Genomic DNA, 56,170 nt, shown 5'->3' on the forward strand with positions numbered 1-56,170 from the left:
ACCGACAACTTTTAATACATGCAGCTGTTCTTTTTTATTTAAGAAAGCCAGCATTGAAATCAGTTTTTCGGTTTCGATTGTTTCTAAAAAAAGCGGGATTCGCTTTCGAGGTAGCCTTCGATATTGTGCTGAAAGTTCTCTTGGTTCCATTGAATCAATTGCCTTTGACAACGATTCAATGTTTCCATCGCGCAATAATTGGATAAGCGCTCTCGCGATATGGTCGCGGCTTTGTGGTTGTTTTTCCATTGCCATATACACCTCGCTTGTCATTCATTCTTTAAATAGCTTTCAACTCTCTATGCCCTTTCAGGGGAGAATGAAAACAATAGGGAAGAAACCTGTAACGAACATAAAAAAGAACCATTCCTATTCATGGAAGAATAGAAACGGCTCTCAATGACGAATAGATTGCCCTAGAAAGAATTTTTACGGATTCTATCTGTAATGATTGTTTCCCTTTCACCAACTGGACGTACTGTTTCATTGGTTACGTTAGGATCATTTGTTAGGTTAGGGTTATTAGTTACAGTAGGATCATTAGTCACATCAGACGTACGACGGACTGTTGTATTTGTTGGAGTATAATGATCAGAATCCACAAGGACTAAGATTTTACCGTTTTCGAAATCCTCATTATAACGTTGTGCTTCATCATCCGGAATACCCATACCGATTAATGCACCTGCCAAACCACCAACACCTGCACCAGCTGCGGCACCTGTAATACCGGCGATAATAGGGCCTGCTGCTACGATAGGTCCAATCCCAGGGATAGCTAATGCACCAAGACCTGTCAAAATACCACCTAGACCGCCTAGCACACCACCTGTCGCTGCACCTGTTGCAGCTCCTTCGCCTGCCATCGTATCTGTTTCTTCTGTTACATTCTCCATTTGTTGAGTATCTTGACTGATAACGGATATTTCATCAGCTGTATAACCTTGTCTTTTTAATTCTTGAATTGCTTCGATTGCTTCATTGTCTGTGTCATATACACCTACGACTTGTCTTTTTACCATTATGAAAATCCTCCTTTATTTTTGTAAGAACTAACTCTATTGAATAAATACCCCCTTAACTTGAGAGTAAAACGTCTTTAAAAGTTATTAGTAAATCGTTCAATTTCAATTCCTTAAAAATGTGAACACACCTTTACTTTACAGCGTAGAGGAAGACGGCGACTCCTGCGGGAAAAGCTTGAGCTGAAAGCCCCGCAAGAATGAAGTGATGAGGAGATTGAAGCCAAGCCCGCGGAAAGCGCCGTCTAGAGCGAAGCGAATTATCAGTAGACTTTAAGAAAGTAGAAAAAGTAAAAACTACTTATCTATACATTTTTTATAAAAGTCAGATTTTTTCATTGCGAAAATACAATTAATAGTCTAAAATAAATGACAGATAAGGAAGTTTTATTTTTTTTGATTATAAAATGAATGAGTATTCATTCAAAAGGGGAAAGGGAGGATTCGCTCATGGCTTATCATATTAGAAAAGCGGCTGTTATTGGTTCGGGGGTAATGGGGTCAGGCATTGCGGCTCATTTAGCCAATGTTGGCATTCCTACATTATTACTTGATATCGTGCCAAGAGAGCTTACAAAAGAAGAAGAAGCAAAGGGGCTAACATTAGACCAACCAGCAGTCCGCAATCGATTTGCTTCTACAGCTGTACAAAAGCTGTTAAAACAAAAGCCAGCGCCACTAACTTCAAAAAAGAACCTTCAATTAATTTCAGTCGGCAATATAGAAGATGATTTATCAGCATTAAGCGAGGTTGACTGGGTCATTGAAGTTGTCGTTGAAAACTTAGCAATCAAAAAAGATTTATATAAAAAAATTGATGAAGCTAGAAAACAAGGCAGCATCATCAGTTCCAATACATCAGGCATCAGTATTAATGCAATGGCAGAGGGGCGCTCAGAGGACTTCAAACAACATTTCCTTGGTACACACTTCTTCAATCCGCCACGCTACTTAAAATTGCTTGAAGTGATACCAGCACAGGATACATTGCCGGAAGTCGTTTCATTTATGAAGGAATTCGGTGAAGACCGCTTAGGCAAAGGCGTTGTTATTGCGAAGGATACGCCTAACTTTGTCGGCAACCGTATCGGTACATACGGCTTAATGAAAACCTTGCAAGTCATGAAGGAAAAAGGATATTCAGTGGGTGAGGTTGATTCGGTAACTGGTACATTAATCGGCCGTCCGAAATCGGCTACTCTTCGCACACTAGATGTTGTGGGTTTAGATACATTCGTCCATGTGGCGAACAACGTACACGAAAACACAACAGGGGAAGAGCAAAAAGTATTCGAAGTTCCTTCTTATCTTCAACAAATGGTTGAAAAAGGCTGGCTAGGCGCTAAATCAGGCCAAGGCTTCTTTGTGAAAAAAGGTAAAGAAATCTTAGAGCTAAACTTAGACACATTTGAATATGAGCCTGTGAAGAAGCTAAAAACTCCTTCTATTGAAATGGCGAAGCAACAAAAAGGTTTGGCAGCTAAAGTAAAAACATTAACTTATGCAAATGACAGTACAGGTGAATTGTTATGGAGTGTCTTTGCTCCGACCTTAGTCTATTCGGCAGAATTAGTAGGCGAAATCGCTGATGATATTGTGGCTATCGACAATGCAATGAAATGGGGCTTTGGCTGGTCACAGGGACCATTCGAAATGTGGGATGCCATCGGCGTAGCAGAGTCAGTAGAGAAAATGAAAGCGGAAGGCTACGAAATCCCTTCATTTGTAAAATCTCTATTAGATGCAGGTTATACAACGTTCTATTCAGAGATTGATGGAGACTTAGCATACTTTGACGGCCAGGAATACAAATTAGTGCCCGTTAATGAAAAATCAATCGATCTAAAACGCTACAAGAAAAAACATGGCGTTCTGAAAAGCAATTCTGGCGCTAGTTTAATAGATTTTGGCGATGGCGTATTATTGCTAGAATTCCATTCGAAATCAAATGCGCTTGGTCTCGATATTATGCAAATCTTAAATCACGGATTAGATCTTCTAAATCAATCAGATCAGTACAAAGGGATGGTCATTGGGAACCAAGGCAAAAACTTCTCAGTTGGAGCAAATCTAGCGATGATTTTGATGGAAGCTCAAGACGACAACTTGTTTGAACTTGATTATATTGTGAATACATTCCAACAAGGAACGCTTCGTATCAAGTATTCAGAAAAACCGATTGTAGTAGCTCCATTTGGCATGACGCTTGGTGGCGGAAGTGAAGTTTGCTTACCGGCACCTCATATTCAAGCAACGATGGAAACCTACATGGGCTTAGTGGAAGCAGGCGTTGGGTTAATTCCTGGCGGTGGCGGAAACAAAGAGCTATATATCAAGCATCTAAAAGGTTTGCCAAAAGGCGTGGATGTTGATTTACAAGCGATCGCATCAAAAGTATTCGAAACAATTGCAATGGCTAAAACTTCAACTTCTGGCGAAGAGGCAAGAGAAAACAATTTCTTAGATTTCGCAGATGGCATTAGCGTGAATGCTGATCATCAATTATATGATGCAAAACAAGCTGTATTGGCGATGGCAGAAGCAGGCTACACAGCGCCGATTCGCGAAAAAGTACCAGTAACAGGTAAACCAGGCTATGCGACATTGCTGCTTGGTGCTCAGAACCTATTGCAGTCAGGTTATATCAGTGAACATGATCTCTATATTGCTAAAAAATTGGCTTATGTTCTATCTGGCGGAAATGTCCCATACGGTACATTGGTGGATGAACAGTACCTGTTGAATTTGGAAAGAGAGGCATTTATCAGCCTTGTAAGTCATCCAAAATCACAAGCGAGAATGCAATATATGTTAATGAAAGGCAAACCGCTGCGTAACTAATCGTTACCATGCACGAAGGGGGAAAACACATGCGTGAAGCCGTAATAGTAGCAGGTGCGAGAACACCGATCGGAAAAGCAAAGAAAGGGTCTTTAGCAACTGTAAGACCCGATGATTTAGGCGCATTAGTAGTGAAAGAAACTTTGAAGCGTTCGGGATACGAAGGTCCAATAGATGACTTAATTATAGGCTGTGCGATGCCGGAAGCGGAGCAAGGAATGAATGTTGCTCGCATGGTAGGTGCACTGGCAGAACTTCCTGATACAACGCCGGCCGTGACCGTCAACCGTTTTTGTTCTTCCGGATTGCAGTCGATTGCTTACGCAGCTGAACGAATTATGCTTGGCCATGCAACAGCAATCATTGCAGGCGGTACGGAGTCGATGAGCATGGTGCCAATGATGGGGCATGTCATTCGACCAAATCTTAAACTAGCAGAAGAAGCGCCAGAGTATTATATGAGCATGGGCCATACTGCGGAAGAAGTAGCTAAGAAATACGAAGTCAGCCGAGAAGATCAAGATGCATTTGCTGTACGCTCACATGAAAGAGCTGCAAAAGCTATTGCTGAAGGTAAATTTGCAGATGAAATTGTGCCGGTTGAAGTAGAGCAGCACTATGTAGATGAAAATAATAAACCGCAAGTCAAAACATTTACCTTTGATAAGGACGAAGGTGTTCGTGTAGGCACGTCTGCTGAAACATTAGCCAAATTACGCCCTGCCTTTTCTATTAAAGGGTCAGTAACAGCTGGTAATGCTTCGCAAACATCAGACGGAGCTGGGGCTGTGCTAGTCATGGACCGTGAAGAGGCAGAAAAGCAAGGTCTAAAGCCAATGGCAAAATTCCTAGGCTTCGCAGTGGGCGGAGTGCCTCCTGAAGTTATGGGGATTGGTCCAATTGTGGCGGTACCAAAAGCATTGAAAATTGCAGGTTTATCAATAGAGGATATTGATTTATGGGAGATCAATGAAGCGTTTGCTTCACAATCAATCCAAGTCGTTCGTGAATTGGGCATTGATTTAGAAAAGGTAAACGTAAATGGAGGAGCTATTGCTCTTGGTCATCCTTTAGGTGCAACAGGCACAGTGCTTACCTTAAAGCTGATTCATGAGTTAAAACGCCAAGGTAAAAAATACGGGGTTGTTACCATGTGTATCGGCGGCGGTATGGGCGCAGCTGGCGTCTTCGAAATATTATAGAGTAGAAATACACCTTGTGCTTAAAGATAAATTTAAATAAAGGGAGAGATTCAGAATGGCAGAAAATACATTAAACCTAATTAAAGGCGGCAGTTTTTTAACAGAGGATCTGGAAGCAAATCGTGTATTCACTCCGGAAGATTTCACTGATGAACAAAAAATGATTGCTAAAACAACAGAAGACTATGTACACAATGAAGTACTACCTGTTGTGGAAAATCTAGAAAATCATGAATTTGAACATTCCGTGCGTTTATTAAAGCAAGCTGGCGAATTAGGCTTGTTGGCAGCCGATGTACCAGAAGAATATGAAGGCCTTGGTCTTGATAAGATTTCATCTGCGTTAATTGCAGAAAAAATGGCACGAGTAGGCGGCTTCTCAATTACACATGGTGCACATGTAGGAATCGGTTCACTGCCAATCGTATTATTCGGCAATGAGGACCAAAAGCAAAAATACTTGCCAAAACTAGCTTCTGGCGCATTGATTGCTGCTTATGCATTAACAGAACCAGGATCAGGCTCTGACGCATTGGGCGCTAAAACAACTGCCAAGTTAAACGAAGAAGGAACTCATTACATTCTGAACGGTGAAAAACAATGGATTACAAACGCTGGTTTTGCTGATGTATTTGTTGTATATGCAAAAGTAGATGGCGATAAATTCTCAGCATTCATTGTTGAGCGCAACTACCCTGGCGTATCAACAGGCGCAGAAGAAAAGAAAATGGGGATCAAGTCTTCTTCAACTCGTACTCTAATTTTAGAAGATGCGAAAGTACCTGTTGAAAACTTGCTTGGTGAAGTAGGACGCGGCCATGTGATCGCATTCAACATTTTAAATATCGGCCGTTACAAATTGGGCGTAGGTTCAATTGGTGCTTCAAAACGCGCGCTTGAATTGGCAATTGCTTATACAAATCAACGCCAACAATTTGGCACACCAATCTCTTCCTTTAACTTAACAAAAGAAAAATTATCGACAATGGCTTCAAGATTGTATGCATCAGAATCGCTAATTTACCGTACAGTTGGTTACTTTGAAGAACGCATGAGCCACTTAAGCCCTGAAGAGCAAAAAGACGGCAAAAAAGTAGCTGCAGCAATCGCAGAATATGCAATCGAATGTTCAATCAATAAAGTATTTGGTTCTGAAACATTAGATTATATCGCGGATGAAGCTGTACAATTGCATGGTGGTTATGGTTATATGCAAGAATACGAAGTAGAACGCATCTACCGTGACTCACGTATCAACCGTATCTTTGAAGGTACGAATGAGATTAACAGATTGATTGTACCAGGCACATTTGTGAAAAAAGCAATGAAAGGCGAACTACCTTTATTGCAACAAGCACAAAGCCTGCAAGCTGAATTGTTGTCAATGATGCCAGAAGAAATCGGTGATGAGCCATTAGCACAAGAAAAACACCTTGTAACAATGGCGAAGAAGATTGCTCTATTGGCTGCAGGTACAGCAGTACAACGCTTTGGTGCAAAATTAGAGCAAGAACAAGAAGTCCTTGTGAATATTGCCAATATCGCGAACCAGCTATTTGCAATGGAATCTGTTGTATTACGTTCTGAAAAAGCGCTTAACCGTGATGGGTTTGATAAAGCGGCACAAAAAGTTTTGTATACAGAAATCTTCTGCCAAGAAGCATTTGCTGAAATTGAAAAAGAAGCAAAAGAAACTATTTTGGCATCAGTGGAAGGTGATGAATCACGCATGCTATTATCTGCATTGCGCAAATTGACTCGCTATACACCTTACAACCTGATTTCTAAAAAACGCCATGCATCTGTTAAATTAATCTCAGCTGAAAAATATACAGTCTAATCGTAAGTAAATAAACCTTTGGAATCCGGTCATACTAATCATGTGGCCGGATTCCTTGCGTATAAATAAGTGTCGCTCTACAATAGTAGGAGTATTTGTAGAGGAAAGAAGGAATGTTTATGCCAATCAATTTAATACAATATCCTAACTGTACAACCTGCAAAAAAGCGAAAGCTTGGCTGCTGAATCACAATATTCCATTTACGGAGCGTCACATTGTTGAAAGTACGCCTTCTGCGGAAGAAATTAAATCGTTTTGGAAGCTTAGTGGCTTGCCGCTGAAAAAGTTCTTTAACACCTCTGGGAAGAAATATCGTGAACTTGAGCTGAAAGATCGTCTAAAGGATATGAGCGAGGAAGATCAGCTTGCATTGCTTGCGTCAGACGGTATGCTTCTAAAGAGACCTATCGTTACAGATGGTCAAAAAATCACCTTAGGTTTTAAAGAAGAAGATTTTGAAAATACATGGAAGTAGCTTATAGAATTGCTTGTTTTTAGATAAGGATTATGTCAAAATTAATATGAATATAAATACATATTTGGAGGGGTAGAAATGAGTAATATTCCAGCAAGTTTGCGTTATTCAGAAGAGCATGAATGGGTGAAAACAGAAGACGGTAAAGTACGCATCGGCATTACAGAGTTCGCACAATCTGAACTTGGCGATATCGTATTCGTAGAACTTCCAGAAGTAGGCGACGAAATCGTAGCAGACGAACCATTCGGTAGTGTTGAATCTGTTAAAACAGTTTCAGAATTATACGCGCCAATCTCAGGTAAAGTAGTTGAAATCAATGGAGAGTTAGAAGACAGCCCTGAATTCGTTAACGAATCACCATATGAAAAAGCATGGATGGTTGTTGTAGAACCTTCAGATTCATCTCAAATCGATGCGCTATTATCTGCTGAACAATACGGCGAATTAATCGAAGAATAATCTTATTCAAGCGCCTCACTATTCTGTGTTGGCGCTTTTTATATCAACTGAGAGTATCGTCTGACTATCCAATGAGGAGGTGCGGGCATTGCCTGATAAAGTGCTTATAGTAGAGGGAAGGCAGGATAAGCTTCAAATAGCACCTCTATTGACAGAAAGCATTCCAATTATATGCACCAATGGAACGATTAGCGCAAGCAAGCTAGAAGAGTTGCTAACCCCTTACGAACAATATGATTTATACACATTATTCGATGAAGATTACTCAGGCGACCGCTTGCGGGCACTGATGAAAAAAGAGTATCCAGAGGCATATCATTTGCGTACACTCTCCTTATATAGACAGGTAGAAACGACTCCAAGAAAATATTTGGCAAGGGTCTTATTAGCAGCAGATTTCGAAATTGACCCTGCTTATTTTATAGAATAGGGATGATCCAATCGATGCAAGAATGGTCAATTGAAGAATGGGAAAACACGAAAAAAAGCGGCCAATTGTGCGCTTTTTATCTCTATACGCCCATGTGTGGTACATGCATGGTTGCCTCTAAAATGATGGAGGTCATCCAACAAACATTCCCACAAATCCCAATGGGCAAAATCAATTTGAATTATGCCGAAGAACTGGCATATGAATATCAGGTGGAAAGTGTTCCTTGCCTGTTAATCGCTGAAGATGGCGAAGTGCATGACAAAATATACGCTTTTCAGTCTGTGTCATATTTGTTTGAAAAGTTTCAAAAAAAGGATTGACGAACAAAATTCAGCATGGTAAAGTAACTAGCATAACCTAATTAAATATTGCGTTGCTCTTATTAAGAGAGGTGGAGGGAAGTGCCCTATGAAGCCCGGCAACCGTCACAGTTTGTGATATGGTGCCAATTCACGCAAAGTGTAAACTTTGGAAGATGAGAGAACGGTTTTCGTATAAATACAATACGTAAGGCCTTTCTGTTTATCTTTAACAGAAAGGCCTTATTTTTTTTGATGAAAGGGGTTTGGCTATGATTCTCTTAAAGAATGTACTAAAAAAATATAAAACAGCAAGTGGATCCCTTACAGCTGTCCAAGATGCCAATTTGACGATCAGAAAAGGTGAAATATTTGGAATTATCGGTTACAGCGGTGCTGGTAAGAGTACAATGATTCGTTTGTTAAACGGGTTGGAAAAACCGACTTCAGGCACCGTACAAGTGAGCGGGTACGATATATCCACCATTAAGGGAAAAGAGCTGAGACAGGCAAGACAGAAGATCAGCATGATATTCCAGCATTTCAACCTGCTATGGTCGCGGACTGTGGAAGAAAATATCGCCTTTCCTCTTGAAATAGCGGGCGTTGGAAAAGAGGCACGCCAAAAGCGAGTAAGCGAATTAGTTGAAATGGTTGGCTTAAAGGGAAGAGAGAAAGCCTATCCATCCCAATTGTCAGGTGGGCAAAAACAGCGCGTAGGAATTGCAAGGGCATTAGCCAATAATCCAGAAGTGTTGCTTTGTGACGAAGCAACCTCAGCGCTCGATCCGGAAACAACAGATGCTATCCTAGATTTGCTTTTAGACATTAATGAAAAGCTGGGCATTACAGTTGTGCTTATCACACACGAAATGCATGTTATACGCAAAATCTGTCATCGAGTGGCCGTGATGGAGGCTGGGCAAATCGTTGAGCAAGGCAATGTTCTAGAGGTGTTCCAATCGCCAAAAGCAGAAATTACAAAAAAATTCGTTTCTCAGGTAACAGAATCAGCAGAACATAAAGAATCGATTTCGCAAATGTTGGATGATCCAAACAGCCAATTAATTCAGCTGACATTTGTCGGCAAGAAAGCTGAGCAGCCAGTGATTTCGCATTTGATTCGCACATTCGATGTGGATGTAAATATTGTGCACGGAAATATTTCCGCTACCAAAAGCGGTCCATACGGCACACTGATCGTTCGCATTGCAGGCAATGAAGAAAATATAAATAAAGCCATTCAATACTTAGATGGGGAAGACGTTAAATCGGAGGTGATCCAACATGCTAACTAAGTTATTTCCAAATGTGGATTGGCTAGCAATGTGGGAAGCAACACAGGAAACTATTTATATGACAGTAGTCTCAACTGTGTTCACCTTTGTCATAGGGCTTCTATTAGGGATTATCCTATTTTTGAGCAGTCCCAATCAATTATGGGCAAATAAGCTAGTCAATTGGCTGACAGGATCAGTCGTGAATATTTTCCGCTCTATTCCATTTATTATTCTGGTGATCCTCCTTATCCCGTTTACTAAAATGCTATTGGGAACGCTTCGGGGAGCGAATGCAGCATTGCCGGCATTAATTATCGGCGCTGCTCCATTCTATGCAAGACTGGTATTGATTTCTTTCCGGGAGATTGATAAAGGGGTCATTGAGGCAGTCCGATCTATGGGCGCTAAAACAAGTACATTAATCTGGAAGGTCTTAATCCCAGAATCATGGCCAGCTTTGATATCTGGTATTACAGTGACAGCTGTAGCATTAGTCGGTTATACAGCAATGGCGGGCATCATTGGAGCAGGTGGCCTTGGCGACTTAGCCTTTTTAGATGGCTTCCAACGTAGCCGTACAGACGTCGTATTCGTTGCCACGGTGTTTATATTAATCATCGTGTTTGTTATCCAAATAGTGGGTGACTTTATTACAGCAAGACTTGATAAACGATAATTTGGTTGAACCGTTCAGACGTTCACATAAAACGAAAGGGAGTTATGAAAAATGAAGAAACTTGTAGCAGGAATTCTTACCGCATCGTTGGCACTTAGCCTAGCAGCATGCGGAAACAAAGACAAAGCAGGATCAGACAAAGAATTGGTAGTGGGTGCATCTAATACGCCTCATGCCATCATTTTGGAAAAAGCGAAGCCAATTCTTAAAAAAGAAGGCATTGATTTGAAGATTGAAAAATATCAAGATTATGTGTTGCCAAACAAAGATTTAGATAATGGTGATCTTGATGCCAACTACTTCCAACACATTCCGTATCTTGAAGAGCAAATGAAAGATAATAACTATGATTTTGCGATTGCCGGCAAAATTCACATCGAACCAATCGGCGTCTATTCACAAAAATATAAATCACTTGATAAGTTGCCAGATGGAGCGACTATTCTAATCTCCAACTCTGTGACTGACCAAGGTCGTACACTTCAATTGCTTCAAGCAAACAAGTTGATTACGCTTAAAAAAGGTGTAGATCCTACTAAAGCAGTCATTAAAGATATTGATGAAAATCCGAAACACTTAAAAATCGATGGCGGCACTGCACCTGAAATGCTAGTGCAAATGTACAAAAACGGGGAAGGCGATGCGGTTGTCATCAACTCTAATTTCGCTATTGATGCTGGTTTAGTCCCAACAAAAGACGCTATTGCTATTGAAAGCTCTGATTCACCATATGTAAACGTAGTGGCAGTGAAGAAGAAAAATAAAGATAACAAAGCAGTGAAAAAACTAGTAGATGCCCTGCATTCAAAAGAAATCCAAGACTTCATTACGAAAGAATGGAAAGGGTCAGTTGTACCGGTTTCTAAATAAAACAAAAAGGTGTAAGCATTTAATGCTTACACCTTTTTTATAATTTAAATTGCGACAGCCGTGAGAATAGTTGGCATACAAAGTCTAAAAAGATTTTTTCAGAAGGGGCCAGGTCACGATTGCGTGGATAGATAACCCCAACATTTCGTGTGAATGGCGGATTGGTGAGCGTCAACTTAGCTGTACGACGAGGTGTAGCATCGTAAAATGCACTTTCCGGTAGTAGGCTTACGCCGATTCCTGCGGCAACCAAGCCCTTTAAAGCATCTAAATCTTCACCCATCGTTGTGATATGTGGTGTAAAACCGACGGATTTGCAAGCTTCTACAGCAACCTGATGTAGTATGTAATCTCTCGGAAACACAACAAAAGGATCTTTATGAAGGTCGGCCAATTGGATTTCCTTTTTATTTGCCAGGTGATGGTTTTCAGGGACCAAAGCGGCGATGTTTTCAGTAAAAAGTATTTTTGTATCAATCAATTCTTCGTTTGCTGGAACAGGCCCTAAGAAAGCTAAGTTTAATTCGCGATCCTTTACAGCCTGGATCAGATAGCGATAAGACCCTTGGCGTAATTGAAAGGAAACCGTCGGATGTTCTTTCTTGAAGGCTGATATGATGGTGGGCAGCAAAAAACTAGCCAGGCTTGTAGGGAAGCCGATTTTAATCGTTCCTTCTTCAGGGTTCAAGTATTCTTCAATCTGTTTTTGTGCAAAGTCGATGGCTTTCAATGATTCCAGTGTGTGTTCATAAAATACTTTGCCTATAGGCGTAAGCTTCACATTTCGACCAATGCGTTCAAACAGTTTAACACCTAGTTCATCCTCTAAATTGGCGATTTGCCTGCTGACTGCTGATTGTGCCACTTGCAGTTTTTCAGCAGCAATCGAAATATGCTCTCTTTCTGCTACAGCGACAAAATATCGTAATTGGCGTAATTCCAAATCGACACTCTCTCCTTTCTATCTAATTTTTCGATTAATTCTAATTGAATTATATATGTTTTGGATGTTTTTTTAAACGGAAAGCCAGCTCCCCATAAAAAAAGAACTCATTGCCTTAATAGTGAATGAGGATTCTGGGTAGAATAGGGCGAGGAGATTCTATGAAAATGAAATATTTTATTTTGATTTTTTTAAAAGAAATGCGTGTCGGAATGGGAGAGGAGATGTGGATGAAACTAGAATGGTAAAGGGGTTAACACAGTTTTCATAGTGAAATCAATTCTCAATTAGAATCCTTCTATTGAAAATCATTTGATTTTCATTTAAGCTGATAGATAGTGAGCCCAAAATGTTTTGAAATAATGTATACCAACTATCTTTGATTAGGATGAGAAACATTTTCAAATGATTTGCAAAGGGCTTTTTTTTGAGATAAAATTAGAATGATATTAAATTAGAAATGATAGCAAACATTTCATTGAAAATAAATGGGGGTAATACAATGTCAACTTTAGTCATTAAAGATCTTCACGTCGAAATTGAAGGCAAAGAGATTTTAAAGGGTGTTAATTTATCACTCAATACAAACGAAGTACATGCAATCATGGGTCCAAACGGTACAGGTAAATCTACATTAGCTTCTGCTATTATGGGCCATCCAAAATATGAAGTAACATCTGGTTCTATTACTTTAGATGGCGAAGATGTACTAGCTATGGAAGTAGACGAACGTGCAAAAGCAGGTCTATTCCTAGCAATGCAATATCCTTCAGAAATCAGCGGTGTTACTAACGCAGACTTTATGCGTTCTGCAATCAACGCAAAACGCGGCGAAGGCAACGAAATTTCACTTATGAAATTCATCCGCGAATTAGATGAAAAAATGGACTACCTAGAAATGCCTGAAGAAATGGGCCAACGTTACTTAAATGAAGGATTCTCTGGCGGTGAGAAAAAACGTAATGAAATTCTTCAATTAATGATGTTAAAACCTAAATTTGGTATCTTAGATGAAATCGACTCTGGTTTAGATATCGATGCATTAAAAGTTGTATCTAAAGGAATCAATGCAATGCGCGGCGAAGGTTTCGGTTGCTTAATGATTACCCACTATCAACGCCTATTAAACTACATCACACCTGATCATGTACACGTAATGATGCAAGGTCGCGTAGTTAAATCTGGTGGCGAAGAGTTAGCTCAAAGACTAGAAGCTGAAGGCTATGACTGGGTTAAACAAGAATTAGGAATCGAAGACGAAGAAGAAACTACAGGACAAGAAGCATAAGAGGGAGGATGAGCCAACATGACGGTTGAAACAAAATTAACAGTAACCGCCGAAGATGTACGCTCTTTCTCTGAAGCCCAAAGCGAACCTAGCTGGTTGACTGAGCTTCGTGAACGTGCACTAGCGGATGTAGAGAACTTGCCAATGGCAAAACCAGATAAAACAAATATCGAAAAATGGAACTTCACTGAATTCCCATCACTTTTAGTGGAGAGCGCTCCATTTGCTTCTTTGGAAGATTTGCCAGCAGAAGTAAAGGCAATCGTAGACATTGAAGGTCAACAAAACATTTATATTCAACGCAATAACACGCCAGCTTTCTTGCAATTATCAGAAGATCTAGCAGCTCAAGGCGTTATTCTTACAGATATCCATACAGCAGCACGCGAACATAGCGAGCTTGTACAAAAGTACTTCATGACTGAAGGCGTAGAAGTGAATCAGCACAAACTGACATCTTTGCACGCAGCTTTAGTTAATGGTGGTGTGTTTGTCTATGTACCAAAGAATGTGGTAGTAGAAGAACCAATCCAAGCCATTTTCCTTCATGACAATGAAGATGCTTCATTATTCAACCATGTATTGGTTGTAGCAGAAGCAAACAGCTCTGTCACTTATGTGGAAAACTATCTTTCTACTATGGAAGAAGCAAAAGGACAAGCTAACATTATCTCAGAAGTAATCGTAAACGATAATGCAAAAGTTACGTATGGCGCTGTAGATGTGCTTGCAAAAGGTTTGACAACTTACGTGAACCGCCGAGGCATTTTACATCGTGATGCGACAATTGATTGGGCACTTGGCTTGATGAATGACAGCGATACGATTTCTGAAAACATCACATACCTAAAAGGTGATGGTTCACATGCAGATGCTAAATCAGTGGTTGTAGGTCGCGGCGAACAAAGCCAAAACTTTACTACAGAAGTAAGACATTGGGGTAAAGCATCTAACGGTTATATTTTGACTCATGCTGTAATGAAAGATGCGGCTCGCGCTATTTTCAACGGTATTGGCAAAATCGAGCATGGCGCAACAAAAGCGGATGCAGAACAAGAATCACGCGTTCTTATGTTAAGCAAAGATGCTCGAGGCGACGCTAACCCAATCCTATTGATTGAGGAAGATGATGTAACTGCTGGACATGCAGCTTCAGTTGGCCGCGTTGACCCAGTTCAGTTGTACTACCTAATGAGCCGAGGCATTTCAAAAACAGAAGCAGAACGTTTAGTAATTCATGGATTCTTAGCCCCTGTCGTTAACAAATTGCCAATCGAAGGCGTTAAAAAACAATTGACGGAGGTCATTGAAAGGAAAGTTCGCTAATGATTAATGAAGATATTCGAAGCTATTTTCCAGTATTAAACCAAGAAGTAAATGGTCATCCTCTAGTCTATTTAGATAGTGCTGCTACAACTCAAAAGCCTATTCAAGTGCTTGAGGCTGTGAAGCGCTACTATGAATACGAAAACTCAAACGTCCACCGTGGCGTTCATACATTGGGCAATCGTGCAACAGACTCCTATGAAGGAGCGCGCGAGAAAGTCCGCAAATTTATCAATGCTAAGTCAACGGAAGAAATCATCTTTACGCGTGGTACTACTGAAAGCTTAAATATGATTGCAGCAAGTTATGGCCGCGAAAATGTAGGTGAGGGCGATGAAATTGTCATCACCTATATGGAGCACCACTCCAACTTGATTCCTTGGCAACAGCTTGCTAAAGAAAAAAATGCAACACTTAAATACGTCGAGTTGAATCCTGATGGTACCATCTCAATGGATACAGTCAAAGAAGCAATTACAGATCGTACTAAAATCGTTGCGATGTCTTCAGCATCTAATGTACTGGGCACAATCAACCCGATCAAAGAAATCACAGCTGTTGCTCATTCACATGGCGCAGTTATGGTGGTAGACGGGGCACAAGGTGTACCTCATTTTAAAACAGATGTACAAGACTTAGATTGTGATTTTCTAGCATTCTCCGGCCATAAAATGTGCGGCCCAACTGGTATTGGTGTATTATATGGTAAAAAAGAGCACCTAGAAAACATGACACCAATATCCTTCGGGGGCGAAATGATCAGCACAGTTGATTTGTATGAATCTACATGGGCAGACCTTCCTTGGAAATTTGAAGGCGGCACACCAAACATCGCCGGTGCGATTGGACTTGGTGCTGCGATTGATTTCCTTGAAGAAATCGGCATGGACAGAATCGTGGAACATGAACGTAGATTAACTCAATATGCATTTGAACAAATGGCAAAGATTGAGGGCATTTCAATTTATGGTCCAACAGATCCTGCAAAACGTTCAGGGCTGATAACATTCAACCTAGAAGGCGTACACCCGCATGATTTAGCGACAGCGCTAGATATGGAAGGCATTGCAGTACGTGCTGGCCATCACTGTGCACAACCATTGATGAGATGGCTCTCCTGTGCAGCAACAGCCCGTGCAAGCTTCTATATTTATAATAATGAAGAGGATATTGACCGACTTGTTGAAGGGTTGCGTAATGCAAAGGAGTATTTTGCTGATGTCAATGAATAAACTTGATCAACTTTATCGTTCTGTCATTATGGATCACTATAAAAAGCCACGCAACAAAGGCGTGATCGATGACTCAAACATTTCTATCGATATGAATAACCCTACATGTGGTGACCGTATCCATTTGTCACTACAAGTTGAAGATAACATCGTAAAAGATGCGAAATTTGACGGAGAAGGCTGTTCAATTTCAATGTCTTCCGCTTCCATGATGACACAAACTATCATCGGGAAAACAACGGAAGAAGCAGTAGAACTAGCACATGTCTTCTCTGAAATGATGCTTGGCCATGAGCATGACGAATCATTGGACCTTGGCGATGTAGAAGCACTATCCGGTGTCTCTCAATTCCCAGCTCGAATCAAATGCGCAACACTTTCTTGGAAAGCGATGGAAAAGGGTATTAAAGAATTAGAATCATAATTCCATTTGGGAAGCGGAAGATGACGACTCCAACGGAAAAGGCTTGAACTGAAAGCCCCGCAGGAACGTAGTGACGAGGAGATTGAAGTCAAGCCCGTGGAAAGCGTCGTCTGAAGCGGAACATTTACACTACATCTAAAAGTAACTTGCAGTGCAAGTTAGGGATAATAAGAGGAGGAGAAATAATGGCTAAACAAATGCCTGAAATTGGCGATTACGAGTACGGCTTCCATGACAAAGACGTATCCATTTTCCGTACAGAACGTGGGCTAACTCCTGAAATCGTAAAAGAGATCTCAAAAATGAAAGATGAGCCAGAGTGGATGCTTGACTTCCGCTTGAAATCATTAGACATTTTCTATTCAAAACCAATGCCTCAATGGGGCGGCGACTTATCCGGTTTAAACTTCGATGAAATTACGTACTACGTAAAACCATCTGAAGCAACTCAGAAATCATGGGATGAAGTACCTGCTGAAATCAAAGCAACATTTGATAAACTAGGTATCCCTGAAGCAGAGCAAAAATACCTTGCCGGTGTATCTGCACAATACGAATCAGAAGTGGTATACCACAACATGAAAGAAGAGCTTGAAAATCTAGGCGTTGTCTTCAAAGATACAGACTCAGCTCTTCGTGAAAACGAAGATCTTTTCAAAGAATACTTCGGTAAAGCAATCCCGCCAAATGACAACAAGTTTGCAGCATTGAATTCAGCTGTATGGTCAGGTGGTTCATTCATCTATGTACCAAAAGGCGTTGAACTTGAAACACCACTTCAAGCTTATTTCCGTATCAACTCTGAAAACATGGGTCAATTCGAGCGTACTTTAATCATCGTGGATGAAGGCGCAAGCGTGCACTATGTAGAAGGATGTACAGCACCTGTTTATACAACAAGTTCATTGCACAGTGCGGTTGTAGAAATCTTCATCAAAAAAGATGCATACTGCCGTTATACAACAATCCAAAACTGGGCAAACAACGTGTACAACTTGGTAACAAAACGTGCAACATGTGAAGAAAATGCAACAATGGAATGGATCGATGGTAATATCGGTTCTAAACTTACAATGAAATACCCAGCATGTATCCTAAAAGGCGAAGGCGCACGTGGTATGACTTTATCTATTGCGATTGCTGGACGCGGCCAAAACCAAGATACAGGCGCTAAAATGATTCACTTAGCACCAAACACATCATCAACAATTGTTTCTAAATCCATCTCAAAACACGGTGGTAACGTAACATACCGTGGACAAGTAAAATTCGGTAAACGCGCAACAAATGCTCGTGCCAATATCGAATGTGATACATTGATTATGGACAACGAATCAACTTCAGATACAATTCCTTACAATGAAGTGATGAATGATCAAATCGCTCTAGAACACGAAGCGAAAGTATCAAAAGTATCAGAAGAACAATTATTCTACTTGATGAGCCGTGGTGTTTCTGAACAAGAAGCAACAGAAATGATCGTAATGGGCTTCATCGAACCATTCACAAAAGAACTTCCGATGGAATATGCGGTTGAAATGAACCGTCTAATCAAATTCGAAATGGAAGGTTCTATCGGTTAATTTATATTAGCCAATACTAAAGGAGACGAACTATAAAAGTTCGTCTCCTTTTTTGCGATATACCACCAAACACATGAAGAACATCATTGAATCTGTATATTTTTATACGGATTCTTCTTTTATTTTAGAGAGTATTTCACCTAAAAACCGAACTTATTAATATCTATAGTAGCGTTGCCTATGCAAAACTTAAACAAGCTTCATATGCTGTAGTAGACAAGATAGAAAGAAGGGCTGAATTTGTCTACTTGCCAAAAACTAGCAGATATTATCGGTGGTGAAGTCGTACAATCAAACCCTTGTGTAGTTATGCGTCTTCGAGATATTCGGGCAACGATATTAGGTCGTCGCACTCTTTCACCATTAGCATTGCCATTTATGTTATCCTTTGAAAAAAATGGTCTTAATCTAGGTGAAAGTGTACTTCTTGAAAGAGAAGTTAATCCGATGCTTGATGCATTACGAAAAAGAGGGCTGAAAGTAACTGCATTTCATAACCATTGGCTGTTTGAAGAGCCAAGGTTAATGTATATGCATTGGGAAAACGTTGAAATGGATCCATTTGAGTTTGCTAAAAGAAGTTTTGAGGCAGCACGTGAAGCTGGCCTGAAATTTATCTAATGATTAAATAGAATGTGAATCTGGAGCATCGGAAGATTTGAATTTCAACAAGGAGATGAACCATGATAGTTCGTCTCCTTTTTTAATACAAATTCGGTTTTATTTCTCTGTAGGATTGCTGGGTCCATTCAGTTCTAATTGATAAAAGGCTAAATCAAGCCACTTATTGAATTTATATCCTGCTTTTTGTATGGTGCCTGAATATACAAAGCCAAAGTTTTTATGCATTGCAATACTTTTTTCATTCGTTGCATCAATACCAGCGATGAGGGTCATATACTCCCGTTTCTTAGCAATTGCAATAATTTTATTTAATAAAGAGGATCCAATTCCTTTTTTCCTGTACTGTGTATCTACATAAACAGAATGTTCAATAGAATATTTATAGGCGGGCCAGGCTCTAAAAGGGCCGAATGTCGCAAAACCAACTACTTTATCGTCTTCTTCACATACGACTATTGGATAACCTTCTGCTCTCTTTTGTTCAAACCAAGCTTCCCTGCTTTCAAGTGTTTGGGGGGTATAGGAGTAAACAGCTGTTGTATGGAGTATGGCGTCATTATAAATATGCAAAATGTCGACTAAATCTTTTTCAGTGGCTTCTCTGATCATTTTTCTCTTCCTTTCAAATGGTCTTTTCTTTTCATTGTAGAATGTTCCATGCAAAACGTAAAATTGTACTTATGAGTCGTTTGCTATAATATAAAGTTCAACTACAGATAAGACACTTGCATTACCAACATTTAAAAGAAAAGGAGGGTTTAACATTACCAAAATTAAAGACGTTTTAGATGAACTAAAAAGTCAGTTAGACGAGAATTTTACAAGACTTGAACCTACTGGAATATTGGACATAGATGACAAAGAAATTCTGCGTGAGGTATGTACATTTAATGAGGCTGCAACAGAAGATGAGATTAATTTAGTAGAAAAGGAATTGGGTATTACAATGCCTATTGACTATCGAGATTTTTTACTACTTCATAATGGCATGACATTGTTTAGTTCTTACCTTACTAGTTATACTTTTTTTAGTTTAGATGAAATCCGCACAAATTTTTTGATTGTACAAAAGGATTTTAAAGAAGAAGATCTTGAACCTACTAAGGATTATCCTATTGGGGAGTATCCGGATGTAGGCTATATTATGATAAGTGACGCATTAGTTACGAATTATTCTTCACAAGGTGCAATCTATGTGGGCCATATCCTGCCAGAAGAAACAGAAGAATCATTTGTTTCTTTTATAGAAAATGTGATTAAAAAAACAGGCGAGTTCTTTTGGGAGGATCAAAGCCTTACAGAATATTAAACGATCAGGGATCACACCAATATGTGGTCTTTTTTATTTTCTATTACGATTGTGTAAGTGGGCCCAGCTTTTATTCTTAAGTATCGATTGTAATCTTCATTTACACAATATTTAAAAACATCTCTTTTTGTTACACTATATTATAAGGGGTGACAACGAATGGAGAAAGAGAAATATTGGGGGAAACTCATTAAATATCACAGGCAAATGCAAGGACTAAAGCAAGATGATTTAGCAATTGGTATTTGTACAGCTTCTTATTTGAGCCGAATAGAAAATGAAGTTGTGATGGCTGACGAGAATGTTTATACTATGTTATTTGAGCGTCTTGGCATTGATTTTATAACAGAGCAAAAACAAGTAAAACAGGTGAATATGCAACTAGATAATTTTTATGAACAGCTTCTTTCAAATCAAACATTAAACGATCAAGAGTTGAATGACTTAGTATCCTGGCAGTCGAATGAATTGCATCGAACGTTGCAATTACGCGCTAAACTTGTCTATATTCGTTATCTCCTTTCAATAGATTATTTAAAAGAAGCGGAGGACCAATTGCAAAAGATCGAAACATTTATTTCCTGGCAACAGGATAGGGAAACCCAAATGTATATTGGAACTTCTACATACTTTTATTTATCGACTATGAACTATACCGCGATTTTAGAACGAGAAGATAAGCTGCATTTACGTCATTTATTGCTTACCACAAACCAATTTGAATTGGCTAATTATGATTACCATTTAGCATTCGCCGCACACCGAGCTTATGCCTTTCAACAAGCTTTAACGTATATTGAAAGAGCAAATCAATCATTTACTCATTTTTACAAGCCACTCTTTCAATTAAAGCTGTATTCCATGAAAGGTGTAATCTTGAATGCACTTGGCCGATATGGCGAAGCAATGAGAGAATTTGAGGCTGGTATGAATTTGTTGAGCCATGTACAAGAAATTCAAACAGCACGACAATACAGCTCATTAATGAATAACATTGCATTTAGTTTTGAAAGTCAGGGAGATTATGAGCGTGCCCAGCAACATTACCAGAAAGCCAATGACTATCTAGAAGATTTACATACCGTTATTAATTGGATGCGAGTGAGTTATAGAGCTAACGATTTTGAGAAGCTTAGCTCGCTATTTGATTGCTATCCTTTAGATCGTTTTTCAATTGGCCATCATCTCTATCAATGGGAGCTATTATCTATGGCATTGAATCCAGAAGATCATACTTTGGAACAACTGCAAGATATCGAACGACGTGCCTTCATTTATTTTGATGAACAGAATCATTTAGAGCTAATATTGTTTTATGTCCCCCTTTGGGCAACATTTTATGAGCGTCTGCAAGCCTATAAACCTGCAAGTGCTTGTTATCGTAGAGCTTTTAAAGCAAGTGAAAAGTCTCGAAGTTTATTGAGTCATTAAGGGGGAGAGGCAATGGCGTTAAACAGAAACTATTTACTACTCTTAACCGGATTTGGGATTTCTAATTTAGGCAACTGGATTTATTTAATTGCTTTAAACTTATCAGTATGGCATCTAACTCATTCACCAGCAGCTGTGTCTGGGCTCTTTATTGTAGGTCCTGTAGCTCGTATCTTGTGTAATTTTTTCGCTGGGACATTTATTGACCGTCATAATAAAAGACGTATCATCACCTGGAGTGATATTGTGCGAGGTATCATTGTTTGTCTAATGCCTTTTGCACAATCCGTTTGGTTGATCTATCTGTTCATAGGGATTGCTAATATTGCAAGTTGTTTTTTTGCCCCTAGCAGCACATTCCTAATTGCGAAATTGGTTAACGACAAGGATAAACAACGCTTCAATGCGATTAATAGTACTATCGGTTCTGGCTCATTTATGCTGGGACCAGCGCTCGCAGGTATCATCATAGGTGCGACAAATACATCAGTTGCCATGTGGGTAAATGGCTTATCATTTTTTGCTTGTGCATGGCTTATCTTTTTATTACCTAACAATGAGCTAGTGACAGATGAAAAATACGAAAGAATAACAGTGCATTTGATATGGGAAGATTTTAAGCACGTATGGAAATATTGTAAAGAAAAGTTGCCCTATCTTCTACTTTTTATATTTTATTCTCTTCCATTGATGATAGCTTTCGCTCTAGATTCGCAGGAAATAACATTTATTAAACAGTACTTGTTAGCATCTGATAGCCTGTATGGCATCACAGTAACGATGGCGGGCGTCGGAGCTATTTTAGGAGGAGTGATGGCAGCAGCTGCTACAAAACGCTTTTCATACAGCTTGTATATTGGTTGCGGTCTGACCCTGACTCTTTTTAGTTATTTTTCTTTTTACGCGTCACACTCCATCCGTTTTGCTGTGATTAGCCTTATGCTACTTGGCTTTTGTATGGCATTCAGCAATACAGGGTATGATACATTCTTTCAAAAAACAATACCGACAAATCTGATGGGCCGATTTAGCAGCACGTTAAGCCTTGGCCAAAGTATACTTCAGATCACATTTACCTTTTGTATAGGCTTGTTTGCCGAATGGTGGTCAGTACAGGCAGTGGCTTTAATTTTTTCAAGTATAGGTATTATGTTAGCACTTAGTTTATTTTTTATTATTTTACGTAATACATCTCACTTTGCTTTTGAAAAGCAAATATAAAGGCTAGGTGGTTAATTCAAACCTAAACCTACTACTCTAAAGCCTAGGTCAAAACCTAAAACAAAATGGAATACATTCAGGCTATTAGGAGGCGATCAAATGAAAGAAGAACAAAAATACGATTTAGAAAACGCTACATTCGAAACACTTATGCAACTCCTAGAAATTGGACATGAAATTGAATTTACTTATAAAAATAAAGAATACTTTATTCCAAACTTTCAGGACGGTCGATCATTAATATTAGATTCAGAAGAATTATGTGATTACACACATGATATCAATAAATTTATTAAAATAGCACAAGTCGACGGAATGACAATTGGAGAACTATTTAAAAATCATAATGATAAAATAGAATTCGGGACTATCTATTAAAAATAAAATAGAATCAAAAAGAACACCTAGTTTTTAACAGCATGCAAGGTGTTCTTTTTATAATAATTTTTAGATTTCAATTCCATCCTGCAGTGACTGAAATGTTTTTCTTCCACCTCGGACTCAGTGTATATCGCACAAGTCGAATTTTTTACTCCCGAAATCTTTAAAACACTTTTTTAAAAAAATTAAGACGAAAATTTTATAATTGGAATTAATTTCTAGGGCTGCTCTACTTCATTAAAAGTTATTCCTTTGCTAGGTGAATCTATTTCTTTTAAATATGAAATATGTTATTTCGCTTGGCGATAGTTATCTTCTTTTAATGAAAGAATATCTTCAACAGCTTGAGGGGGTGCATCGTATATTTCCTCAGAATCATAGCTATGAATCTCTTTGTAAACAGTTTCCATTGTGTCGATAGCCCAACGCGGTGATTTTATTGTTGGAGACCAGTAGAATAGGTCCAAATCAATTACCTCTTTTGTGACTGGATGGATCCGTGTATATTCAACATCATTCATTCTTCTAAATCCAGATTTCTCGTAAAAGCGGACACGTTTCCTAGTATCGGGGGAGTCGGCTGAAACTGGTTCTACTTCGAGGATAATAGATTTCTTTTTCTGCTTTAGGTGATTTAATACCTTACTTCCGGTTCCCTTGCTTCTACCTCCACTGTATACCAAGATGAAATCGACAAATACGAAATCCTCTTTTTCAAAGTATACGAGAACGAAATTAGGACCTTCTTCAACTTTGTAAAACTTTCCTTTATCAGCTAAAAGCTTATCAAAGTGTTCTTTCGACTTTAATTCACTTTCAGGAAAATAATCTTTTAGTGCTGTGTACCAATTGTTCATTAGATGAATCGCTCCTCTTATTTTTTTCGGACGGTAAACCTCTACTTCTTACATACCTTAAATAATAAAATGTAAACAAAATTGAAGTTATTTAATGCTGATCATTTTATCACTTTGGAGAAAAGGGTAAATTCTTAAAAACTACGAAGAGGTGAGGAGCAAGATGGAGTATGCTAGATTACTTCGAAGAGAAATTGGGGTTACTGGTTGAATTAATATAATTCGTAAACAGCCCTATGATATGATAGATAAAGAAAGTTTAGGAGGGGAAATATGATTAAAATTGGTTTAACTGGTTGGGGAGATCACCCAAGTTTGTATCGTTCTAAAGGTTCTTCCAAGGATAAATTATATGATTATAGCAGCCATTTTCCCATTGTTGAATTAGACACTTCTTTTTATGCGATTCCTTCTAAACATAATATCGAAAAATGGATTGCGGAGACACCGGAGCATTTTCAATTTGTGGTGAAGGCATATCAAGGGATGACGGGGCATTTGCGTGACGACATACCTTTTGAAAGCAAGGAAGAGATGTTCAGTGCTTTTAAAGAGGCAGCGCAAACCTTTCAAGAGGCAGGAAAATTGGCGCTAGTTTTAGTTCAATTTCCACCATGGTTTGATTGTAAAAAGAGCAATGTTGACTATATCCGCTATGTGAAACAGCAGCTGAAGGACTTTCCCATAGCCATCGAATTTCGAAATCAGACATGGTATAGCGAAAAATGGCGGGATAATACGCTTCAATTTTTAAAACAGGAACATCTTTGCCATACAGTGTGTGATGAGCCGCAAGCAGGCGTAGGCTCTGTTCCTCTCGTTCCTGTCGCAACAGCCGATAAGGTATTGCTGCGCATACACGGCAGGAACATTTATGGCTGGAGAAATCCTGGCAATAGTGAGCAGTGGAGAAAAGTGCGCTTTCTTTATGATTACAATCAAGAGGAATTGCTTCAATTGAAAGAAGCTGTGGAAGATTTGCAGCAGCAATGCATAGAAGTGTATGTATTATTTAATAACAACTCAGGCCATCATGCAGCGAAAAATGCGCATACATTAAAAGAGATGCTAGGCATCGAATTTGAAGATCTATCTCCAAAACAATTGGATCTTTTTGAAGGAGAGTAACGAATGGCATATGTATTATTGGCAGTCATTGGTGTTTGTTCAGGAATCATTGGTGCGCTTGTAGGACTTGGCGGTGGTGCTATTTTGGTGCCAGCTGCCTTATTCATCAGTTCCGCAACTGGAATGCTTTCCGATTTGACACCGCAAAAAGTGGTTGGTCTTTCTGTGGTAATGATGATTGCGACTGGATTATCTTCTACTTTGTCGTATATGAAATCAAAAACGGTGGATTATAAAAGTGGGTTAATATTTTTTATAGGAAGTGCGCCCGGTACTATACTAGGTGCGTATGTCAATAAAGGAATCAATCTGCCGTCTTTTAATTTATACTTTGGTATATTGTTAATTGTTTTAGCAGCCATTCTTCTTTTTCGAGACTATATGAAGCCTGTTCAATGGTTTGTACAACATGGCGAGAAGCGGATTTTTGTAGATGAGGTTGATGGTAAAAGCTATGAGTATGGCTATCCATTATGGTTTGCTGTTTCCTTAACGTTTCTTATTGGCTTTGCTTCTGGGCTATTTGGCATCGGAGGCGGTTCGATGATTGTTCCAGCAATGATTATTTTATTTTTGTTCCCGCCACATGTTGCGATTGCGACTTCCATGTTTATGGTATTTCTTTCATCAATCATTAACTCTGCCAGCCATATTTACCTTGGTCATGTACCTTGGCTTTACGTGCTGCCAGTCGTTCCGGGTGCCTATATAGGGGCGAAAATAGGAGCAACATTAAATAAAAAAATTAATTCAAAAATGCTTGTTGTATTATTAAGAATTATATTATTACTTCTCGGAGTTCATTCAATTTATGAAGGAATTGTCGGGAATTAGAGAGGTGCTTGCATGTTAGAGACTATTCATATATACCATACAAATGATGTGCATAGCCATCTGGATTATTGGCCAAGAACGGAAGAATTTTTAACAAAACAAAAGAAGCTACATGAGGAAAAAGGGGAGAGCTGCTTTATCTTAGATATCGGCGATTTTATTGATCGTTCGCATATTTATACTGAAGCTACACTGGGCCAAGGGAATGTCAAACTGTTGAATAATGCTCATTATGATGCAGTAACAATTGGAAATAATGAAGGCATAACTCTCTCAAAGGATGGATTAAATAGTTTATATAAAAATGCTCAATTCGATGTTATTGTGGGCAATTTGAAACTTGATGGTCAGACACCTAGCTGGGCAAAGCCATATACCATCTATCAAACAGCACAGGGTACAAAAATAGGAGTAGTAGCTGCTACAGCTGAATTTAAAACGTATTATGAGCCGCTTGGATGGTCAATAGATGAGCCATTGAAATCCATGCAAGATACGGTTGAGGCGATTCATTCAGAAGTGGATCTCGTTCTTTGCATGTCTCACTTAGGCATTCATATGGATGAACAGCTTGCAGTGCTATGCCCTAAAATCGATGTTATTTTTGGCTCACACACCCACCATGTTCTTCAACAAGGAAAAGTAGTGGGCAAAACATTGTTAACGGGCGGCGGAAAGTATGGAACTTATATAGGTCATACAGTAATTACTTATAATCAAAGCCATCAAAAAGTGGAGAGAAAAGAAACTGAACTTCAGCCTACAACCGAGATGCCAGCTGTAAAAGATGAGAAATCATTTAATACAAAGCTGATAGAAGAAGGAAAGAGCTTGTTGAATTATCCTGTCTTTATAGCAGAAAAATATTTAAACAAGGAATGGTTCCATCATTCTGCGCTATCCCGTTATTTTGCAGAAGCTTTATTAGAATTCTCACAAGCAGATTGTGCTTTGTTTAACGCTGGGATTTTTCTACGTGATTTGCCTAAGGGTGAGGTAACTGCATTTGAAGTACATCAATGTTTGCCACATCCCATCAACGCTTGTGTGATTGAAATTAGCGGGAATGAATTAAAACAATCCTTAGAGCTGATAGATCAATCTATCCAATGGCCCTATAATGAGTTAAAAGGCCTAGGGTTTCGAGGAGTAGTTCTTGGCAAAATGTTAACATACGGATGTTCCCTGCAAAATGGCCAATTATATATAAATGGAGAAAAAGCCGCTGATCATAAGGTATACAAGCTGGCAACGTTGGATATGTTTACATTTGGATTTTTCTTTCCAGAGTTCAAAAAGTTGCCTAAAACATACTTGTTACCACAATTCTTACGTGATATTCTGATTTTATATGGAAAAAAAGTAGTCAAATAAGTATTATTTTAATTAGATTGACTTTGAAAGAATGGGGAAAAAGCCATGCGGTTGATAACAACTACAGTTTTAAAAGCAGGTATGATTATTGGCAGAACAATTTGGAATGAGGCGAATAGACCACTATTGCAAAAAGGAGCAAAGGTTTCTGAACCTATGATTAAGCGGCTGCAACAGTTGAATATTCACTATGTCTATATTGATGATGAGATTTCCTCCAATATTGAAATAGAAGAAGCTATTCCTATTGATATGCGTTTAAAAGCAGTCACCCAAATCTCCTCCTCATTTAATAAATTGAAAAATGTAAAAGGGAAGGAAATGACCTATTGCTTAGATCAGGAATCGAAGCACTTTGTGGGCATTATTGATGATTTGCTTGATAATATCATGAAAAGCCGCGAGGTTCTTACTGTATTAAGTGATGCTTTCCTCTATGATCATTATATTTATCAGCACTCTATGCAAGTTGCGATCTATTCAATCGCTATTGCAAAAGAGATGAATTACAGTGCAACAGAATTACGCCAAATTGGCATTGGGGCCATTTTGCATGACGTTGGAAAGATGATGATTCCACAGGCCATACTTTCAAAACCGGACAGGCTGTCAGATCAAGAATATGAAACAATGAAGCAGCATGCCCAATTTGGGTTTGACTTGCTTCGAAACTTACATACGATTTCCCTATTATCAGCGCATTGTGCATTTCAGCATCACGAGAGATTGGATGGTAGTGGCTATCCTCGTGGCCTATTAAATTTTGAAATCCATCCCTACGCAAAAATAATAGCTGTAGCAGATGTCTTTGATGCAGTGACCTCCAACCGGGTTTATCGAGAAAAGATGATGCCATCGCATGGTGTAGAGATTATTAAAAAAGGCAGTGGCACATTGTATGATGAACAGGTGGTCGAGGCTTTTCGGCGGTCGGTCTCCTATTATCCAAACGGCACAGTTCTACTTTTGTCAGACGGCAGAAGAGGCATTGTCTGCAAGCAATATAAGGACAATCCAGAACGTCCATGGCTGCGGATTTTTGAAGAAAGCGGCAGGATGGTGAAGGCAACTTATGAGCTGTTGCTCGCAGACTGTCCAGAAGTATTTGTCGAATCGATAGACGATGCATTTGTCCCTGATATTGAATAATAAATGCCTTCTAGTCATATAAGTGATTAGGAGGTATCTTTTTGCGCTTAATGAAGAAAAGAAAGAAATTATTTGTGGTAAAACGGTCTCGCTTTTTGCCCGTAGTGCTGGGAAGCATTGTAGGCTGTGTGCTTCTTTTCTTTTATATAATAAATGTTCGCCTGATGCCTATCTTTTTACAATACGCGGAAGCTGAAACCAATAGCATTGCGTCTTATGTAATTAGCCAAGCTATTTATGCCGATAAAGATGGTGAACAAAATAATTATGATATTATCGAAAAGGTCGATCCTGATAGTAATGGAGATTCAAGCATGACAGATACAAAATTAGATACTGCAGCTATCAACCGAATCATTTCCGAAAAATATAAATTAGTGCAGTCTTATTTAGAAGAAGCGGAAAGTGGAAATTTAGATCATTTGCCGAAAGCTGACAATATTGAATATGATGTGGATGCCATGCAAAAAGATGGAGGAATTATTTTTTATGTACCCCTTGGGTTAGCCACAGGCATGCCAATGCTTGGCAACTTAGGTCCAAAAATTCCGATTCGTTTTCATATAGTCGGCCATGTAAATGTAGATGTAGAAAGAAATATTAAAGAATTTGGTATAAATAATGCATACGTAGAACTCAGTGTTAAAACGAAAGTCAATGTCCAAATCATTGTACCATTTGCCAGCAAATCAGCCATCGTCGAGCAGACAAATCCGGTAGCAGCCACTTTAATTAAAGGTGGTGTTCCGAATGTCTATTCAAAAGACGGCAGCACATCCCCTTCAGTCGAAGTACCTATACCTACAGAAGGAAATAAAAATAAAGAGCAAAATGAAAATGCACACTAGGGATTAGGGTTATGATGACGAATTATAGTTGAATAAATCCAATAAATGCTATATTAACCTAGACGCGGTTGTCTGAATGCACTGGTTATGATAAATTGACAACAGGGATGATTATTTTTTTATGAAGGGATGGGATTACATCATGACCACATGTAAACCGACAAAGGAAGAGCACATTCGAAAACCGGATTGGCTAAAAATCAAGTTAAATACCAATGATGAATATAAAGGTCTTAAAAAATTAATGCGCGAGAAGAATCTTCACACAGTTTGTGAAGAAGCGAGATGCCCGAACATTCACGAATGCTGGGGAGAACGCCGTACAGCTACATTCATGATCCTAGGAGATGTTTGTACGAGAGCATGCCGTTTTTGCGCTGTTAAAACAGGTCTTCCGAATGAATTGGACTTAGCAGAGCCAGAGCGCGTAGCAGACTCTGTACAGCTGATGAACCTAAAACATGCTGTTATTACAGTGGTAGCACGTGATGATTTGAAAGATGGAGGAGCAGGTGTATTAGCGGAGACGGTAAGAGCAATTCGTCGTAAAAACCCATTCACCTCTATTGAAGTATTGCCATCTGATATGGGCGGTGTGAAGGAGAACTTGCAAATTTTAATGGATGCAAAGCCAGATATTTTAAATCACAATATCGAAACAGTGCGTCGATTATCTCCAAGAGTTCGTGCCCGTGCTACATATGAACGTTCTTTAGAATTTTTGCGTCGTGCAAAAGAAATGCAACCAGAAATTCCGACAAAATCCTCACTTATGATCGGACTTGGTGAAACAGAAGAAGAAATAATTGAAGTAATGGATGATTTACGTGCCAATGATGTGGATATCATGACAATTGGCCAATATTTGCAGCCGACAAAAAAACATTTGCCTGTGAAGAAGTACTATTCACCAATAGAATTCGGCAAACTACGCAAAATTGCAATGTCTAAAGGATTCAAACATTGTGAGGCTGGCCCGCTTGTACGCAGTAGCTACCATGCAGATGAGCAAGTAAATGCAGCGACAAAGGAAAAACAAGCACTTGGCGAGCAAGCGTAATCACCTTATAAGAATGGAGGGTGAGCTTACATGATTTTAGCGGACCAATGGATGTATGATTTAATTGAAAACCATAAAGAAGGATTTAAACAAGAAGATTTTGATAGCCGCTATAGCGAGATTCTAACCAAATATGATTATATTGTTGGTGATTGGGGCTATGGACAGCTTCGCTTAAAGGGTTTTTACGAAGATAAAAATCAAAAAGCTAATTTTGATACACGCATTAGCACATTGCAGGATTATTTATATGAGTACTGCAACTTTGGCTGTGCTTACTTTGTCTTAAAGAAAATGGGCAAAGCTAAGAAAACGGAAGAAATAGTAAATGCAGAGACGAATCAAGAAGAGGTAACTATAGAAGAAGAGCAAACAAAAACAACGCAGGAGCAGTAAATTGCCCCAGCGTTGTTTTTTTAGCCGATTAATTCATATAAATATTCGCGTAGTTCTTGAGCCTCTTCAGGCGGACGGTTATAAACAGCTTCTATATAGCCGGGTTCATCCAAATCATCACTACCCAAAATAGCAAAGCGGCTATATTGCATATCAAGAACGAGCAATTTACCGTAAAAACGTCCGCTTTGCATAATTGCTAAGTCGTAACGTTGATTTTCACCCATAAAGCTGACGAATCTTGTTTGGGTTTCTTCCAAATCATCGTATAAGAAAAATCTTTCCATGTGAACGCAGCCCCTTCCAATCCTAAAAATTATGGTACTATAGAAGAGGACAAACTATCAACCTTAAACATGTGACTGGAGGCTTTACAGTGTATTTTGTTGACCGTAAAAAAATTGTGAAAAACCTAGAATATATGGAAGAGCTAATCACTACGTACGAACAAAGTAATGATTGGCTAGAGGACCGCGTACACCGTTTAGCAGTTGAACGCATTGCCAATATATTGATTGAGGCGATTATCGATGTGGGTAATAGCATGATTGATGGATTTATTATGCGAGATCCAGGCAGTTATGAGGATATTATAGATATTTTAGTGGACGAATCTGTTATTACCTCTGAGATGGACGAGCCGTTGAAAGAACTGATTGGCTTGCGTCGCGGACTTGTACGCGATATTTTAGATGTAATCGACGAAGAAGTAGTCAATGTATTGACAAAGAACTTGGCTGCTATTAAAGAATTTTCTCCAAAGGTGAAAGATTACTTAACAAATGAGTTAGGCCCTGTGACTGCTTTTATCCCGGAAGGTGAAGAGTAAAATGAAATCCTATTTAGCGTATATATTTGACCTTGATGGAACGGTGTACAGAGGAAAAGAGGTAATTGAGGATTCGAAGACCTTTATTTCGTATTTAAAGGAAAAAGGCATCGAGCCTTTTTATGCCACAAATAATGCAAATATGACTGCTGCCCAAGTACAAGAGAAACTTAAAAAAATGGGTATCGAAACAAGCATTGACCGGATTATGACCTCAGCAATTGCGACAGCAAAATACATTGCAACAGCTTATCCCCAAAAAACAGCAAAAGTTTTAGGTGGAGATGGCTTAAAACAAGCCTTACTTGATGAGGGGGTTGAAGTAGTCACTGAACAACCGGATGTAGTTGCACAAGGTATGAATACAGAACTAACCTATCATATGCTGGCAGATATCTGTTTTGATATACAAAATGGCGCATCCTTTGTCGTGACTAACCCTGATGTAAAATATCCAACTGAAAGAGGATTTGCACCAGGAAACGGTGCACTTGCCGAAATGGTGCATACAGTAACTGGCGTCGAACCCCTCTATATAGGTAAACCAGCAAGCAATATGCTTGAGCTCATACGTACTAGTTTTGACCTACAAAAAGAAGATATGATTATGATTGGCGACAATTATGATACAGACATGATGTGTGGCATCCAGTATGGAATCGATACATTACATGTCAATACCGGCGTTTCCCGAACAGACGACGTAAAGAAAAAAGAATTGCGTCCTACATTCACAGTAGACACATTGATTGAATGGGTCGGGAATTAACTAAATTAAAAAAGAAGGGACTTTCTGTAGATAATATCAGAAAGTCCCTTCTTCGTATTGAAATAATTAATGGCAGTAAGATTCATTAATAGAAACTACGTAGAAGTGGAAATGGCGGAGACTCCTTGGGGATTAACGAGCCAGGTGAGACCCCGCAGAAAGCGAAGCGAACGAGGAGGCTCACCGCTCGTCCCCAGGAAAGCGCAGCTATTTCCACTTCGTTTCCTAGTACCTATCTATCTCCGACTCACTAGAACATTCCTTAGAATAAAGGATTTTCTTCTATGAATTGATAAATGTTCTTTGTCAGTTCTTCCGGCGTTTCGCCTTCTACCATTTCGCCATTAACAAGCGCATAAAGCGATTCTGAACATCTTGTACAATAGCTTAAACAGCCATATTCCAACACATCTATGTTTGGATCTTTTTCTAACGCTTCAAATGTATCTTGAGAGCCGTTTGCTAAATTGCTCACGCAAAATTCAACAAGGGGATTCATTCTACCTCACCTCATTTCGAATGCTACTATTATTTTGTATATTCGTCAATGTTGAGCATGCGTTAATCTTTATTTATTCGACATTTCTCTGCCTAATCAATTTAACCTCAACGCCACATACTTGTTTAATATTTAAAGAAAAACCCTCGGATTAATGTTTCAATTTATATTTGTGAAACTTCTCACAAGTGTATTGTGAAAAACATCACAATCAGTTATAATGGGGATGAAAATGTGACGAAATTGTTAAAAGGGAGATTTCGATGAGACGTTTAGTATTATTGGGCGGAGGATACGGCAACATGCGCGTACTAAGCCGCTTATTACCCAACAACTTACCTGAAGATATTGAAATTATTTTAGTAGACCGCACCCCGTTTCATAGTCTAAAAACGGAATTTTACGCATTAGCCGCAGGTACAACACCTGAAAAGGAAATTCGCGTAAATTTCCCCCAACACGAACGCCTGTCAAAAGAGTATGGTGAAATCGTGAAAATCGATATTGAAAACAAAGTGGTTGTGCTAGATGAAAATCGTGAAATTGCATATGATGACTTAATCATTGGGCTTGGATGCGAAGATAATTACCACCATGTACCTGGAGCAGACGAACTAACATACAGCATCCAGACAATGGCGAATTCTCGTCTGACTTACAATGCGCTTGGCGGCCTTCCGTCAGGTTCTACTGTAGCTATTGTCGGCGCCGGCCTAAGCGGCATTGAGCTTGCGAGTGAGCTGCGTGAAAGTCGAGAGGATTTGACAATCAAATTATTCGACCGTGGACCGCGTATTTTAAAGGACTTCCCAGAGCGATTAAGCAACTACGTAAAAAAATGGTTTGACCGTCATAATGTAGAGGTCATAGCGCAATCAAATATTACAAAAGTAGAAGATAAGATACTTTATAATCACGAAGAGAAAATTGTAGCAGACGCCATTGTATGGACGGCAGGTATCCAGCCAGTAAAAGTTGTCCGCGATACAGGGTTAGAATTAGACAAAGGAAGAATCGCAGTTACTCAATATATGAATGTACCAAATGATGAACATGTCTATATTGTAGGGGATTGCGCGGCATCACAATTTGGTCCTAGTGCTCAGCTTGCAGAAGAACAAGCGGAGCATATCGTCAAAGTCCTTAAACTACGCTGGAGCAATCAGTCTCTTCCAGAAAAAATGCCTGAAATTAAATTAAAAGGATTTATGGGAGCTCTAGGAAAGAAACAAGGCTTTGTTTATATGGCCGATACGACTGTCACAGGCCGTATCGCTCGTTTAATGAAATCTGGATTGCTGTGGATGTATAAGCGTCACAACGGTTAATAATTAGCTAGAAACGTTGCTATATCAGCGTTCCTAGCTTTTTTATATTGGCTGAGTTAATATCACATATTTATCACATTCCACTTTTAGAAATGGACAATTCCATCAAATCACCAAACTTATTTACCATTTTCTCCTGAGCATCTTTTTTCATTTTTTCTGAAACGTGAGTATAAATGTTATAAGCGGTTTTTGAATTTTCGTGCGAACACGATCCATAATGGTTTTTAAATCAACGCGAGCTTCAACGAGTAAAGTAATATGTGTGTGGCGTAAAATATGCGGTATGTTAAAGCATACTCTATAGATAAATATATGGTATAATCAACCTGTGAGAATTCATTGATACGCTCAAAGCCTGTCTTCTTGTGGAGGATAGGGCTTTTTTTATTTACTTGAATCTAAATATTAGACAAACGTGTATTCATGGTATATTATTAAGGTAATAAAAGTACTTTATAGAAATAACTTGAATTTACATATTACAAAGAGTAATCGTGTTTGTTCGGTACTTTTTGTAATATGTGAATTTTTTTCTTTAAAAAGCTTATATATTAATAATTTTTTAATGGAGGTCATTTAAATGACACAAGGTACAGTAAAATGGTTTAACGCAGAAAAAGGTTTCGGATTCATCGAAGTTGAAGGCGGAGCAGACGTATTCGCTCACTTCTCAGCAATCCAAGGTGAAGGTTTCAAATCTTTAGACGAAGGTCAAAAAGTTGAATTTGAAGTTGAAGAAGGCCAACGCGGACCACAAGCTACAAATATTGTTAAACTTTAATTTTAATTAATTCGGCAGAATGTCTAAATAAAATTGCATGAAGATGAGTAGCTTTTTGTAGCAGGTAACTTAATTGTTACCTGTTTTTTTACATTTTTTATTTTTGATAAAATAGTGTATCGTCATCTCGGAGAGGATTTAAAATTCGAAAGGACGGGTTGGTTTTGTATAATCTCATTGCTGTTTATTTAGAACAAAACGAAACAGACATGTATTATTCGGCGTATGATTTTAGGGACTCTGAGAGAATTGAAGATGGAGAAAGAGATTTTTGAATTCATGCGATAAAGGAATGATTGATTTTATTCTTTAAAATTAGATGCAGTACAGAAAAAATATATGAATGGAATAGGTGGAAGAGTTATGGTGATTAACGCGAAGCAAAGAAGAATTATTTTAGATTTAGCAGTTACATTAGATGGTTTTATTGAAGGGAAAAATGGAGAAGTTGACTGGTGCATTATGGATCCTGATATGGAGTTTACTAGTTTCTTGAATCAAATTGATACTATTTTATATGGTAGAAAAAGCTACGATTTATGGGGACAATATATGCCTAAAGACAATGACTCAGATTCCGAAAAAGAAATTTGGGAAATGATCCATAGCAAAGAGAAATATGTGTTTTCTAGAACAAAAAGAGAAGCTAATAATGAAGTAATGTTTATAAATGAAAATATCGCTGAAGAAGTGAATAAACTGAAGAATGAGCCTGGAAAAGACATCTGGCTATATGGGGGAGCAAGTCTTATTACAACTTTTATAAATTTAGGGCTTGTTGATGAGTTTAGATTATCTATTCATCCAGTTATCTTAGGTGAAGGAAAACCCATGTTCATTGAAATAAAACAGAGATTGAATTTAAACCTGGTTGACACCAGAACATTCTCTTCTGGTGTGGTGCAACTAATTTACCGTTATACACGATAGTAATTAACGCGTATGATGCCTCTGTTTTCTAATTTCATTGGGCCAGTTGCAATATTATAACTTAAATCCTGTTTATTATAAAATTCCTTTACATCGCCGTACTTAGAAAGAAGTTTATTATCTTTTGCGTCTATTGTAGTTTCTTTTTTATTTTCTACAGACACACCACAAGCACTTAGCGATAACTATGTGCTAAGTATCGCTGTTAAGATTTAGGTATAAAAAAAGAACCCCAACAGCCTAGGCTTGCTGGAATCCTAATCGTTCAAGCTCTTTATAGATTGGTTTTAATTGAATATAACCCTCGCCGATTACTTCATTATTAATTAGCACAAGTGGGTAAAAGAACTCATCATTTAAAATGCGCTCAGCCCATTCTTTGTGGCGTGCATTCTCAATTGGTTTTTCGATATCAATATAGGAGATGGTGTATAGCGGTTGTTCGTACTTGCGATCAATTGCCGCTTGAAGCCATTCATACGTATCCTTGGAAGATGGTGCATTAACACAGCTGGCACATTGGGTGCTTGCACCATACACTTCTATTGCAATAGAATGATTTTCCATTACCATTAAGCCTCGCATTTCTTTATTGGATTTTTTACCTTATAAACATTATAATAATTTTAGGGAAAGGAGTCGATAGTAAATGACAGAACATGTGCAAGAATCAGAAATGTTTAACTCAGTTCAAGAGGTTTTAGATAAATTGCGCCCATTCCTTCTTCGTGACGGCGGGGACTGCCAACTTGTTGATGTAGAAGACGGTATTGTAAAATTGCGTCTGCTTGGAGCGTGCGGTAGCTGCCCAAGTTCTACCATCACACTAAAAGCAGGCATTGAACGCGCACTTTTAGAGGAAGTACCTGGAGTTGTAGAAGTAGAACAAGTATTCTAATGAATGTATAAGGCTATCCATGAACCGGTCAATACTGGTTATGGATAGCCTGTTATTTTATTTATGAACTTTCTTTTTCCTCACGCATACGCTGCCACTGGTCTTTGGCCATTTCCAAAATCTTAGGCTCATTAAATAGACGTTGTTTCTCAATAACTTTGGAGAAGTAGCGTATTGCCTGCTCTTTATCTCTCATACGCCTTGATATCTCTGCAATAAGATAGAGTACCCGGAGCTCGTTCATAGATGTTCCCTTATAATCCTCTACAGAATAAGATTCGATATATTGCTCTCTAGCAATTTTCATAAATCTGATCTCCATTTCTGTTTGGTTGCTCATTCTATATAGCCAGGCTATTCGTAAAGCTAACCCTGCTAATGTAATATGTTTTTCTTTTTTATAATTACCGCAAACTAGACCAAGCTGATAGGCTTGAAGTGCATCGGCAATCGAACGTTCGCCCGCAAAGCTGTGCTTTTTCCAATGTGCAGAAATATGCTGGTCAAGAGTTTCTTTGACGCCAGGTGCAAAATATTTTGAAAAATCTTCCGTGAAAGAAAAACCGCAATGTTCACATACAAATACATTATAAAATAATGGATTAACGTCATTTTCATAAATGGGGCGAAAATCACTTTCATTTTCTTTTACTTTTATGAAATTAGAACGAACTTTCATCGTCTTAAATTGTTGCTTGCAGTGCAAACACTCTATTTGCTTTTCGTAATAAGGAGAAAGCTCCATAGCAATAGCCCCATTTCTAATAGTGAATATAGTAGAATTATATCATAAACGTGTAAAAGAAAATTTGATTTTTTTGTGAGCGTTAGCGTTTTACTGATACGGCAAAAATTGATATGATGAATATATAAGAAAGAGGTGGATACGGATGACACAAGTTGTGAATATTACAGAAGCAGCAGCATTTCATATTAAAGAAATGATGCGAAACAATAAGGAAGAGGGATCTTTCTTACGTGTAGCCGTAAAAGGCGGCGGTTGTAGCGGCCTTTCCTATGCAATGGGCTTTGAACGCGACTGTCAAGAGGGAGACCAGCTTCTTGAAATACAAGGACTACAAGTTATTGTTTCAAGTGAAGATGCACCAATTATTCAAGGAACAACCATTGATTTTAAACAATCGCTTATGGGTGGCGGATTTACCATCGACAATCCAAATGCCATTGCATCATGTGGCTGCGGCTCATCGTTCCGAACAGCAAAAGTTACAGGAACTCCTGAAAATTGTTAATGTCTAATATAACAAAAGGCCTATTGGTTGTGTTCGCACAGCGATAGGCCTTCTTTAAACATGGGGGGATTAAATGAGTAACAAAGATCGGGGGAAGGTTTGGCTTGGTGTTGCCGGGTTAGTTGAGAATGAAAACGGTGAATGGCTCGTTGTAATGAAACGGTACGGTGGGCTTGATGGCATGTGGTCATTGCCAGCCGGGTTTGTCCAACCAGGCGAGACACTTGACCAAGCATGCCATCGTGAATTAAAAGAAGAAACAGGAATCGAAGCTTCACTACAGGGATTGCTGGGTCTGCGGACAGGCGTTCTTAGGAATGATATTAGTGATAATATGGTAGTTTTTTATTTAACAGCAAATACTCTGGAGCAATCAATCAAAGTACAGTTGGATGAATTATATGATGTAAAGTGGATGTCACCGGAAGCATTGAAAAATGATACGCGTACATCTCTGATGATTTTAGAATTAGTGGACTCTGCATTAGAAGCTAAACCGGCAACGCTTGAAAAGCTAGAAAGCGATAATATTTTTGGCTATACCGACTACAAATTGTACTTCTAGTAAAATCGCATCTAGTAAGAAAAAACCACCAAGTCATTGAAACAGTTCTCTCTATCAGTTACACTAATGTGAGAGAATATGGAGGAATAAACAGATGACTGGTGGATTTTCAATTATCCAATTAATACTATCGATGCTCATTTTTATAGTAATGTTTTTTGGCATCGGCTTCTTGCTAAATATGTTGCTGCGTGCTACATGGTTTATGGCATTCTTATATCCCATTGTCGTGATCTTTATTGTAGATAATGTAAGCTTTTTAGATTATTTCTTCAAAGCGGGCACAGCATTTCCAGCATTGGGCCACCGCTTGGCATCTTTGCAACTCGCTGATATTTTAATTCTTGCTAGCGGGTTAGTTGGGGCTATTATTGCAGGAATTGTCATGAAGATTCTGCGTAAAATGGGCTATCAAATGTTTTAATTATGTAATCTATATCGTTAAAATCGAAAAGAGATGTCAAACGCCAGAGGAATGGCGTTTGACATCTCTTTTTATATGGGCAATTAAAAGTAATAAATGATACAAGATAAGAGTATGCCCAATAAGCAGCCGAAAAAGACTTCAATCGGACGGTGGCCAAGCAGTGTTTTCAAATCTTCCATCTTTTCCTGTCCATTTTTTTCTGGTAACGTCTTTGCCTTTTCGACAAAGGTTTGCAAATCCTTACGCATTTGATTAATGACAATAGCTTGCTGTCCTGCCTGATAACGAATGCCTGTAGCATCAAACATGACAATAATGGAAAAGACAGCTGAAACAGCAAAGATTGAGGATGTAATACCGTGTTCAAATGCAATAGCGGTTGTAAGAGATGATACAGCCGCGGAATGCGAGCTCGGCATGCCTCCTGTAGATGTGAATAGGCCAAAGTCTACTTCCCTTGTTGCTATAAAGTGAATAGGGATTTTCACAAACTGTGCGATAAAAATGGCCAGTAAAGCGGATATTAATGGTGTGCTTTGTAAAAATTCCAAATATATCATCACCTTTTAGCAGTTATATCTTTACTATACCATAAGGCTTTTTCTACTTCATTTCTAAGCAACCCTATTGCGAACATTTCGTAAATTGAAATACTTTGCTATAATGAATTGAGAAAATAATAATAGAAAAGAGTGAAAAATATGCAGATTACACAAGAAATCAAAAGCTTTGCGACTGTAGATTCGGACGTTCTGATTGTTGGTGTGTCAAAAAATCAAGAAAATGTAGAGAAATGGGCTGAATTTGTACAATTCTTCGGTGAACCCATGGAAGAATGGGTAAAAAGCGGCGATATACAAACAGATACAAAATCAATTACAAAGATTCCTGTATTTACAAAAGAAGCAAAGGTAAAACGCCTTTTGTTTATCGGACTTGGCAATCGTAAATCCCTTTCAAAGGAAACATTACGCGCTGGATTTGGTTTAGCAGGAAAAGCTCTACATAAGATGAAAGCAAGTAATATTTCCCTATGGGTAGACTCCTTTACAACAGATGAAATTCTTCCTGAAGAAGTTTCTAATTTAGCTGCTGAAGGCATTGTGATGGGGAGTTATACTGTTGAAAATTATAAAACCACAAGCAATGAGCAGGATATCACAATTGAACAAATCAGCTTTATTACAGATGAAGAACCTGAAAAAGTATTCACTGGGTTTCATAAAGGAGAGGTATATGCGGTTGCTGTAAATGAGGCGCGTACACTGATCAATAGGCCAGGGAATTTACTGACATCTACAAAATTAGCAGACTATGCAGTTGAATTGGCAAAAGAATATAATTTGGAAGTAGAAATTTTAGATAAAGCCCAGCTAGAAGAATTGGGCATGGGGGCAATTCTTGCTGTCAACAAAGGATCAAAAGAAGAGCCGCGCATGATTACATTGAAATACCAAGCAACAGAACAATGGGAAGATGTCATTGGACTGGTCGGTAAAGGTGTAACATTTGATACTGGCGGTTACTCTCTTAAAACAAAAACAGGCATTGTTGGCATGAAAGGTGATATGGGCGGAGCAGCTGCCGTTCTTGGTGCTATGCGTATTGTCGGTGAAATGCGTCCAAACAAGAATGTTATTGGCGTCATTGGATCTACCGATAACATGATTTCTGGCGAGGCGTTTAAGCCGGATGATGTCATTACTACTTTCAGCGGCAAAACAGTAGAAATTTTAAATACAGATGCAGAAGGCCGTCTTGTACTTGCAGATGCAGTAGCTTATGCGAAACAACAAGGTGCTAATACGCTCATAGATTTAGCGACTCTTACTGGTGGCGTAATCACTGCACTTGGTTATGATAAAACGGGTGCTCTTACTAATGATGAAGCCTTCTATCGTTCTTTTGTAGAAGCGGCTAACAAAACAGACGAATTTGTATGGCAGCTTCCTTTAACAGAAAATGATAAAAAGCGTATTCGGAAAAGTGATGTGGCAGATTTGAATAATTCTCCTGGCGGTGATGGCCACATGATTTTTGGTGGCGGATTTATCGGTGAATTCGTTGGCGACACACCGTGGATTCACTTAGATATCGCAGGGACTTCAGATGCGATGAGTGCATATGATTTCGGTCCTAAAGGCGGCACAGGCGTTATGGTAAGAACCCTCGCAACATTTATTGATCAACTCGCTAATAGTACAAAGGAATAAATAGGCCAAATCCTAATCAAGCACTATCTCTTCTCATAAGATAATACAGAGAGGAGGGAGCATGATGTATCCATTCGGGTTTGGTTATGGAGGTTTCGGCGGGCCGTTCTTAGGTGGTTTTTTAGGTAGTTTTGTGGGCTCGGCTTTCCGTCCGTATCCAGTATATCGTAGACCATACTATCCTATTTATAGAAGACCTTACTGGTGGTAAAAATAAAAAGTTTCTATTCTATCATTGTTTGATAGGATGGAAGCTTTTTAGTTTACCAAACTTTACATATAGATGGGTTGAAAGCAACGGGTAAAATTAGCTATTATGGTATAGTGTGAAAAATCGATTGATTAAAGGAATTTATTGAAATGAGAAACCCATATGTATACGGATATTTGCCGTTCATAACCATTATATTATTTAGTTTGACCTTCGGGCTTTTTACAGTGACTGAATCTCTAACTTTATTTAAATCAGTAGGGATTTATTCAGGAATGCGAGAGTTTTTATCAGAAATCCAACTGCGTATTTTTCTATTGATTGTCTTTGCTTTAGTTTATTTTATGGTGCTAGCTGCATTTAAATTAATAGGTGAGACAATTCATGAATTAGCCATGCTATTTTTCTCAAAGGATGCGGAAGGCAAGACGGTGCATGAAGCACGTGGGGGGTATGTTATTTTTTTCTTTGGTGGCATTGCTTCTGCGGTAGGAATTTCGTCTTTTTGGCTATTGGCACTTATTTTTATCTTGACCGTGTTTATTTATTTTGTTTATGTCATCTACAAACTGAGCAACCATATGACTCTTGGCGCGACAGTCGGTGTAATGCTTTTTGAATTAACTATTTGGCTTATCTTTTTAGCATTGATTGTCTATGTCGTATTTAAACTATACAACGGCATTGTTTCGAGTTTGCCATTTTCATAAGGTAAGGAAAGAGCACATTGAATGATGTTTGACCATTCAACGTGCTCTTTTTATGGTTGCATGATTTTTGAGAAAATGCGGTGATGGACTTTAGCAGATTCTAATGCTTGCATGTTTTGCGGTTGGTCATAGCCAATCCATACAGCAGCGGTATAACGGTCGGTCAAACCAGCGAGCCAATAATCACGATAATCGTTTGTAGTACCTGTTTTCGCACCTACATAAGGAGCGTCTACATGAATACCAACACCTGTCCCGTTCTTGACAACATCAGCCATTAAAAAGCGGATATGTTCAACAGTGCTTGGAGACCAGACAGTCCTCGTAGGACTTTTCCATTTATATAAGAGGTGGCCGTTTTGGTCTTTCACACTCCGAATTGTGTGTGGTGTCCGGTAATCTCCATCTATAAAGCTCGTATAGGCACTTGCTAGATCTGCAGTGGTAAGGCCGTGTGTCAAGCCTCCAAGAGCAGATGGATATTCATAATCCTCTTTACCGATTGGTAAATGGAGTGGCTTTAAGTATTGGAAAGCTGGGGCTATCCCTACTTGTGCTAATAATCGGATAGCTACTGTATTGTAGCTATATCTAAAGGCTTGTTGGATGGTCACATTGCCAAGTACTTGACCACCATAGTTTTTGGGACAGTAATTGCCAATACAATAAGGAGCCCCGCTCACAATTGTATTAGGTGTTGCTTTCGTCTTTTCAAAATACGGTGCATAATCTATAAGCGGTTTGAATGCTGATCCTGGTTGCCGGGCCGCTTGGTAACTGCGGTTAAAGTCATACTTTCTATAATGCTTTCCGCCATAAATACTCACAATCTCACGGGTATCATTATCGATAACCACTGCAGATGATTGAAGGGTGCCATAGTGAGTTAAAAGGTCATCAATTGCTGTTGTATCCATTGCTTGTTTAGTAGGAGATAAAGCTGTCTCAATAACAAGCCCTTTATTGAGCAAATGGTTGACGCGCTTTGATAGTTTTGCTTCTACTTTTTTGCGCTCGAGCGGTGTTTTGGCCAACTGCCGTTCTTTCGTATAGTCTTCCTTAGAGGCAACGAGTGAACGAAATTCGTTGATCACATAGGTGCTATAGGCAGGGTAGAGCTGCATTTTTCTTTTTAAGGCGAAAGTAATTTTTTCTCGTTTCACTTTTTGGGCTTCTTGTTGGCTCATAATCCCTTTTTCAGCCATTTTATCTAGTAAGCGCTCTTGCCTTTTTTTCGTGTTTTCAAAATGGCGAAGCGGATCATATATTGTAGGATTATTCGGTATGGCTGCTATAAAGGCCATCTGAGCTTTGGATAAATGCGTAACGGGCTTATTAAAGTAATAGGTAGCAGCACCATTTACACCATATGCGCCATTCGCAAAATACATTTCATTTAAGTACATATTAAGTATTTCATCTTTTGATGTTTTACGTTCAAGCTCGTAGGCGTAAAAAATTTCAAGTAATTTTCGCTCATATGTTTTTTCCTGAGACAAGTAACGCATGCGGACTAACTGTTGCGTAATTGTGCTGCCGCCTTGAGAAGCACTGCCGTTTTCATTATTTTGGACAAATGCTCTGGCAATGCCTGATAGGTCAAAGCCAATATGTTCATAGAAATCCGCATCCTCGCTATTTATGAACAGCTGTTGCATAAATGTAGGTATATCCGATAATAAGAGCGGCTTTCTCCATTCTGTATATTCCTCTGAAAAAGTTTTGTTGTCCCGATCCTTTAAAACAGTAGGATTCAATATATTGGGTGCCTCCAATTTTATAGTAGAGGTGAATTCTTTTTCAAAAGCTTCGGCTGTCTGCATTTCTTCTGAAATCTTTCCGATAAGAATAAATAGCAAAGGCAGACTGCATAAAACAATAAAAAAACCTACTGCTCTTCGCACGAAATTTTCTCCTTTATTCTTTAAATATGGGTATTAAGCCATTTAAAAGAATAGCATATTTCCTTCGCGAGTAGCAGTAGATTCTAATTATTTTTGTTCCAGTATATCTTCCAAATGCTGAACAGCCTTTTTTCGAGCAAAATGAAGGGTAAACCAAGCGATAACAAATAAGGCACCTGTTACATAAAAGACAGAAGAGATGCCAAAAATACCACTGACTATTCCACCAAACACAGGACCAATGATATTTCCTAAAAAGCGGAAGCTGGTGTTATAGCCCATCACTTCGCCTTGTACCACTACTGGCGCTTCTCTACGGATTAAGGCAGTTGTGGCAGGTATCAATCCACCCATTGCAATTCCGTATAAGAATCGAAGTATAACGAGTTGCCATAAAGCGGTTACCATGGCTTGCGGTACCATAAAGACTACGGCTATTAATAGAAGCATAAGCATAACTTTTTCATATCCAATATGATCTCCGAGCCGCCCCCAAATACGAGCAAACAGCAGGTTTCCTAGACCTGTTGCACTGAACGTCAGCCCTGAAAGGAATGTCAATTGGGCAGTTGTGGTAGTTAGTTCTGATACATAAAGTGACAATAGCGGCTGAATACTAAAGTTCCCGATCTGAATAAGAGCTGTAATTAACATAACATTAAATAATAGACGATGTTTAGTGATACCACGTAATACTTCCAATTGTGTATAATGGACAGCATTAACCTTTCTTTTCTTGCGGATTTCATGGACAAGCGTGATGACAAGTAAGGTTGCAGTAGCAATAGAAGCAGAAGTGATATAGAAGGTGTATTTAAAGCCAAATGAATCGGCTAGCAAACCGCCGACAATAGGTCCAAACAAAGAACCAGTGACACTTCCCATTTGTAATGTCCCTAAAATCTTCCCAGCTGATTCCTTGGGTGTTTGTGAGCTAATAAAGGCTAGTGATGTTGGGATAAATCCAGTTACTACCCCCATGGCCAATCGAAGGAAAAAGAACTGTTCTACATTTTGAACATGTCCCATAAAGAATATACTGACAGACAGACCTATACCGTTAATAATCAAAATCGGCTTATAGCCAAAGCGGTCAGCAATGCGCCCCCATATGGGAGACATTAAAAAAGCCGTAATAAAGGTAGCGCCAAAAATCAAGCCAGACCATTTTTGAACGTATGCTTCTGTAAAGTTGCCTAATGTGTTGATATACAACGAAAGAAAAGGCATGATCATCGTTGTTGTTCCGGAAACAAGCATATTGGAAATCCACATGATGATAAAATTGTGTTTTTGTTTTGGATTCATATACTCACTACTTTCTGTAATATTAATACAAATTAAATCCTTCCATCAGCAATGCTAATGAAAAAAAAAGTTAGTTATGATAGACTAGGATTGCTATATGATAGTTGTTTATTTACTGGAACGATATATGTATCTTTCCCCACAACTTAATTAACAAACATTTAATCTTAAGGAGATGCGAATATGTCAAATTTGTACCCACAATTGTCAAATGAAGTAGCTGACAATGAAGTATTAGTTGAAATGAACACGAACCAAGGCAGCGTTAAAATCAAATTATTCCCTGAGTTGGCGCCTAAAACAGTTGAAAACTTCTTAACACATGCTAAAAATGGTTACTATGAAGGAATCATTTTCCACCGTGTCATTAAAGATTTCATGATTCAAGGTGGAGACCCAACTGGTACAGGTATGGGTGGAGAAAGTATTTATGGTAGCTCATTTGAAGATGAATTTAACCCTGAATTAATGAATATTCGCGGTGCGCTTTCTATGGCAAATGCTGGTCCAAATACAAACGGCAGCCAATTCTTTATCGTGCACATGTCTGAAGTGCCAGCAAATATGATTGGCCAAATGCAAGATGCTGGATTCCCAGAAGAAGTAATCCAAGCTTATAAAGAGCGCGGAGGCACTCCATGGTTAGACGGCAAGCACACTGTGTTTGGACAAGTTGTAGAAGGCATGGATATCGTCGATAAAATTGCAGATGCAAAAGTAGGCTTCCAAGACAAGCCAGTAGAAGATATTGTCATCCAATCAATTAAAGTAGTCGAAAAATAACAAGGGGCGTTCACTAAATGAATGCATGGATATTAAACGAATTCCTTTATTTTCCAGAAGATAAGTCAGAATATATACCAGCCGTTATTGAGCTAGCTATTATTCTAGTGTTATGTGTTCTTGTTTTTAACTTTTTTAGAAGAAAAGCAAGAAGAGATGCCGAGAAGACAAAAGAACTGGAAGAAAAAATTGCAAGAGACAAAAACTCCTCAAAACAGCATTAAAAGAACTCCTGTATTAGTCGTAAAAAACTAATACAGGAGTTTTTGTTATGTTAAGGCATGGGTGAACCGTTTTATTCCCTCTTCTACTAGTGAACGAGGGCAGCTGACATTCATGCGCAAAAAACCTTTGCCTTGTTCGCCGTATTTAGAACCAGGCTCAAGAGCCAATCGCCCTTTTGTGAGTAGCAAATCCATGATTTCCTCCTCTGTTTTGCCTGTCTTTCGGTAATCAATCCACAGCAAGTATGTAGCATTCGGTTTATAAATATGAATGCCTTCGATTTCAGTTAAACGGCTAATGGCAAGGTCCATATTTTCAGAAATATAGGGTAGCAATTGTTCTAGCCATTCTTCTCCTTCTTTTGAATACAAAGCTTTTAGTGCCACACCTGCAAAAATATTTAAGCTCATTTGAGCATGCTTCACCATATGTTCTCGCAAACGCGCTCGCAACTCTTCATCTGAGACAATCATCATGGCTACTTGGATACCTGCAATATTGAAGGTTTTAGTCGGTGCCATACATGTGATGATTCTATTTTTAGCATCGCCTGCAACTTGAGCCAGAGGGGTATGTTTTCGACCATCCAATATAAGGTCTGCATGGATTTCATCTGAGAGAATTAGCACATTGTTTTTCTCGCAAATGCTAATGATTTCTTGAAGAGTTTCGATAGACCACTCAAAGCCGCCAGGATTATGAGGGTGGCATAGGATAAACAGTTTTACGTCTTCCTCTTGCGTCATATTGTCAAACTTTTCAAAATCAAAGCTGTATACGCCGTCTACCTCATTCAATGGGCATTCTTTTACCGTACGATTTAAATTCTTTGGTACATTGAAGAATGGGGGATAGATGGGTGGCGTGATGATGACCGCTTCATTTTCCTTTGTAAATGTTTCTACAACTGCTGCAATTGCCGGTACTACCCCTTGCTGATATAAAATCCACGATGGATCAATTGTAAAACCATGACGTTTTTTGGCCCAGTCAACAAAAGCCTGAGTACCTTCTGCATCTTCAAATGTATAGCCAAAAACAGGGTGCTCAAGGCGTTTTTTAAACGCATCAATTAAAACGGTAGGCGCAGCAAAGTCCATATCTGCAATCCACATCGGCAGTATATCATTAGGGTCTTCTAATTGATAAATTTCAGCCATTCGATCCCATTTTACTGAGTTTGTAAGAGATCTATTTTCTATCTGATCTAATATGCTCAAAACAATTCCCCTTTTCTTTTTTTACAATTATGTTATCATATCCAATAGAATAAGAAAGCAAATAAGGTGAAAAACGATGGAAAATATCGAAATGAATAGAAAAGCCATTCTTACATTAGAGGCTTGGAATCCATTTAATATGAAAGATTTTCGCTATGATACAGAGGCAGCGGATGTAGTAGCGGCCCTGCAATATATTGATGATCCTTCTGAATTGGGCAAAAAAATTCAGCATATATATGAACAGTCATTTGAGCAATGGATTCCGATCGAGAAGTGTGTTGAGATTTCGTACAAGCTATTGGCTATTAAATTTGAAGCGAAATGCATAGTATAAGTGAATCTGCTTTATATCTAAAGAAAAAAACCAATGAAAACAAGTGAATTGTTTTCATTGGTTTTTTATTATTGGCGAATGAACGAGCTTTTGACCCCACAATTCAAATAGTGGGGGTAAGTGCCCTTAATTCGCGATTAATTTCATACACTTATAGGAAATAACCTGCTAAGCGAAGTTTTTATTCTGCATCCTGTGTAAGGCCATCTACTAAATTAGATACTGGGACTTCAAGCGCATTTGATAATATTAATAACGTCTGAGTTGAAGGTACTTCTTCACCTGATTCAAAGCGCGCTAATTTTTCAACGCCTACTCGAGTTTTTAAAGATAATTGATCAAGCGTCAGATTACGTTCTTGTCTCAACTTTGCTAATTGTGTTGAAAGATGATCTTGCATAAAACAGCACCCCTTGTCGGAAATTTTTCTCTACTTTGTGGGGGAGTAAAACACCCACTCATTGGAGCTTCATGTGAAGTCTTACCAATATCTGATGAATCATAATGCAGTCCTATCATCAAAATAATAGGGAAACTTCTCATTTATTACCTAATAATAGTATAACATGTAATTCCTTTAATCAAAAATATGTTTCATGGCAACTCTCACTATTCACAATTTATACATAATTCTAGCGTAATTCAAACACACTGATAATCTACTAAAAGCTACTTTAAAGAAGTTTTCGTAGATTTCTTGTATAAACACGATGAAGCAATTGGAATAGCAAAAGAACCAAGAATCCAATAAAAAATACAGAATCAAAAGGAATTTGTTGAAAAACAGCTTGCAAGACAATAAAGGACACTTAAAGAAGGCTTGTCCCATCGCCAACAAAAATGTTTTCCCAGTATGATATGACCAATCTGGGACAAACATGAATTTAATTCCTTTCAAATGCACCGTCTAGTGTGATTGAACGGACAGCAAGGACAATGAAAAACATGAATAATATCGGTATCATCCATTTACTTGCTTTTTCAATACCGTTTTTCATCCCTCCTAGCACAATCCAAATTGTCAAGATCATAAATAATGACTACTTCTCACAGATTTTGGGTAAGAGTAGTGAAAAGATGGCTATAAAAGGTTTGGCTTGTGCTGGTAAGCTTGAATAATATCGTCCGCATAAGATACTCAATATCCAGCCGCCATTATTGCCAGTCATGTAGGGGAATTTCAAAATAGCGCCTAAGCCTATCGCACTTCCCGTAGCGACCAGTATAAAACTGATTTTGATGCGAATTGATCCCTATTGGACACGTTTTGTGTCCTCCTTTCAAGTAAGGATTGTTTTATTTTACAACAATAATTTATTAGAAAGTACTGAAGTTTATAAAAAAATAACAAAGCTGAATATTCATTGTTGTTGAGCCAAACAATTACAAACTGGCTGTAGCCATCCAAAAAATAAGTGATTATATACTTCTTAGGATTCTTTTCAAAAATGAGGAATTTTTGCTCGACATAACGGTCTATGCTATAATTTTGTTGAAAAAATGTATATAGAAGTCACGGAAAGTAGGAAGGATTATGGCGAAAAAATATAAAGTAGGAGATGTGCTTACAGGAAAAGTAACTGGTATTCAGCCATATGGCGCATTTGTTGCATTAGACGAGACGACCCAAGGGCTTGTGCATATTTCAGAGATCACGTATGGTTTTGTGAAAGAAATTTCTGATTTTCTGACAATTGGACAAACAGTAGAAGTAAAAGTTTTAGAAGTAGATGATGACGCAAAAAAAATCAGCCTATCTATTCGTGCATTAAAAGAGCGTCCACCTATGAGAAAAAAAGAAGCAGTCCCACGCAAATCGCTTCAAGACCGTGTAGATGAAAGTGATTCAGTTGGATTTAACTCGTTAAAGGTTAAGCTTCGTGATTGGATTGAAGAATCAGGTATTAAGTAAAAAAGCTAATTCGCATATTATTTTGCGAATTAGCTTTTTTTTTCGGATTGCAAATTGGGGAAACTTCTTCTCAAGCCTTACTAGGAAGTTGTAGGCTACAAACCACCGAAGAAGATTATTTTCTTATTTTGCGAAGACGGTATTGCAGATTCTGCCTGCTCATGCCGAGAGCGGCTGAAGCTTGGGTAATATTGTGATTATATTTTTCCATTACTTTATTTAAATAATATTCTTCTGCTTCTCTCAAGTAGTCATCAAGTGGAAGTAGTTCTTTTTCTTGCTGTACGACAAAATAGTCTGCACTTTTTGAAGAAGAACTGTATGTTTGTGTTTTCCATTTGAAATGGAGTGGTAGCAATTCATAGGTGATTTCATCTTCGTTCGTAACCATAGACATAATATCGTCGAGCAGTATTTCTAATTCCTTCAGATTTCCTGGCCAATCATATTCCATGAATAGTTGCTCTACTTCTGTACTCAAGCCACTCACCGTTCTTCTAAAGCGATTGCTATACCTTCGTAAATAGTCATTTACGAATGGCTTTATATCTTCTCTTCGTGTGTTTAATGGCGGAACTATTATCGTTAAGGCAAAAAAGTAATAGAGCTCTTTGTGCAGTTTGCCTGTTGCAATAAGATCAATTGGATCACTTCCAATGCTTGCAATAAATTGGTGTGATGATTGCTTATATTCTTCTGCTAATGTTAAATACTCTTGCTGCAAATCAAGTGGCAAGTATTCAATCCTTTCACAAAAAATAGTGCTAGGCTCAGCCTTTTGCAGTTGTTTCTTCAAGCGTTCAATCATTGCTCTATCTGCACGCTGGCAAAAGAGAGTCGTGAAATTTCCCGCTGCTCGTGTTGAGGCATGATGGATGGCTTCAGCAATTAAATCTTTTCCTGTGCCAGATTCGCCTACAAGCAATACAGGAAGGCGAGCGGCGACAGCTTTTTTAGCTGTTTTAATCACTTCCTGCATCGGTTCTGAAACCGCAGTTATTTGTGAAAAAGTAATTGATTCACCGTAGCGTCTCATGGGTTGATACACTAGTTTTTCTAGTGTGGTAATATCTCGTGCAAACTCAATTGCTCCAATGAATTCTCCATCTTGGATAATGGGAAATGTGTCATTGATTGTTGTGATCTCTTGTCCATTTTGATTCCAATAAGTTTGCTTCACATTTTGGATAGGTTCTTTATTTTGCAAAACTTTGAGCAGGGTACTATCTTCTTTATCAAAATGAAACAACTCTAATATTGATCGATCGTGAACGTCTTCTAAGTGAAGACCTTCAATTTCCATCATTTTTTCATTGTAAATCAGCGTTTTGCCATGTGCATCGACTGCGTGAATGCCTACTGATGCATGCTCTGTCGCAAATTGATAAAACGGCAAAAGATTCTGTGTTGGATTCTCCATTTTTATCACCTTAAAAAATTTTTTTAGATTTTTTTAAATTTTTACTTGAAAAACGCAATATTATTTTGCATTATTATAAGTGTAATCGATAAAGTAATGCAAATTTTTTTTGCGCTCACATAAGGAGGACTAAGAAATGATTCCGTACACAACTGAACCATTAACAGATTTTTCAAAAGAGGAAAATCGCCAAGCATATGAAGTAGCCTTGAAAAAGGTACAAAGCGAAATTGGACAAGATTATCCATTGATCGTTGGGGGAGAAAGAATTACAACTGAAGACAAAATTGTCTCTTATAATCCTGCTAAAAAATCTGAAGTAGTAGGTCGCGTTTCAAAAGCAAATAAAGAAATCGCTGAAAAAGCAATGCAAGTTGCAGATGCAACATTTAAAACATGGAGCAAAGTAAAGCCAGAAGTTCGTGCTGATATTCTATTTAAAGCAGCAGCAATTACAAAACGTCGCCGCCACGAAATGTCTGCATGGATGACACTTGAAGCAGGTAAACCATGGGTAGAAGCAGATGCAGATACAGCAGAAGCAATTGACTTCCTAGAATACTATGGTCGTCAAATGTTAGCGCTTAAAGATGGCAAACCTGTACAAAGCCGTCCTGGCGAATACAATAAATTTGGTTATATTCCATTAGGTGTTGGCGTTGTTATCTCACCATGGAACTTCCCATTCGCTATTATGGCTGGTACTACAGTAGCTGCAGTTGTAACAGGAAATACAGTGTTACTAAAACCAGCTTCTACAACACCAGTAATTGCATATAAATTTATGGAGATCCTTGAAGAAGCAGGTCTACCAGCTGGCGTAGTAAACTACATCCCAGGCCCAGGCGCTGAAGTAGGAGATTACTTAGTTGATCATCCACGTACTCGTTTCGTAAGTTTCACAGGTTCACGCGATGTAGGTCTACGCATCAACCAACGTGCAGCTGTACAAAACGAAGGACAAATTTGGATCAAACGTGTTATCGCTGAAATGGGTGGTAAAGATACGATTGTTGTAGATAAAGAGGCTGACCTTGAGCTAGCTGCACAATCTATCGTTAAATCTGCTTTCGGTTTCAGTGGTCAAAAATGTTCTGCATGTTCACGTGCTGTCATCGTCGAAGATGTATATGATCAAGTGCTTGATCGCGTAGTAGAACTTACAAAAGAATTAACTGTTGGAGATCCAACAAATCACAATAACTTTATGGCTACAGTAATTGATGAAGCAGCATTTAAGAAAGTAACAAGCTACTTCGAAGTGGCTAACAGTGAAGGACGCATCGTAGCAGGCGGTACTGCAGACGATTCAGTTGGTTACTTTGTTCAACCAACAGTTGTAGCAGACGTAGCACCAGATGCACGTGTAATGCAAGAAGAAATCTTTGGTCCAATCGTAGCAATTTCTAAAGCAAAAGATTTCAATGAAGCACTTGATATTGCAAACAACACTGAATATGGTTTAACAGGTGCTGTCATCTCAACAAATCGTGACCATTTAGAAAAAGCACGTGAAGAATTCTTTGTTGGAAATCTATACTTCAACCGTGGATGTACTGGCGCAATTGTTGGTTACCAACCATTTGGTGGCTACAACATGTCAGGTACTTGCTCTAAAGCAGGCGGTCCAGACTTCTTAACATTGCATATGCAATCTAAATCTGTATCTGAAACTTTATAATGTAATAGATGAAGAGGCGGGCAAACTCGTTTGCCTGCTTCCTTCTAAAAGAGGATTGTAAGCGCGTTCACTCAAACAAGGGGGAAAAAGAAATGACAACTACTTCAACTACATCAAGCAAAATCATTGCTCAAACAAATGAATTTGGTGCAAAAAACTATATGCCACTACCAATCGTTATTTCCGAAGCGGAAGGTGTATGGGTTAAAGATCCAGAAGGCAATAAATACATGGATATGCTTTCTGCTTATTCTGCAGTGAACCAAGGGCATCGCCACCCGAAAATCATTGAAGCACTAAAAGAACAGGCAGATCGTGTAACATTAACTTCACGTGCGTTTCACAGTGATCAATTAGGCCCATGGTATGAATTGGTAAGTGAAATGACTGGTAAAGAAATGGTATTGCCAATGAACACAGGCGCTGAAGCAGTAGAAACAGCATTCAAAGCTGCTCGCCGCTGGGCATATGATGTGAAAGGTGTAGAAGATGGCAAAGCAGAAGTAATTGCTTGCAACGGCAATTTCCATGGACGTACGATGCTAGCTGTATCTTTAACATCAGATCCTGAATACCGTCGTGGTTTTGGTCCATTGCTACCTGGTATCAAATTAGTTGATTACGGTGACCTAGAAGCACTAAAAGCAGCTATTACACCAAACACAGCTGCATTCATTATTGAACCTATCCAAGGGGAAGCGGGTATTATCATTCCTCCAGCTGGTTACCTAAAAGCTGCTCGTGAACTTTGCCGTGAAAATAACGTTCTATTTATTGCGGATGAAATTCAAGCAGGTCTTGCACGTACAGGTAAAATGTTTGCCTGTGAATGGGAAGATGTAAATCCTGATATGTACATTTTAGGAAAAGCTTTAGGTGGCGGTGTATTCCCAATTTCTTGCGTAGTAGCAAATAAAGAAGTATTAGGCGTCTTCAACCCAGGGTCACATGGTTCAACATTCGGCGGTAATCCAATGGCATGTGCAGTATCAATCGCATCACTAAATGTATTGCTTGACGAAAAACTTGCAGAACGTTCATTAGAATACGGCGAATACTTCATGGATGAATTGAAGAAAATTGATCATGAGGACATCAAAGAAGTGCGCGGACGTGGTTTATTCATCGGTATGCAATTAACTACAGAAGCTCGTCCTTACTGTGAAAAGCTAATGGAATTAGGGCTGTTGTGCAAAGAAACACACGACACTGTAATCCGTTTTGCGCCACCACTTGTTATTACAAAAGAAGAACTTGACTTTGCTCTTGAAAAAATTCGTGAAGTCTTCAAAAAATAAGAAAATAATAGTAAACTTTGAAGTAGAACTATGTTACAATGTTTGCACCTAGAACTACACTAACCATTATTATGAATAAAAGAGGCGAAAAAAACAAAATGGCTGAAAATCTTAACCTGTTTACATCTACACAAGCAGTGATCCAAGAAGCACTTCAAAAATTAGGATACGACGAATCAATGTACGAACTTTTAAAAGAACCGCTTCGTATGCTTGAAGTACGTATCCCCGTAAAAATGGATGATGGTTCTGTTAAAGTATTTACTGGCTATCGTGCGCAACATAACGATGCCGTGGGACCAACAAAAGGCGGTGTTCGCTTCCATCCTCAAGTTTCAGAGGAAGAAGTCAAAGCTTTATCTATGTGGATGACTTTAAAAGCAGGTATTGTTGATCTACCTTATGGTGGTGGTAAAGGCGGAGTTATCTGTGATCCACGCCAAATGTCTATGGGAGAAGTAGAACGTTTAAGCCGTGGCTATGTTCGTGCGACGAGCCAAATCGTTGGACCGACAAAAGATATTCCGGCTCCGGATGTATTTACCAACTCACAAATCATGGCATGGATGATGGATGAATATAGCCGTATGGATGAATTTAATTCACCTGGCTTTATCACAGGAAAACCAATTGTTCTTGGCGGTTCGCAAGGCCGTGACCGTGCAACAGCTCAAGGCGTAACAATTGTTATCGAAGAAGCTGCAAAACGCAAAAACATCGATATTAAAGGCGCCCGTGTTGTAATTCAAGGTTTCGGTAACGCAGGTAGCTTCTTAGCTAAATTTATGAGTGACTTAGGTGCAAAGGTAATTGCTATTTCAGATGCATACGGTGCTTTACATGATCCAGAAGGTTTAGATATTGATTATCTATTGGATCGCCGTGATAGCTTTGGTACAGTTACAACTTTATTTGAAAATACAATAACAAACCAAGAATTGCTTGAATTAGATTGTGATATCCTTGTGCCTGCAGCTATTGAGAACCAAATCACTGCTGACAATGCGCATAATATCCAAGCTAAAATTGTTGTAGAAGCAGCAAATGGTCCTACAACAACAGAAGCAACAAAAATTCTTTATGACCGCGGCATCTTATTAGTTCCAGATGTATTGGCTAGTGCTGGTGGCGTAACAGTATCTTACTTTGAATGGGTACAAAACAATCAAGGTTACTACTGGTCAGAAGAAGAAGTAAATGAAAAATTGCTTAAGAAAATGGTTGAAGCATTTGATAATGTCTATAGTGTTGCAGAAACACGCAATATTGACATGCGTTTGGCTGCATATATGGTAGGTGTGCGAAAAACTGCAGAGGCTTCACGATTCAGAGGCTGGGTATAAATATAACAAAAGGAGAACATTCATTATATGTTCTCCTTTTTATATTGCAAATTTACATGTTTCTGATTGGGCGTACATTGTCTTTTTTTACAACACGATAGTTTCGTCTTTCTGAAACAAAGAACATACTTAAACTAATAAGCCCAGCAATCGCCACAAGAGTATAAATTGCTCGTGCACCAAAGCTTTGTTGTCCTGCGCCAAATAGTGTTGCTACTACATCAAATTGGAAAATACCGATTAGTCCCCAATTAAGAGCACCAATAACTGTCACTAGAAGTGCAAATTTTTGTAATCCGCTCATTCTGTTCACCTCCACTACTAGTTTGTTGCATTAAGCATGAAATAATTCACATTTAAAAACAAAAAAATACGAGAAGAAAAGTTCTTCTCGCATTCTTAGCTTAGAGCATCAGGCCGTTCTCCAATATGCTTCCAGTCTTTCACTTCATTATCTTCGTCAAATGAGACAGTTACTTTTGAGACATTTTTTTGCGATAACAGTATATCAACT

65 protein-coding genes and 1 riboswitch (2 of these 66 running past the window's edge) are annotated in these 56,170 nt (G+C 38.7%); of the genes, 46 read left to right on the forward strand and 19 right to left on the reverse strand.

Annotation, left to right across the window (positions count from 1 at the left end; genetic code table 11):
- Window positions 1-249, reverse strand: the beginning of a protein-coding gene (mgtE, locus tag AC6CHJ_RS12030; RefSeq protein WP_498288724.1) for a magnesium transporter. 1,113 nt of this gene lie to the left of the window's left edge; the window shows 249 of its 1,362 coding nt (coding positions 1-249); the start codon lies at window positions 247-249; its stop codon lies beyond the left edge, outside the window.
- Window positions 250-416: 167 nt separating this feature from the next.
- Entirely contained in the window at window positions 417-1,022 is a 606-nt protein-coding gene (locus tag AC6CHJ_RS12035) for a general stress protein (RefSeq protein WP_498288726.1), read from the reverse strand.
- A gap of 450 nt (window positions 1,023-1,472) precedes the next feature.
- Between AC6CHJ_RS12035 and AC6CHJ_RS12040 the strand changes: the two genes are divergently transcribed.
- From AC6CHJ_RS12040 to AC6CHJ_RS12085, 10 genes are all read left to right on the forward strand, one after another.
- Complete coding sequence (locus tag AC6CHJ_RS12040) at window positions 1,473-3,863, forward strand: 3-hydroxyacyl-CoA dehydrogenase/enoyl-CoA hydratase family protein (RefSeq protein WP_498288728.1); 2,391 nt, start codon at window positions 1,473-1,475, stop codon at window positions 3,861-3,863.
- A gap of 29 nt (window positions 3,864-3,892) precedes the next feature.
- Entirely contained in the window at window positions 3,893-5,065 is a 1,173-nt protein-coding gene (locus AC6CHJ_RS12045; RefSeq protein WP_498288729.1) for an acetyl-CoA C-acetyltransferase, read from the forward strand.
- A gap of 55 nt (window positions 5,066-5,120) precedes the next feature.
- Complete coding sequence (locus AC6CHJ_RS12050; RefSeq protein WP_498288731.1) at window positions 5,121-6,905, forward strand: acyl-CoA dehydrogenase FadE; 1,785 nt, start codon at window positions 5,121-5,123, stop codon at window positions 6,903-6,905.
- A gap of 119 nt (window positions 6,906-7,024) precedes the next feature.
- The gene (locus AC6CHJ_RS12055; RefSeq protein WP_066789288.1) at window positions 7,025-7,381 is read left to right on the forward strand and encodes an arsenate reductase family protein; all 357 of its coding nucleotides are present in this window, start codon (window positions 7,025-7,027) and stop codon (window positions 7,379-7,381) included.
- A gap of 78 nt (window positions 7,382-7,459) precedes the next feature.
- Window positions 7,460-7,843, forward strand: coding sequence for a glycine cleavage system protein GcvH (gcvH, locus tag AC6CHJ_RS12060; protein WP_066789285.1), 384 nt, complete (start codon window positions 7,460-7,462; stop codon window positions 7,841-7,843).
- A gap of 88 nt (window positions 7,844-7,931) precedes the next feature.
- Window positions 7,932-8,273: a toprim domain-containing protein gene (locus tag AC6CHJ_RS12065; protein ID WP_066789282.1), complete on the forward strand. Its 342-nt coding sequence runs from the start codon at window positions 7,932-7,934 to the stop codon at window positions 8,271-8,273.
- A 14-nt stretch (window positions 8,274-8,287) separates the two neighbouring features.
- Entirely contained in the window at window positions 8,288-8,596 is a 309-nt protein-coding gene (locus AC6CHJ_RS12070; protein WP_147196375.1) for a thioredoxin family protein, read from the forward strand.
- Window positions 8,597-8,652: 56 nt separating this feature from the next.
- Window positions 8,653-8,758, forward strand: a riboswitch (SAM riboswitch).
- Between the two features lie 89 nt (window positions 8,759-8,847).
- The gene (locus AC6CHJ_RS12075; protein WP_498288733.1) at window positions 8,848-9,873 is read left to right on the forward strand and encodes a methionine ABC transporter ATP-binding protein; all 1,026 of its coding nucleotides are present in this window, start codon (window positions 8,848-8,850) and stop codon (window positions 9,871-9,873) included.
- The gene (locus AC6CHJ_RS12080; RefSeq protein ID WP_249774651.1) at window positions 9,863-10,531 is read left to right on the forward strand and encodes a methionine ABC transporter permease; all 669 of its coding nucleotides are present in this window, start codon (window positions 9,863-9,865) and stop codon (window positions 10,529-10,531) included. Before AC6CHJ_RS12075 ends, AC6CHJ_RS12080 begins: the two co-directional genes overlap by 11 nt.
- Window positions 10,532-10,582: 51 nt before the next feature.
- Window positions 10,583-11,401: a MetQ/NlpA family ABC transporter substrate-binding protein gene (locus AC6CHJ_RS12085; protein WP_249774650.1), complete on the forward strand. Its 819-nt coding sequence runs from the start codon at window positions 10,583-10,585 to the stop codon at window positions 11,399-11,401.
- 37 nt (window positions 11,402-11,438) lie between these two features.
- On the opposite strand, the gene gltC is transcribed toward AC6CHJ_RS12085, so the two are convergent.
- On the reverse strand, window positions 11,439-12,344 hold the full coding sequence (gene gltC / locus AC6CHJ_RS12090) for a glutamate biosynthesis transcriptional regulator GltC (RefSeq protein ID WP_498288734.1): 906 nt from the start codon (window positions 12,342-12,344) through the stop codon (window positions 11,439-11,441).
- A 502-nt stretch (window positions 12,345-12,846) separates the two neighbouring features.
- Between gltC and sufC the strand changes: the two genes are divergently transcribed.
- The 6 genes from sufC (at window position 12,847) to AC6CHJ_RS12120 (ending at window position 18,818) form a co-directional block, all read left to right on the forward strand.
- Window positions 12,847-13,632 (forward strand): Fe-S cluster assembly ATPase SufC, encoded by a 786-nt coding sequence (gene sufC, locus AC6CHJ_RS12095; RefSeq protein WP_147196385.1) that lies wholly within the window; start codon window positions 12,847-12,849, stop codon window positions 13,630-13,632.
- An 18-nt stretch (window positions 13,633-13,650) separates the two neighbouring features.
- Complete coding sequence (sufD, locus tag AC6CHJ_RS12100; protein ID WP_147196387.1) at window positions 13,651-14,958, forward strand: Fe-S cluster assembly protein SufD; 1,308 nt, start codon at window positions 13,651-13,653, stop codon at window positions 14,956-14,958.
- Window positions 14,958-16,190: an aminotransferase class V-fold PLP-dependent enzyme gene (locus AC6CHJ_RS12105; protein ID WP_147196389.1), complete on the forward strand. Its 1,233-nt coding sequence runs from the start codon at window positions 14,958-14,960 to the stop codon at window positions 16,188-16,190. The genes sufD and AC6CHJ_RS12105 overlap by 1 nt, the downstream gene beginning before the upstream one ends.
- Window positions 16,177-16,614, forward strand: a complete 438-nt coding sequence (sufU, locus tag AC6CHJ_RS12110; protein ID WP_173668481.1) for a Fe-S cluster assembly sulfur transfer protein SufU — start codon at window positions 16,177-16,179, stop codon at window positions 16,612-16,614. The genes AC6CHJ_RS12105 and sufU overlap by 14 nt, the downstream gene beginning before the upstream one ends.
- A gap of 185 nt (window positions 16,615-16,799) precedes the next feature.
- The gene (gene sufB, locus AC6CHJ_RS12115; protein ID WP_147196391.1) at window positions 16,800-18,197 is read left to right on the forward strand and encodes a Fe-S cluster assembly protein SufB; all 1,398 of its coding nucleotides are present in this window, start codon (window positions 16,800-16,802) and stop codon (window positions 18,195-18,197) included.
- A gap of 240 nt (window positions 18,198-18,437) precedes the next feature.
- On the forward strand, window positions 18,438-18,818 hold the full coding sequence (locus AC6CHJ_RS12120) for a DUF1259 domain-containing protein (RefSeq protein ID WP_498288735.1): 381 nt from the start codon (window positions 18,438-18,440) through the stop codon (window positions 18,816-18,818).
- A gap of 99 nt (window positions 18,819-18,917) precedes the next feature.
- On the opposite strand, the gene AC6CHJ_RS12125 is transcribed toward AC6CHJ_RS12120, so the two are convergent.
- Window positions 18,918-19,430 (reverse strand): GNAT family N-acetyltransferase, encoded by a 513-nt coding sequence (locus AC6CHJ_RS12125; protein ID WP_498288736.1) that lies wholly within the window; start codon window positions 19,428-19,430, stop codon window positions 18,918-18,920.
- A gap of 235 nt (window positions 19,431-19,665) precedes the next feature.
- Between AC6CHJ_RS12125 and AC6CHJ_RS12130 the strand changes: the two genes are divergently transcribed.
- The 4 genes from AC6CHJ_RS12130 (at window position 19,666) to AC6CHJ_RS12145 (ending at window position 23,160) form a co-directional block, all read left to right on the forward strand.
- Window positions 19,666-20,130 (forward strand): SMI1/KNR4 family protein, encoded by a 465-nt coding sequence (locus AC6CHJ_RS12130; RefSeq protein ID WP_498288737.1) that lies wholly within the window; start codon window positions 19,666-19,668, stop codon window positions 20,128-20,130.
- 159 nt (window positions 20,131-20,289) lie between these two features.
- Window positions 20,290-21,561 (forward strand): helix-turn-helix domain-containing protein, encoded by a 1,272-nt coding sequence (locus AC6CHJ_RS12135; protein ID WP_498288739.1) that lies wholly within the window; start codon window positions 20,290-20,292, stop codon window positions 21,559-21,561.
- A 12-nt stretch (window positions 21,562-21,573) separates the two neighbouring features.
- Window positions 21,574-22,782, forward strand: a complete 1,209-nt coding sequence (locus AC6CHJ_RS12140; protein WP_498288740.1) for an MFS transporter — start codon at window positions 21,574-21,576, stop codon at window positions 22,780-22,782.
- A gap of 99 nt (window positions 22,783-22,881) precedes the next feature.
- Window positions 22,882-23,160 (forward strand): hypothetical protein, encoded by a 279-nt coding sequence (locus tag AC6CHJ_RS12145; RefSeq protein ID WP_392995765.1) that lies wholly within the window; start codon window positions 22,882-22,884, stop codon window positions 23,158-23,160.
- A gap of 293 nt (window positions 23,161-23,453) precedes the next feature.
- On the opposite strand, the gene AC6CHJ_RS12150 is transcribed toward AC6CHJ_RS12145, so the two are convergent.
- Window positions 23,454-24,020: a GNAT family N-acetyltransferase gene (locus AC6CHJ_RS12150; RefSeq protein WP_392995763.1), complete on the reverse strand. Its 567-nt coding sequence runs from the start codon at window positions 24,018-24,020 to the stop codon at window positions 23,454-23,456.
- A 273-nt stretch (window positions 24,021-24,293) separates the two neighbouring features.
- On the opposite strand from AC6CHJ_RS12150, the gene AC6CHJ_RS12155 reads away from it, so the two are divergent.
- From AC6CHJ_RS12155 to AC6CHJ_RS12185, 7 genes are all read left to right on the forward strand, one after another.
- The gene (locus AC6CHJ_RS12155) at window positions 24,294-25,148 is read left to right on the forward strand and encodes a DUF72 domain-containing protein (protein ID WP_498288742.1); all 855 of its coding nucleotides are present in this window, start codon (window positions 24,294-24,296) and stop codon (window positions 25,146-25,148) included.
- Window positions 25,149-25,151: 3 nt separating this feature from the next.
- Entirely contained in the window at window positions 25,152-25,982 is an 831-nt protein-coding gene (locus AC6CHJ_RS12160; protein WP_498288744.1) for a sulfite exporter TauE/SafE family protein, read from the forward strand.
- A gap of 12 nt (window positions 25,983-25,994) precedes the next feature.
- The gene (locus AC6CHJ_RS12165) at window positions 25,995-27,356 is read left to right on the forward strand and encodes a bifunctional metallophosphatase/5'-nucleotidase (protein WP_498288746.1); all 1,362 of its coding nucleotides are present in this window, start codon (window positions 25,995-25,997) and stop codon (window positions 27,354-27,356) included.
- Between the two features lie 45 nt (window positions 27,357-27,401).
- Window positions 27,402-28,505: an HD-GYP domain-containing protein gene (locus tag AC6CHJ_RS12170; RefSeq protein WP_498288748.1), complete on the forward strand. Its 1,104-nt coding sequence runs from the start codon at window positions 27,402-27,404 to the stop codon at window positions 28,503-28,505.
- Window positions 28,506-28,555: 50 nt separating this feature from the next.
- A complete protein-coding gene (gene yunB / locus AC6CHJ_RS12175) occupies window positions 28,556-29,353 on the forward strand; it encodes a sporulation protein YunB (protein WP_249776011.1) in 798 nt (265 codons plus the stop codon).
- A gap of 142 nt (window positions 29,354-29,495) precedes the next feature.
- Window positions 29,496-30,413 carry a lipoyl synthase gene (gene lipA / locus AC6CHJ_RS12180; RefSeq protein ID WP_066789228.1) on the forward strand — a complete coding sequence of 306 codons (918 nt, stop codon included), beginning with the start codon at window positions 29,496-29,498 and terminating at the stop codon, window positions 30,411-30,413.
- A 30-nt stretch (window positions 30,414-30,443) separates the two neighbouring features.
- Window positions 30,444-30,809, forward strand: a complete 366-nt coding sequence (locus AC6CHJ_RS12185; protein WP_147196418.1) for a YutD family protein — start codon at window positions 30,444-30,446, stop codon at window positions 30,807-30,809.
- 20 nt (window positions 30,810-30,829) lie between these two features.
- On the opposite strand, the gene AC6CHJ_RS12190 is transcribed toward AC6CHJ_RS12185, so the two are convergent.
- On the reverse strand, window positions 30,830-31,096 hold the full coding sequence (locus AC6CHJ_RS12190; RefSeq protein ID WP_066789222.1) for a DUF3055 domain-containing protein: 267 nt from the start codon (window positions 31,094-31,096) through the stop codon (window positions 30,830-30,832).
- Window positions 31,097-31,185: 89 nt separating this feature from the next.
- On the opposite strand from AC6CHJ_RS12190, the gene hepT reads away from it, so the two are divergent.
- Window positions 31,186-31,638 (forward strand): type VII toxin-antitoxin system HepT family RNase toxin, encoded by a 453-nt coding sequence (hepT, locus tag AC6CHJ_RS12195; protein WP_147196420.1) that lies wholly within the window; start codon window positions 31,186-31,188, stop codon window positions 31,636-31,638.
- Between the two features lies 1 nt (window position 31,639).
- Entirely contained in the window at window positions 31,640-32,407 is a 768-nt protein-coding gene (locus AC6CHJ_RS12200) for a TIGR01457 family HAD-type hydrolase (protein ID WP_066789219.1), read from the forward strand.
- A 262-nt stretch (window positions 32,408-32,669) separates the two neighbouring features.
- Here AC6CHJ_RS12200 and AC6CHJ_RS12205 read toward each other — a convergent pair whose 3' ends face one another.
- On the reverse strand, window positions 32,670-32,906 hold the full coding sequence (locus tag AC6CHJ_RS12205; RefSeq protein ID WP_066789217.1) for a YuzB family protein: 237 nt from the start codon (window positions 32,904-32,906) through the stop codon (window positions 32,670-32,672).
- A 263-nt stretch (window positions 32,907-33,169) separates the two neighbouring features.
- On the opposite strand from AC6CHJ_RS12205, the gene AC6CHJ_RS12210 reads away from it, so the two are divergent.
- The 3 genes from AC6CHJ_RS12210 (at window position 33,170) to AC6CHJ_RS12220 (ending at window position 35,948) form a co-directional block, all read left to right on the forward strand.
- A complete protein-coding gene (locus tag AC6CHJ_RS12210; protein ID WP_066789215.1) occupies window positions 33,170-34,234 on the forward strand; it encodes an NAD(P)/FAD-dependent oxidoreductase in 1,065 nt (354 codons plus the stop codon).
- Window positions 34,235-34,817: 583 nt separating this feature from the next.
- Window positions 34,818-35,018: a cold-shock protein gene (locus AC6CHJ_RS12215; protein WP_147196424.1), complete on the forward strand. Its 201-nt coding sequence runs from the start codon at window positions 34,818-34,820 to the stop codon at window positions 35,016-35,018.
- A 363-nt stretch (window positions 35,019-35,381) separates the two neighbouring features.
- Window positions 35,382-35,948, forward strand: coding sequence for a dihydrofolate reductase family protein (locus tag AC6CHJ_RS12220; RefSeq protein WP_498288750.1), 567 nt, complete (start codon window positions 35,382-35,384; stop codon window positions 35,946-35,948).
- Here AC6CHJ_RS12220 and AC6CHJ_RS12225 read toward each other — a convergent pair.
- Complete coding sequence (locus tag AC6CHJ_RS12225; protein WP_498288751.1) at window positions 35,936-36,112, reverse strand: hypothetical protein; 177 nt, start codon at window positions 36,110-36,112, stop codon at window positions 35,936-35,938. The two genes, AC6CHJ_RS12220 and AC6CHJ_RS12225, sit on opposite strands and share 13 nt — an antisense overlap.
- Window positions 36,113-36,188: 76 nt before the next feature.
- Window positions 36,189-36,515 (reverse strand): YuzD family protein, encoded by a 327-nt coding sequence (locus AC6CHJ_RS12230; protein ID WP_249774635.1) that lies wholly within the window; start codon window positions 36,513-36,515, stop codon window positions 36,189-36,191.
- Window positions 36,516-36,597: 82 nt separating this feature from the next.
- Here AC6CHJ_RS12230 and AC6CHJ_RS12235 point away from each other — a divergent pair, with 82 nt between their 5' ends.
- Complete coding sequence (locus AC6CHJ_RS12235; RefSeq protein ID WP_223823599.1) at window positions 36,598-36,846, forward strand: NifU family protein; 249 nt, start codon at window positions 36,598-36,600, stop codon at window positions 36,844-36,846.
- A gap of 61 nt (window positions 36,847-36,907) precedes the next feature.
- Here the strand turns inward: AC6CHJ_RS12235 and AC6CHJ_RS12240 are convergent, their stop codons facing one another.
- The gene (locus tag AC6CHJ_RS12240; RefSeq protein ID WP_147196431.1) at window positions 36,908-37,591 is read right to left on the reverse strand and encodes a DUF2225 domain-containing protein; all 684 of its coding nucleotides are present in this window, start codon (window positions 37,589-37,591) and stop codon (window positions 36,908-36,910) included.
- Between the two features lie 145 nt (window positions 37,592-37,736).
- On the opposite strand from AC6CHJ_RS12240, the gene AC6CHJ_RS12245 reads away from it, so the two are divergent.
- The 3 genes from AC6CHJ_RS12245 (at window position 37,737) to AC6CHJ_RS12255 (ending at window position 39,088) form a co-directional block, all read left to right on the forward strand.
- Window positions 37,737-38,099, forward strand: coding sequence for a HesB/IscA family protein (locus AC6CHJ_RS12245; protein WP_498288753.1), 363 nt, complete (start codon window positions 37,737-37,739; stop codon window positions 38,097-38,099).
- A gap of 73 nt (window positions 38,100-38,172) precedes the next feature.
- Window positions 38,173-38,664: an NUDIX domain-containing protein gene (locus tag AC6CHJ_RS12250; RefSeq protein WP_066789197.1), complete on the forward strand. Its 492-nt coding sequence runs from the start codon at window positions 38,173-38,175 to the stop codon at window positions 38,662-38,664.
- A 94-nt stretch (window positions 38,665-38,758) separates the two neighbouring features.
- On the forward strand, window positions 38,759-39,088 hold the full coding sequence (locus tag AC6CHJ_RS12255) for a YuiB family protein (protein WP_066789191.1): 330 nt from the start codon (window positions 38,759-38,761) through the stop codon (window positions 39,086-39,088).
- A gap of 83 nt (window positions 39,089-39,171) precedes the next feature.
- Here AC6CHJ_RS12255 and AC6CHJ_RS12260 read toward each other — a convergent pair whose 3' ends face one another.
- Window positions 39,172-39,642: a divergent PAP2 family protein gene (locus AC6CHJ_RS12260; RefSeq protein WP_498288755.1), complete on the reverse strand. Its 471-nt coding sequence runs from the start codon at window positions 39,640-39,642 to the stop codon at window positions 39,172-39,174.
- Window positions 39,643-39,792: 150 nt separating this feature from the next.
- Here AC6CHJ_RS12260 and AC6CHJ_RS12265 point away from each other — a divergent pair, with 150 nt between their 5' ends.
- From AC6CHJ_RS12265 to AC6CHJ_RS12275, 3 genes are all read left to right on the forward strand, one after another.
- Window positions 39,793-41,304 carry a leucyl aminopeptidase gene (locus AC6CHJ_RS12265; protein WP_498288756.1) on the forward strand — a complete coding sequence of 504 codons (1,512 nt, stop codon included), beginning with the start codon at window positions 39,793-39,795 and terminating at the stop codon, window positions 41,302-41,304.
- A 64-nt stretch (window positions 41,305-41,368) separates the two neighbouring features.
- On the forward strand, window positions 41,369-41,515 hold the full coding sequence (locus AC6CHJ_RS12270) for a hypothetical protein (protein ID WP_184117587.1): 147 nt from the start codon (window positions 41,369-41,371) through the stop codon (window positions 41,513-41,515).
- Between the two features lie 149 nt (window positions 41,516-41,664).
- A complete protein-coding gene (locus tag AC6CHJ_RS12275) occupies window positions 41,665-42,225 on the forward strand; it encodes a DUF5366 family protein (protein ID WP_498288758.1) in 561 nt (186 codons plus the stop codon).
- Between the two features lie 50 nt (window positions 42,226-42,275).
- On the opposite strand, the gene AC6CHJ_RS12280 is transcribed toward AC6CHJ_RS12275, so the two are convergent.
- Together AC6CHJ_RS12280 and AC6CHJ_RS12285 are read right to left on the reverse strand one after the other, a co-directional pair.
- Window positions 42,276-44,129 carry a transglycosylase domain-containing protein gene (locus tag AC6CHJ_RS12280; RefSeq protein ID WP_498288760.1) on the reverse strand — a complete coding sequence of 618 codons (1,854 nt, stop codon included), beginning with the start codon at window positions 44,127-44,129 and terminating at the stop codon, window positions 42,276-42,278.
- Between the two features lie 87 nt (window positions 44,130-44,216).
- Window positions 44,217-45,437, reverse strand: coding sequence for an MFS transporter (locus tag AC6CHJ_RS12285; protein WP_066789180.1), 1,221 nt, complete (start codon window positions 45,435-45,437; stop codon window positions 44,217-44,219).
- 192 nt (window positions 45,438-45,629) lie between these two features.
- Here AC6CHJ_RS12285 and AC6CHJ_RS12290 point away from each other — a divergent pair, with 192 nt between their 5' ends.
- Entirely contained in the window at window positions 45,630-46,220 is a 591-nt protein-coding gene (locus AC6CHJ_RS12290; RefSeq protein WP_066791907.1) for a peptidylprolyl isomerase, read from the forward strand.
- Between the two features lie 17 nt (window positions 46,221-46,237).
- Entirely contained in the window at window positions 46,238-46,444 is a 207-nt protein-coding gene (locus AC6CHJ_RS12295; RefSeq protein WP_066789177.1) for a hypothetical protein, read from the forward strand.
- A 45-nt stretch (window positions 46,445-46,489) separates the two neighbouring features.
- On the opposite strand, the gene AC6CHJ_RS12300 is transcribed toward AC6CHJ_RS12295, so the two are convergent.
- Entirely contained in the window at window positions 46,490-47,665 is a 1,176-nt protein-coding gene (locus AC6CHJ_RS12300) for a MalY/PatB family protein (RefSeq protein WP_498288762.1), read from the reverse strand.
- Between the two features lie 76 nt (window positions 47,666-47,741).
- Here AC6CHJ_RS12300 and AC6CHJ_RS12305 point away from each other — a divergent pair, with 76 nt between their 5' ends.
- A complete protein-coding gene (locus tag AC6CHJ_RS12305; RefSeq protein WP_147196450.1) occupies window positions 47,742-48,002 on the forward strand; it encodes a DUF1871 family protein in 261 nt (86 codons plus the stop codon).
- 181 nt (window positions 48,003-48,183) lie between these two features.
- Here the strand turns inward: AC6CHJ_RS12305 and AC6CHJ_RS12310 are convergent, their stop codons facing one another.
- Together AC6CHJ_RS12310 and AC6CHJ_RS12315 are read right to left on the reverse strand one after the other, a co-directional pair.
- The gene (locus tag AC6CHJ_RS12310) at window positions 48,184-48,402 is read right to left on the reverse strand and encodes a helix-turn-helix domain-containing protein (RefSeq protein WP_066789168.1); all 219 of its coding nucleotides are present in this window, start codon (window positions 48,400-48,402) and stop codon (window positions 48,184-48,186) included.
- 484 nt (window positions 48,403-48,886) lie between these two features.
- The gene (locus AC6CHJ_RS12315) at window positions 48,887-49,033 is read right to left on the reverse strand and encodes a hypothetical protein (RefSeq protein ID WP_498288764.1); all 147 of its coding nucleotides are present in this window, start codon (window positions 49,031-49,033) and stop codon (window positions 48,887-48,889) included.
- Between the two features lie 503 nt (window positions 49,034-49,536).
- Here AC6CHJ_RS12315 and yugI point away from each other — a divergent pair.
- On the forward strand, window positions 49,537-49,914 hold the full coding sequence (yugI, locus tag AC6CHJ_RS12320) for a S1 domain-containing post-transcriptional regulator GSP13 (RefSeq protein ID WP_066789162.1): 378 nt from the start codon (window positions 49,537-49,539) through the stop codon (window positions 49,912-49,914).
- Window positions 49,915-50,029: 115 nt separating this feature from the next.
- Here yugI and AC6CHJ_RS12325 read toward each other — a convergent pair whose 3' ends face one another.
- On the reverse strand, window positions 50,030-51,334 hold the full coding sequence (locus tag AC6CHJ_RS12325; protein ID WP_147196452.1) for an AAA-type ATPase lid domain-containing protein: 1,305 nt from the start codon (window positions 51,332-51,334) through the stop codon (window positions 50,030-50,032).
- A 136-nt stretch (window positions 51,335-51,470) separates the two neighbouring features.
- Between AC6CHJ_RS12325 and pruA the strand changes: the two genes are divergently transcribed.
- From pruA to AC6CHJ_RS12340, 3 genes are all read left to right on the forward strand, one after another.
- The gene (pruA, locus tag AC6CHJ_RS12330; RefSeq protein ID WP_498288765.1) at window positions 51,471-53,015 is read left to right on the forward strand and encodes an L-glutamate gamma-semialdehyde dehydrogenase; all 1,545 of its coding nucleotides are present in this window, start codon (window positions 51,471-51,473) and stop codon (window positions 53,013-53,015) included.
- Window positions 53,016-53,107: 92 nt separating this feature from the next.
- Window positions 53,108-54,313, forward strand: a complete 1,206-nt coding sequence (locus AC6CHJ_RS12335) for an ornithine--oxo-acid transaminase (RefSeq protein WP_498288766.1) — start codon at window positions 53,108-53,110, stop codon at window positions 54,311-54,313.
- A 98-nt stretch (window positions 54,314-54,411) separates the two neighbouring features.
- Window positions 54,412-55,656, forward strand: a complete 1,245-nt coding sequence (locus AC6CHJ_RS12340; RefSeq protein WP_147196458.1) for a Glu/Leu/Phe/Val family dehydrogenase — start codon at window positions 54,412-54,414, stop codon at window positions 55,654-55,656.
- A 52-nt stretch (window positions 55,657-55,708) separates the two neighbouring features.
- Here AC6CHJ_RS12340 and AC6CHJ_RS12345 read toward each other — a convergent pair whose 3' ends face one another.
- Window positions 55,709-55,960 carry a DUF378 domain-containing protein gene (locus tag AC6CHJ_RS12345; protein ID WP_066789153.1) on the reverse strand — a complete coding sequence of 84 codons (252 nt, stop codon included), beginning with the start codon at window positions 55,958-55,960 and terminating at the stop codon, window positions 55,709-55,711.
- A gap of 95 nt (window positions 55,961-56,055) precedes the next feature.
- Window positions 56,056-56,170, reverse strand: the end of a protein-coding gene (locus AC6CHJ_RS12350; protein ID WP_150285130.1) for a cation diffusion facilitator family transporter. It continues 866 nt past the right edge of the window; 115 of the gene's 981 nt are visible here — the last part of the coding sequence; its start codon lies beyond the right edge, outside the window; its stop codon occupies window positions 56,056-56,058.

The sequence above is a fragment of the Rummeliibacillus sp. GQ308 genome (genome assembly GCF_059759115.1).

Bases quoted from the DNA above. Each gene is read 5' to 3' on its own strand.
- AC6CHJ_RS12255 (WP_066789191.1), top strand. From the start codon at position 38,759: ATGACTGGTGGATTTTCAATTATCCAATTAATACTATCGATGCTCATT.
- AC6CHJ_RS12125 (WP_498288736.1), bottom strand. From the start codon at position 19,430: ATGATCAGAGAAGCCACTGAAAAAGATTTAGTCGACATTTTGCATATT.
- AC6CHJ_RS12040 (WP_498288728.1), top strand. From the start codon at position 1,473: ATGGCTTATCATATTAGAAAAGCGGCTGTTATTGGTTCGGGGGTAATG.
- AC6CHJ_RS12190 (WP_066789222.1), bottom strand. From the start codon at position 31,096: ATGGAAAGATTTTTCTTATACGATGATTTGGAAGAAACCCAAACAAGA.
- AC6CHJ_RS12205 (WP_066789217.1), bottom strand. From the start codon at position 32,906: ATGAATCCCCTTGTTGAATTTTGCGTGAGCAATTTAGCAAACGGCTCT.
- AC6CHJ_RS12345 (WP_066789153.1), bottom strand. From the start codon at position 55,960: ATGAGCGGATTACAAAAATTTGCACTTCTAGTGACAGTTATTGGTGCT.
- AC6CHJ_RS12145 (WP_392995765.1), top strand. From the start codon at position 22,882: ATGAAAGAAGAACAAAAATACGATTTAGAAAACGCTACATTCGAAACA.
- AC6CHJ_RS12335 (WP_498288766.1), top strand. From the start codon at position 53,108: ATGACAACTACTTCAACTACATCAAGCAAAATCATTGCTCAAACAAAT.
- AC6CHJ_RS12250 (WP_066789197.1), top strand. From the start codon at position 38,173: ATGAGTAACAAAGATCGGGGGAAGGTTTGGCTTGGTGTTGCCGGGTTA.
- AC6CHJ_RS12220 (WP_498288750.1), top strand. From the start codon at position 35,382: ATGGTGATTAACGCGAAGCAAAGAAGAATTATTTTAGATTTAGCAGTT.
- AC6CHJ_RS12245 (WP_498288753.1), top strand. From the start codon at position 37,737: ATGACACAAGTTGTGAATATTACAGAAGCAGCAGCATTTCATATTAAA.
- AC6CHJ_RS12105 (WP_147196389.1), top strand. From the start codon at position 14,958: ATGATTAATGAAGATATTCGAAGCTATTTTCCAGTATTAAACCAAGAA.
- AC6CHJ_RS12235 (WP_223823599.1), top strand. From the start codon at position 36,598: ATGACAGAACATGTGCAAGAATCAGAAATGTTTAACTCAGTTCAAGAG.
- AC6CHJ_RS12140 (WP_498288740.1), top strand. From the start codon at position 21,574: ATGGCGTTAAACAGAAACTATTTACTACTCTTAACCGGATTTGGGATT.
- AC6CHJ_RS12310 (WP_066789168.1), bottom strand. From the start codon at position 48,402: ATGCAAGATCATCTTTCAACACAATTAGCAAAGTTGAGACAAGAACGT.
- pruA (WP_498288765.1), top strand. From the start codon at position 51,471: ATGATTCCGTACACAACTGAACCATTAACAGATTTTTCAAAAGAGGAA.
- AC6CHJ_RS12185 (WP_147196418.1), top strand. From the start codon at position 30,444: ATGATTTTAGCGGACCAATGGATGTATGATTTAATTGAAAACCATAAA.
- AC6CHJ_RS12050 (WP_498288731.1), top strand. From the start codon at position 5,121: ATGGCAGAAAATACATTAAACCTAATTAAAGGCGGCAGTTTTTTAACA.
- AC6CHJ_RS12150 (WP_392995763.1), bottom strand. From the start codon at position 24,020: ATGAACAATTGGTACACAGCACTAAAAGATTATTTTCCTGAAAGTGAA.
- AC6CHJ_RS12055 (WP_066789288.1), top strand. From the start codon at position 7,025: ATGCCAATCAATTTAATACAATATCCTAACTGTACAACCTGCAAAAAA.
- gcvH (WP_066789285.1), top strand. From the start codon at position 7,460: ATGAGTAATATTCCAGCAAGTTTGCGTTATTCAGAAGAGCATGAATGG.
- AC6CHJ_RS12340 (WP_147196458.1), top strand. From the start codon at position 54,412: ATGGCTGAAAATCTTAACCTGTTTACATCTACACAAGCAGTGATCCAA.
- AC6CHJ_RS12275 (WP_498288758.1), top strand. From the start codon at position 41,665: ATGAGAAACCCATATGTATACGGATATTTGCCGTTCATAACCATTATA.
- AC6CHJ_RS12240 (WP_147196431.1), bottom strand. From the start codon at position 37,591: ATGGAGCTTTCTCCTTATTACGAAAAGCAAATAGAGTGTTTGCACTGC.
- sufB (WP_147196391.1), top strand. From the start codon at position 16,800: ATGGCTAAACAAATGCCTGAAATTGGCGATTACGAGTACGGCTTCCAT.
- AC6CHJ_RS12160 (WP_498288744.1), top strand. From the start codon at position 25,152: ATGGCATATGTATTATTGGCAGTCATTGGTGTTTGTTCAGGAATCATT.
- AC6CHJ_RS12265 (WP_498288756.1), top strand. From the start codon at position 39,793: ATGCAGATTACACAAGAAATCAAAAGCTTTGCGACTGTAGATTCGGAC.
- AC6CHJ_RS12070 (WP_147196375.1), top strand. From the start codon at position 8,288: ATGCAAGAATGGTCAATTGAAGAATGGGAAAACACGAAAAAAAGCGGC.
- AC6CHJ_RS12170 (WP_498288748.1), top strand. From the start codon at position 27,402: ATGCGGTTGATAACAACTACAGTTTTAAAAGCAGGTATGATTATTGGC.
- AC6CHJ_RS12075 (WP_498288733.1), top strand. From the start codon at position 8,848: ATGATTCTCTTAAAGAATGTACTAAAAAAATATAAAACAGCAAGTGGA.
- AC6CHJ_RS12165 (WP_498288746.1), top strand. From the start codon at position 25,995: ATGTTAGAGACTATTCATATATACCATACAAATGATGTGCATAGCCAT.
- AC6CHJ_RS12155 (WP_498288742.1), top strand. From the start codon at position 24,294: ATGATTAAAATTGGTTTAACTGGTTGGGGAGATCACCCAAGTTTGTAT.
- AC6CHJ_RS12315 (WP_498288764.1), bottom strand. From the start codon at position 49,033: ATGATCTTGACAATTTGGATTGTGCTAGGAGGGATGAAAAACGGTATT.
- AC6CHJ_RS12270 (WP_184117587.1), top strand. From the start codon at position 41,369: ATGTATCCATTCGGGTTTGGTTATGGAGGTTTCGGCGGGCCGTTCTTA.
- AC6CHJ_RS12045 (WP_498288729.1), top strand. From the start codon at position 3,893: ATGCGTGAAGCCGTAATAGTAGCAGGTGCGAGAACACCGATCGGAAAA.
- sufC (WP_147196385.1), top strand. From the start codon at position 12,847: ATGTCAACTTTAGTCATTAAAGATCTTCACGTCGAAATTGAAGGCAAA.
- AC6CHJ_RS12215 (WP_147196424.1), top strand. From the start codon at position 34,818: ATGACACAAGGTACAGTAAAATGGTTTAACGCAGAAAAAGGTTTCGGA.
- AC6CHJ_RS12080 (WP_249774651.1), top strand. From the start codon at position 9,863: ATGCTAACTAAGTTATTTCCAAATGTGGATTGGCTAGCAATGTGGGAA.
- yunB (WP_249776011.1), top strand. From the start codon at position 28,556: ATGAAGAAAAGAAAGAAATTATTTGTGGTAAAACGGTCTCGCTTTTTG.
- sufU (WP_173668481.1), top strand. From the start codon at position 16,177: ATGTCAATGAATAAACTTGATCAACTTTATCGTTCTGTCATTATGGAT.
- AC6CHJ_RS12210 (WP_066789215.1), top strand. From the start codon at position 33,170: ATGAGACGTTTAGTATTATTGGGCGGAGGATACGGCAACATGCGCGTA.
- AC6CHJ_RS12305 (WP_147196450.1), top strand. From the start codon at position 47,742: ATGGAAAATATCGAAATGAATAGAAAAGCCATTCTTACATTAGAGGCT.
- AC6CHJ_RS12295 (WP_066789177.1), top strand. From the start codon at position 46,238: ATGAATGCATGGATATTAAACGAATTCCTTTATTTTCCAGAAGATAAG.
- yugI (WP_066789162.1), top strand. From the start codon at position 49,537: ATGGCGAAAAAATATAAAGTAGGAGATGTGCTTACAGGAAAAGTAACT.
- AC6CHJ_RS12135 (WP_498288739.1), top strand. From the start codon at position 20,290: ATGGAGAAAGAGAAATATTGGGGGAAACTCATTAAATATCACAGGCAA.
- AC6CHJ_RS12085 (WP_249774650.1), top strand. From the start codon at position 10,583: ATGAAGAAACTTGTAGCAGGAATTCTTACCGCATCGTTGGCACTTAGC.
- AC6CHJ_RS12325 (WP_147196452.1), bottom strand. From the start codon at position 51,334: ATGGAGAATCCAACACAGAATCTTTTGCCGTTTTATCAATTTGCGACA.
- AC6CHJ_RS12285 (WP_066789180.1), bottom strand. From the start codon at position 45,437: ATGAATCCAAAACAAAAACACAATTTTATCATCATGTGGATTTCCAAT.
- AC6CHJ_RS12035 (WP_498288726.1), bottom strand. From the start codon at position 1,022: ATGGTAAAAAGACAAGTCGTAGGTGTATATGACACAGACAATGAAGCA.
- AC6CHJ_RS12200 (WP_066789219.1), top strand. From the start codon at position 31,640: ATGAAATCCTATTTAGCGTATATATTTGACCTTGATGGAACGGTGTAC.
- AC6CHJ_RS12230 (WP_249774635.1), bottom strand. From the start codon at position 36,515: ATGGAAAATCATTCTATTGCAATAGAAGTGTATGGTGCAAGCACCCAA.
- lipA (WP_066789228.1), top strand. From the start codon at position 29,496: ATGACCACATGTAAACCGACAAAGGAAGAGCACATTCGAAAACCGGAT.
- sufD (WP_147196387.1), top strand. From the start codon at position 13,651: ATGACGGTTGAAACAAAATTAACAGTAACCGCCGAAGATGTACGCTCT.